The sequence below is a fragment of the bacterium genome (assembly GCA_036504735.1).
In the GTDB taxonomy this organism is placed as follows: domain Bacteria; phylum Electryoneota; class RPQS01; order RPQS01; family RPQS01; genus DASXUQ01.
Genome location: DASXUQ010000005.1, coordinates 749,727 through 807,397, shown reverse-complemented (window position 1 = coordinate 807,397; position 57,671 = coordinate 749,727). Strand labels below are relative to the sequence as shown.

The window sequence follows — 57,671 nt, the reverse complement described above, 5'->3', positions numbered from 1 at the left end:
CACTCGCGGTCACTTCACGCCGTACTGCGGAGCGTGATTCGGATAGACGGGATGATCCGGAACAGGCATCGGCCTGTTCTTCATCTGGTCCTTCAGATACTGGATCGCGTAGTCGAGCTGCTCGTCCACGCCTTCCAGCATCTTCGCCGGATGGTTGACCACTTCCACGTCCGGAGTAACCCCGGGGCCTTCGATCAGCCAACTCGCCTTCATCGTGCTGTCCACGCCCCAGCCGGTAAACTCGGGCTGTGTGAAGAAGCCGCGGTCGATAAACGGCTTGTCGCCACGGATGCCGACCCAGCCACCCCACGTGCGCTTGCCCACCAGCGGGCCCATTTTCAGCCGCTTCCAGCCTTCGGAGAAGGTCTCGCCGTCGCTGCCGGTTTCTTCATTGCAGAGCGCGATCATGGGACCGTAGAACGCACTGCCCGGACGGTGGTACCGCTGGCCGTTGCGCGCCATGCCCCACGTCCACACGCTGCGCTGGAGCTGCCCGAGGATCCACTCTGCGATGTTGCCGCCGCCGTTATACCGCACGTCCATGATCAGTGCCTTCTTCTGCGCCTGCGGATAATATTCCTTCATCCACTGCTCGAGCCCCGGCGTGCCCATGTCTGACAGATGCACGTACGCAATATCCTCGCCGCCGTGCTTGCGCACATAGTCCATGCGGCCATAGACCCAGTCCCAATAGCGCAGTTCGCCTTCGGAGGAGAGTGTCTTCACCACCACCTGCCGCGCACCGTCCAGCGACGGCTTGCTGTTTACCGACACAATCACCGGCTTCTCGGCGCGGTTGTTGAGCAGTTGCAGGTAATTGTCCACTTTGTTGGTCGGCATATTGTCAATGGCGACGATGTACTCGCCCTCCTTGACATTCACGCCGGCGCGGGCCAGCGGGCTCGAACGGTCGTCATCCCACGGATCACCGTGCAGGATACGGTCAATGCGGTAGAAACCGCTGTTGTCCTTGCTCACATTCACGCCCAGCAGACCCACGCCCACTGACTTGGAATTCTGCTGGTCGCCGCCGCCGATGTAGGCGTGGCCCGCATCCAGTTCGGAAATCATCTGCGCGATCAGATCGTTCAACTCGGCGCGGGTCTGCACCCGGTCGAGCAGCGTGGCGTAGTGCTCCTTCTGATACTTCCAGTTGACGTTGTGCATGTTGGGATCGTAGAAGAAATCCCGCTGCAGACGCCACGCTTCGGCGAAAATCTGCTTCCATTCCGCGCGCGGATCCACGTCATACACCCAGTCTTCAAGGTGCATTCCGGCATCCTTGTCATCCTTGTTGACCTTCGGCTCGTCGGTGTCGCCCGCGTCCATAATCACATAGCCCGACTTCTTGCGCACGGCGATCTTCTTCAAATCATGCGACAGCGCATAGCCGCGCACGCCGTCCACTACATCGCTTTCCTTCTTCTTCTTGATGTCGAACAGCTTCAGCGTGGACTGCATCTCGTCTTCGTCATGTACGCCGCCGCTGCGCCGTCCCATCGTGGGCTGTGAAACATAATACAGCTTGCTTTCGATGGCGGCCAGGCCGTAGTAGTTGCCCGGCGCAATCGGGAACTCGACCAGGCGGTCATTCAAGCCATCCCACACGATCTTGACGGTGACCTTTTCCTTCTTATCTTTATCCTTATCCTCGTCCTTGTCCTTCTTCTTCGAGGATTTCTCTTTCTTGTCGCCGTCCTTCTTGTCGGCCTTGGTGCTGTCCTCGTCGGACTTCTCATCGCCGATGGCGGTGCCGTCTTCGGTGTAGGCGTAGGGGCTCTTGGTCTTGGGATCAAGTGCCAGTCCGTAAATGCGGTCCGCTTCCAGCACAACGAAGCTGAAATCATTCGCGCTGCCGTAAGGATTCATGTAGCGCGAGGAGATCATATACAGCCACTTGCCCTTGGGATCCCACGTCGGCGAGTAGCTGGAATACAACTGGTCCGTGATGTTGTGGACCTCGTGTTCCTTCGTGTCGTAAATCCGCACGCCGCTGTATTCGCTGGGCAGCGATACGCTGTACGCGATGTAGCGCGAGTCCGGCGACCACGTGTAGTCACGAATTTCCCAGCCGGAGGTGTCGATCTGTGAGGTCGCGCCGCTTTCGATGTTCACCAGTTGCAGATTGCGGTTGTTGTCGCCGTAGACGGCCCACTTGCCGTCGGGCGAGACTTCGGGTGTGAAATTCCAGCCGCCTTTCCCGTCCGCGATCTTCTTCGGCTCGCCGGGCTTCTTGGCAGGGTAGAGGTAGAGGCCTTCTTCGCCCTTCAGGTCCGACCACGCGATGATGTGCTCGCCGTCCGGCATGAATTCCGCGCCTTTTTCCCGCGCACCGGGGCTCAACGTGATCTGCTTGATGATGCCGCGCCGCTCGGTGGGCACCGTAAACAGGTCGCCGCGTGCGCCCAGCAGTATCCGCTTGCCGTCGGGGGAAAGATTGAACTCGTTGGTATATTCATCCGGCTGGATAAACTTGCTGCGCGTCTGCGTCCGGTCCGACGGCAGTTGGATATCCACCTTCGATTCCTGGTTCTTATCCGCGTCAAAAATCCAGATATCCGCGCCCACGCTGTAGGCGATCTTGCCCTTGACGATGCTCGGCCAGCGCACGTCCCAATCACTGTGGGCGGTCATCTGTTGAATATCCGATCCGTCCGGCTTCATCGAGTAGAGATTCACCCGTGACGCGCTGCTGTTGGGCTGCACCGTCTTCATGGATTCAGTCGTGTCCCAGTCGCGGTCCCGCAGGAAATAGATCCGGCCATTGTACCACATCGGAATCGCATTGTTGCCGTTCCACGTGGTCACCTGCTTGTAGTCGTGGCTCTTGGTGCTGCCTACCCAGATCTGCTCCGCCCAGCCACCGCGATAGCGCTTCCACGTGCGGGTTCCAAGGGAGACGCGTGTGTAGGCAATCCGGTCGCCGTTGGGCTCATAGGTCAAATGCGCCGCTTCATCCACCGCCACAGGTTCGGGATAGCCGCCGGTCGGCGCGATGGTGAATGCCTTCCAGATATACTGCCCGCTGTACGCCATCGAACGGAAAACCACCTTGCCGTCCGGCGTCCAGCCGGTGACGTAGGCTCCCATCGGATCATAGGTGAGCCGCTTCGGCTCGCCGCCTTCGGCGGGAATCACGTAGACGTCAAAATTGCCGTCATAGTTGCCCGAGAAGGCGATCCATTTCCCGTCCGGCGAGAACATCGCAAAGGATTCCGTTCCCGGCGCAATGGTCAGACGCCGCGCGATGCCGCCCGAGAGCGGCGTTTCCCACAAATCGCCTTCCGACGAAAACACCACCTTGTCGCCGAAAACCGTGGGCCAGCGGTAGTAACCTTGCGGCGGCTGGTCGGCAGCCAACGCTGCTCCCGCCAGGATAAGAGTTACGATGAGTGCTGCCCAAAGTGCGGGCCGAGTCCATGAGTCCATGGGTTTCCTCTTGAGTGAGTCGTGTATACCTTGAGCCTTCATGGTTCTGAAGGCGATCATGTTCTATAGGAAGAGCGCGAAACCAGAGGCGGCTCTGCCGCTGGAGGAGGTGCGGATCTAAGATCCGCCCGCTCGCGATCTTAAGGAGGGGCGGATCCGCAGGGGTACGATTCATCGCACCCGCAATCTGCTCGCTCTCCACCTCGCCGCGCGGGGTGTCCTTACCCCGCGCGCCACAAACCAATTCACTTGCGCCGCTCTGCACCCCGCGCGCCACAAACCAATTCACTTGCGGCGCTCTGCTTGTATGACATACCGCATGATGGGACGGGTCGCCGAGCGGCGGGCGACCTCTTCAAATCCGGCCTCAAGAAACGCCGGAGCGAGTCCTGTCCACACAAAGGCCGCCGGCTGGTCGGTTTTCGGATCGTGGGGATAGCCCTCCACAATCTTGCCCCCCTGCTTCTTCACATGCTTCACCACCGCTTCCAATAACTTCGCGCTGACCCCTTGGCGGCGGTAGGGCGCAAGCACGAATTGGCAGACAATACTCCACACCGGCTGCTCGTCCACGGGCTTGAGAATCCGCGATCCGTCCAGCACGGGATAGTCCTCCCGGGGCCTCACCGCGCACCAGCCGACAGGTTTGCCGTCGGCATAGGCAATAATCCCCGGAACAGCGCCGTCCTTGACAATCTTCTTGAAAGCCTTTTTGTTGCCGTCGCCCTTTTGGGCGTTGAACTCTTTGCGGCTGATACGCCAGTACATGCACCAGCAACCACCGCAGGCTCCGCGCTCACCGAACAGAGCTTCCAGATCCGGCCAAACTTCAGCCGAGACAGGCTTAAAGCTCAGCTTGGATATAGCCACCTTTTGGACTGCCATTTTTGCCCCTTTGTTTCACCTATCTGAATATAGCATTTCATAAGCAGACGTTCAAGGGAGGAATTAGCGGGAACAGCGCATCCGCCCAGCCTATAGGCCGGTTTGCTCGCAGGTGCGGCGCTTTTTGCAGAGAATCGCGGGTATGACGCATCCTACTCCTCTTCCGGCACGGCGCAGACGAAGCTTAGGGCTCCTGTGGATTCTGGTGATCCTCTCGCTGGGCGGTTTAGTGTTCATAAGCCTTCACCGCCTTGCACCGCAGAGCGATCCGCCACCGCGCGTCCTGACACCGCCTGCCCCCCCAGACTCTCCTCGGCAGGAAATGTCCGTGCGGGATACGCTGCTTCCTCGGTCCGGAACCACTGCCGCGTCCAAGCCCGCAACGCCGGGCAAAGCGTCGCAAGAGCCCGCCGTCAGGCAATTTAGAGAACATTTGAGCACCTCCGATGGCCTGGAGCAGGACGCCAGGGGCTTCTGGACTCCCGGACGGCCCGATCTCCCCACCGAACTGACCGGCGTCGACACCCTGGACCTGACCGTGGTCTACTGGCTGCCGGACGGTACCGCCATCGAGTATGATCTGCAAGGCAACCGTTACCGGGTCTTTTTACAAAATTCATCCACAGGTGTGGGGTCGAGCAATCCATCTGACCGGGTTGACCGCTCCGCGCCCAATCGTAAACGCTGACGTTCTTCTGAACCGGCATGCGCATGGGTACGCCGTTCAAACGCGTCCTTTCTTCGGTCGTCGCCAATCAATGTACAAAACAAAAAGGGCGAACCTTGCGGTTCGCCCTTCATATCCAATTCCACAAAACCGTACTATCGCACTTCGCGGTGCAGCGTGTACTTCCGCATGAAGCGGTTGTACTTCATCAGTTCCATCCGCTCGGGGTCGTTGTGGCGGTTCTTCATCGTGGTATAGCGGGACGGAGACGCACCGGCAGCCTTGGCTTCGGTGCACTCGAGGTGGATAATCACCCGTCCTTCTTTCTTCTTCGATGCCATGGGTAATGCTCCTTAGTCGAGGCCGTACAGAGCCTGCATCAGGCCCTTCTTGGTGATGGTTTTCAAACCACGGGCGCTGACACGGACAACGACCCAGGTTCCGGTCTGCTCATCGTAAATCTTCTTCATGCGCAAATTCGGCATCTGCCATTTGCGGTGACGGTTGTTGGCGTGGCTGACCGTGTTGGCCTTGTGCCGGCCGCGGCCAGTGACGGGACATACTCGCGACATCTATTGCTCCAGTCTCGTTTCGAAAATTTAGTAGGCTTCGGCGTCCGAGGTGAAGGGGAGCATGGCCAGGTGCCGTGCCCGCTTGACCGCCCGGGTGAGCGCATGCTGCTGAATGTTAGTGAGGCGCGTCAGGCGACGGGGCAGAATCTTGCCCTGCGGCGAGAGGAACCGCTGCAGCACCTTGGTGTCTTTGTAATCGATAAAGTCAATGCGGTGCTCTTCCAGATAGGAAGGTTTCCGCTGCGCGCCGGGACGAAGTCGCAAAGCCATAATGATCTCCACTGTGGATATAAAGCGGCATGGCGTCAGCCCTGCCGCAGGGATCTCTCGAAAGCCTCAAAATATAATAGATTCAATCCAACTTGTCAAGCCCTAAAACCTCCCATCGGCCAAAGGTGGGGGCCATGGTGTCTGCCTGTCGCCACCTTCATCCTTCATCCTTCCGCCTTCAACCCTCTCTTCGTCCGGGTCAGAAAGCCTATAGCAATGGAGGTGCCAAGAGGCAAGTTTGTGACGTTCCGAAACAACTCACGGAGCAAGCCGCCAATGTATCTCTACTTAGGCTCATATTACGCAGAATATATCATATATGATTCAAAAACTGGATCTGAATAGTTAATTATTTAATATTTATATTTTTAGCTGGGACAAGAATATTACAAAATCTTAACGAGTGCCCTTGACAAGATAAACCCCGCTCTGTTATATTATCGCCGTGTCCCGCACACAACATCTTGTGGTTGAGTTATCCACAAAGTGTACATCCTGTGGATTCTCGGCCCATACCTCTGACCCGCCGCACCTCCCCGACATACACCCAAAGTACTACATTCTTGTTCCCTCTACATCTGGGACCTCGGAGTCCAAAGTCGTCTTTGTGCGTTTAAATGAATGAGGCAGGATGCTCCACTGTGGAGCGGTGCACCTTCTTAGTAACCTCTAAATTATTGATTTTTCCGCTCAGGAGGAGCATTGAAATACGACCGTCGCCATACCCGCCAAAGCGCCGATGCTTTTGAGGGGATTAAGTTTGTGCCGTGGACTTCCCGGCTCTCTGGCCCAGACGGTAAAATGTTGTTCGAGGCCCGCGATATCTACGCCCCCGACTTCTGGTCGCAAATGGCGGTGGATATCCTTGCCCAGAAATACCTGCGTAAAGCCGGCGTTCCCGCCGCTACCAAACCCGTTGAAGAAGAAGGAGTTCCCCTCTGGCTCCAGCGCAATGAGCCCGACTGGGACGTGCTGAATAAACTGCCTGAAGAAAGCCGCCTCGGGGGCGAACGCGATGCCCGCCAGGTCTTCCGCCGCTTGGCCGGCTGCTGGACCTACTGGGGCTGGAAACACGGCTATTTTGACGACGAGCAGGATGCCCGCGCCTTCTTCGATGAACTCCGCTTTATGCTCGCGACCCAAATGGCCGCTCCCAATAGCCCCCAGTGGTTCAATACCGGACTGCACTGGGCCTACGGAATCGAAGGCCCGGCACAGGGTCACTATTATGTAGACCCGGAAACCAAGGAGGTCGTCCAGTCTTCTTCGGCCTACGTCCGTCCGCAGCCCCATGCCTGTTTCATTCAGGCGGTCAGCGATGACCTCGTGGCCGATGGAGGCATCATGGACCTCTGGGTGCGCGAGGCCCGTCTGTTCAAGTATGGCTCCGGCACCGGCACCAACTTCTCCAGGGTCCGTGGCGAGCACGAACACCTCTCCGGCGGCGGCGTCAGTTCGGGCCTGATGAGCTTCCTCAAGATCGGCGACCGCGCCGCAGGAGCCATCAAGTCCGGTGGCACCACGCGCCGCGCCGCCAAAATGGTCTGTCTTGACATCGACCATCCGGATGTGGAGGAGTTCATCAATTGGAAGGTGATGGAAGAGCAGAAGGTCGCCAGCCTCGTCGCCGGTTCCCGGATCTGCGAGCGCAACCTGAACGCGATTCTCAAGGCCATATCCCTGTCCACTCTGGACGAGCCCGAGCGCTTCGATCCCAAGGCCAATGACGAGCTCCGTCAGGCCATGTCCCATGCCCGTCACGATGCCGTTCCCGAAGCCTACGTTCAGCGCGTACTGCAACTGGCCAAACAGGGCATCAGCAGCCTGCGCTTCGACACCTACGACACCGACTGGAACAACAAAGCTTACCAGACCGTCTCCGGGCAGAATTCCAACAACTCCATCCGCGTTCCCAACACATTTATGACGGCAGTGGAAAAGGATGACAACTGGTCGCTGCGCGCCCGCGTCGATGGCCGTGTCACCAAGACCATGCACGCCCGCGACCTGTGGAATCAGATTGCCGAAGATGTCTGGGCCTGCGCCGATCCGGGAATCCAGTTCGACACCACCATCAATGAGTGGAACACCTGCCCCAATGATGGCCGGATCAACGCCTCCAATCCCTGCGTCACGGCAGACACGTGGATTCCCACTCATCGCGGACTCGAACAAATTGGCGAGTTAGTTGGCGAGGCACGCGGCGTGAAGAGTTCGGATGGCGAGCTGCACTGGGTGGAGAAGATTTTTCCCACCGGCACCCAGCCGGTCTATGAACTGAAAACCCGGGCCGGTTACCGGTTGAAGTTGACCGCCAACCATCAGGTCTTCACCGAAAACCGCGGCGATGTCCCCGCCTGCGAACTCACCAAGGATGATATCGTCCGTCTCGTCCCCGGTGTCTTCGGCAGCGAAGGCATGGAATCGGAGAGCGCGGCCCAACTGGCCGGGCTGCTCATCGGCGACGGCTGCATCACAAAGCTTAACGAGTACGCTGCGGCGGGCGAGCGGCGCGAAGTCGCTTTCCTGACCATGAGCAAGGATGAGCAGGCCGTGGTAGAGTGGGCCACCGAGACCATCAACCACCTGCGCCCGGAATTCGGCGAACACAATAAGCCGGGACGTACGGTCGAGACCGCAACCACTCTCCGTGCCCACGTCGGAAGCCCACGCATCCTCGCGATGTTCAAGCACGTTGCGGTTCTGGATGAGGGCAGCATCAACAAAGCCCTGAAGGCAGCCGCCTTCCGCCTTCCCAAGGCTCATCAGGCCGCCTTGCTTCGTGGTCTGTTCACCGCAGATGGCACCGTCGCGAACTACGGTGAGAAGTCTCAATATGTGGCTCTGGATTCTTGTTCGCTGACGCTCTTGCAGCATGTGCAATTAATGCTGTTGAGCTTCGGCATCAAGTCCAAGCTCTACGAAGACCGCCGTGCCGGTGCGCTCACGGCATTAATGCCGGACGGCGCCGGTGGCCGCAAAGAATATTCGGTAGTGCAGATGCATAGCCTGCGCATCAGCCGCAGCTCGCGTCGGATATTCGAACGCGAAATCGGGTTTATGCCCGGTACACAAAAGGCGGAAGCTCTTGCGGTTCTGAATCGCGACGTCAATACGTATGCCGAGCCGCTCGTGGACCAGATCGAGTCTCTGGCTTATCGTGGCGACGAACCGGTCTTTGATCTCACCGAACCTGCCACGGAACATTTTGTCGCCAACGGCTTGGCCGTTCATAATTGCTCCGAGTACATGTTCCTTGACGATACCGCCTGCAATCTGGCCAGCCTGAACCTGATGAAGTTCACCGACACCCGGACGCGGCAGTTCGATCATGAGACCTTCCGCCATGCCGTGCGCGTCTGGACCACCGTGCTGGATATTTCCGTACAGATGGCGCAGTTCCCTTCCAAGGAAATCGCCCAGCGTTCGTGGGAATACCGCACACTGGGTTTAGGCTACGCCAACCTCGGCACCATGTGCATGGTGCTGGGTATGCCCTATGACAGCAAGGAATCCCGCGCCTGGTGCGCCGCCATCAGCGCCATCATGACCGGCGAAGTCTACCGCACCTCGGCGGAGATGGCCGGCCACCTCGGAACCTTCCCCGGCTATGTCCGCAACCGCGACGAAATGCTGCGGGTCATCCGCAACCATCGCCGCGCCGCGTATAACGGCACCCTCGACCGCTATGAAGGCTTGACCATCATTCCGCAGGGCCTGATTCCCGACCGCTGCCCGCAGGATCTGGTCAAAGCCGCGCGCGCATCCTGGGATGAGGCTCTGGAACTCGGCACACAGAACGGTTACCGCAACGCGCAGTCCACTGTCATTGCTCCCACCGGGACCATCGGCCTGCTGATGGATTGCGACACCACCGGCATCGAGCCCGATTTCGCTCTGGTCAAGTATAAGAAACTCGCCGGTGGCGGCTACTTCCGCATCATCAACAGCTCCGTGCCGCTCGCGCTCGAAGGTCTTGGCTACCGCGAAGACCAGATTCGCCAGATTACCCAGTATGTCCGCGGCACCGGAATCCTCGATGGCGCGCCCTATGTCAATCGCGAGACCCTCCACCAGAAGGGCATGCCCGACGAGTCCCTGCAGAAGATCGAGGAAGCCCTCCTCGGCGCGTTCGACATCACCTTTGCCGTCACTCCCTGGACCGTGGGCGAAGACGTCGTCAGCAAACAGCTCAAAATCACCGATGAGGCCCTCAAAGCCGCCAAGGGAGATCTCCTCACCGCGCTGGGCTTCACCCGCAAGCAGATCCGCGCAGCCAATGATCACATCTGCGGACGCATGACCATCGAAGGCGCGCCCCATGTGAAGCCTGAGCATCTGCCGATCTTCGACTGTGCCAACACCTGCGGACCCTACGGCAAGCGTTTCATCTCTCCGCAGGCGCATCTCGAAATGATGGCCGCCGCGCAGCCCTTCATCAGCGGCGCAATTTCCAAGACCATCAACCTTCCCGTCAGCGCCACCATCGACGACATCAAGGAGGCCTACTGGCGCGGCTGGAAGCTGATGCTCAAAGCCGTCGCGCTCTACCGCGATCAGTCCAAGCTCTCCCAGCCGCTGAACGTAGTCGCCGATGACATTCATCCCGCCGCCGAAGAAGAGCCCGAGATGCACATCGTCAAGCAGATTGTGGAACGTGTCGTCTATCAGGCGCAGCGCCGCAAACTGCCGGACCGCCGCTCGGGTTACACCCAAAAGGCGCGCATCGGCGGGCACAAGGTCTATCTGCGCACGGGTGAATATGAGGACAACACCCTCGGCGAAATCTTCCTCGATATGCACAAGGAAGGCGCCGCCTTCCGCAGCCTGATGAATTGCTTTGCCATCGCCGTCAGCCTCGGCCTGCAGCATGGTGTGCCGCTCGAAGAATACGTGGACGCCTTCGTCTTCACGCGCTTCGAGCCCAACGGCATGGTGACGGGCAACGAGCAGATCAAAGTCGCGACGTCGGTGATCGACTACATCTTCCGCGAACTGGCGATCTCCTATCTGGGCCGCACCGATCTGGCGCACCTTGACCAGCACGCCGAAGACATGCGCAGCGATTCGGTCGTCAGCGATGATGCGGAGGAGGAGGTCGCTCATCTGCCCGAAGTACACGACGTCGTCGAAGAGAAGCCCGCTCAGCTTGAAATCCCGGTCCCCGAATCCAAGCCGAAGAAGCTGGTCAAGGAAGAGCCGCACGTTATCACGCACCCGCGCAGTTCGCACATGAAGATCGCGGTCTCCAATGGCAACGGTCACAGCCACGCCCAGCACCACCACGGCGACCTGATCACCGAAGCCCGCATGAAGGGCTACGAAGGCGACCCCTGCCCCGAGTGCGGCCAGTTCACCATGGTCCGCAACGGCACCTGCTTAAAATGCGTCACCTGCGGCGGCACCAGCGGTTGCAGTTGATCGTCGGTGTAGGGGCGCACCTGCGTGTGCGCCCGCATCCACATTGCATCCACAAAGAAAGGGCACCCAACGGGTCGCCCTTTCGTCGTTTCCGGCGCGCCGAAGGCGATACGGGTGCAGGCGTCACGCCTGCAGCAGTGCCTTCTCCAATCTCGCCACCTCTTTTTTCACTCGCCACGGCTTGGAAAGGCTCATAAAGGGGACCATCCCTTCAATGGCATACAGCAGCGTCATGGCCTTGGCCGCCTTATGGTGTCTTGCCAACAATCCTTCATCTTCGGCCACGGAGAGCAATCCGTAGATCCATTTGAAGAGTCTCGCCTGACCCGCGAACAGACGCGCCTGCCGCGGTCGATCTTGCAGCGCATACACCCGGTCGCGCAGAAAAAGTCCGATCACCTGCGGGTGCTTTGCACAGAACAGGAAGTAATCCGTCAGGAAAGAGTGCAACGCCTCCAGCGGATCGTCCTTTTCGTCGGCCACGGCCATAAACAGCTCGATGGGCTCATAGAGTCGCACGCACACCGCCGCCAGAATGCCCTCCTTGCTGGGGAAATAGTAATACATCGCCGCCGGACTGAATCCCGCCCGCTTGGCAATATCCTTCAGTGTGACTGTGTCATAGCCGCGCTCCAAAAACAGATCCTCCGCCGCGCTCACCGCGTCCGCAATTCTCTCCTCTCTCGGTTTCCCCGGCATACCCCCTCCGTCCTGATTTTGCTATTTTGTTCAAATATACAAAATAGATCCCCCGAAATCAATATGCAAAATCCTCGCACCTTGCATCAGGCCCGGGCAGCCGCGTACCCTACACGGACCCTAATGCCGTTTCTATGAAGGTCGTCATGTTGGAGAACAGGCGCGCAGCAAGCTGCGCAACTACCCGGTCCGGGTTTGTATGGGTGTAGTAGTTGCACAGCTTGCTGTGCCTTCACCGCGCAAACCTTTTAAGAACCGACCCTAGCGGCGGCCTCCGGCCGTCAGCGCCGCCGTACCAGCTAAACCCCGGTCAGCCGAGACGGTGCGCAGGAAGGATCTCGGGCGACCCTTATGATGCCACAGGCATCGTCGGAGGGGCGGATCTAAGATCCGCCCGCCCAACAATAACCACAAACACAACCCCGCCCCAACAATTTGTCATTCCGTTCCGCCCCGGAACGGAATCCCAACCCCCACCGGCCCCCAAGACCCGCCCGCCTGACAATTACCACATCCCCAACCCGACCGAAACCCCGCCTCCAACAATTTGTCATTCCGTTCCGCTTCGGAACGGAATCCCAACCCCCAGCGGCCCTCTTCCCTTCATCCTTCATCCTTACTTCAAGAGCACCATCTTCCTCACCTGCGAAGCATTCCCCGCCTGCACCTTTGCGAAGTAAACCCCCGAGGATAGCTCCGATCCCTCAAACCGATACCGCTGCTCCCCCGCGTTCATCCTTCCCATTTCCTTCTGATACACACACCGCCCCAGCACATCAAACACCTCCAGCGTCACCTCGGACGGTGCTGGCAGCGTGAAGGAAAGCGTCGTGGTGGGGTTGAAGGGGTTGGGGAAGGCGGAAAGGCTGAAGGATGCAGGTGGAACGATGACGGATGGTTTGACCACGTCCGCCGAATCCCGCAGGTCAAAACGAACAAGCACCGGCCATACGCCCGGTGCGGGAGGCATGATTGCATCGGGTGTTGTTGGAAAATCTGATGAATAAGTGTAACCGCCAGCCCACACGTAGGCCAAGTCTCGGACGTTCGCCAAGCAAGGAGCCCAGTCACGATCCGAACCGCCTATAAAGGTGCTGTAACGTAATGTTGACAGGTCAGGAGATATCCGGGACAGAAAATAGTCGGCTGGCATGCCATGGTGACTTCGCTGGAAGGCATTCGGTGTTATCGGGAAATCATCACTGAGCGTGCAGCCCCAGAGGATAATTGATCCGGTGCGTTGTTCCACGACGGTGCATGTAACGGTCTCCGAGCCAGCTCCGCCTATGAACGTGCCAGCCAGCATTGAGTCTGGGAGAGTGACCTCGACCAGAAAAGCATCCCGCTCGCCGCGCGGAGTTGCCTGAAAGCCGCCCGGTGGCATAGTGAAGCCAACAGCGCTGCCGTCCACGGAGCCTTCCAGCAAAACGTGATCGCTATCCAAAGCGATCACGCGATGGAGCGTTCCAGTACTCAAAGAATCCTGACCACCAAAGTAAGACGCATACTCAAGGGTTGGCGGGTCATCGAGGCGGACACGCGCAAAGAAATTTCCCACCGGCGGAACGAATCTTGGACATAGTGCATCGGGGGTCACTGCCAAAACTCCCATGGTGTCGGCAATACCACAAATCCACGCCGCTCTGTTTGCAAGTGCAGTCACAGAAATCCAGACATTGCCCGAGCCGCGGATACCTGCATGAAAGAACGAGGAGAACACCACATTCATATGTCGCAAGTCGAAGGCCGCCACTGCATAGCCACCGGAACCTTCCCCCTGTGAATAAAGTGCATTGACCGTCAACGGAAAATCCGACGATTCGGTTACAGTACTTACCCACAGAATGCCGTCAGTGCTAAGGCTGAAGTCTTGCTTGTAGTCATCACCGCTTCCACCCCAATATGACCCCCACAAGAGCGTGCTGCCGTCCGCAGACAAAGCGGCAAGTGCCAAATCGCTTCGACCATTGGATGTCGTGTCAAACCCATTTGATGTGACCGGCCAACCCCTTACAACCTGATCAACAATTACGAGCGACTGGTCAAAATCAATGCACAAGGAGGGAATCGCACCGGGGAAATAGGTTGAGAAGATTAATGATCTTCCGTCGGCGGCGAACTTGCTGATGAAGCCAAAGTGACCAGCAAACTGGTTTTCATACGATCCCGGCGTTGTGGGAAAATCACCGGCAAAGGTGTCGCCGGAAAGAATGGGATTGTTGGCCGAATCTGTGACCAATGTCCCCGCTCCTCCGATCTGCATTTCATTCCCTGTCCCCCAATAGGTACTATACACCAGCTCCGGATCAATCACTACTTCCTTGGTCGCGTCATAAGCCCCCAACACAAAGCGGTAGCTGCCATCCGCGGTCAACTCATAGCGGCAGGAAATTTCAACCTGAGTGTGATTGATATTTTGATAGGCAAAGGGGGTCTGTTCCTTGACGGTGCCCAGCGACGTAGACAAGAGCAAACTGCCGTTTGCATCTACGGCTAAGGGGGCATCCTGGCCTTCGTAGCTTAGCTGAATCTGTGTGGGATCAGCCCCGGGGTGGACGTGATAGACGGTTTCGATGCCTTGAGGTGCAATGCGGTATTGGACATCAATCCCCGGCCAGACGTCTTGGGCAGTCACGCTGCGGTAGTGTCCCACGCGGCTGCGCCATTTACAGCTATCCTTGGACAGGAAGTAGTTGCTGTAACTGGGGAGTTTGTCTTCGCCAGTCAGGATGGGGGTGGGGTTGGCGTTGACATATGATAGGCGGAGGATGTGGCCACGCACCGCCGGGGCAAGGGGCTTTAGCCCCTTGTCTGCCTCTGCATCACGGCTACGGCTGAAGTCCTTCCCCCACTTCGTGGGGGAAGTTAGAAGGGGGTCTTCATGCAAATCCATCGTCATCCCCGACTCCGTCAAAAAATACGCTGCCCCCCTCCCCTCATACTTGAAGGCAAAGGCCCCTTCCCACTGCCCTTCATTTTGGACAAAGAAATCCGTCTGCGGCAAGGGTGATCCGCCAAAGCAGACTCCTCCGACCAACAACACCAGTCCCAACAACCCAATCCATGTGCGTTTCATGCGCTCGCCTCGTTACGGGTGGATGATGATGTCCGACAAAGTAGAATTTTCCCCATCCAAAGTCAACCGCTCCCAAAAGAGCAGAAAACAGAAAGCAAAAAGCAGAAAAATAGGCACAAACAACACCACCTTTCCTATTTCCTATTTCAAATTTCCTATTTGCCTTCCCCCTTCATGGTGCAAGCGGCAAATGAGCGATTCCTCCCCCTGTGCCACACTCTGCATCCCGCCTGCAAAACTGCATTTTTCGGCACCACTCTCAAGTCTTTAGTCTCCAGTCGCTTCGCGCGAAGCGATCAAATTTTCCCTATGAAGAATTATTCAAGCCGAGCCGATAACTCCTCCCGCCGCAACCCCAATCTTCCCAGCCCCCTGCGCACCCGGATTAATTTGTCACTAAAGTCCGCTATTCGCGTTGGCACTATCCTTCACAGCGTAAATGCCGCAGCGGCGGGTGCCGCTTAGGTTGCCCCATCTGTTCACCCGGAACCCCTCTCGCGTGGGAACGTACCAAGGCTATCCAGTATTCCCAAGGAGTCTTATTTATGAAAGCCGCTCAGATTAGCGAATATGGCCACGCCGATGTCGTGGAGGTGATGGAAACTCCGGAACCGCGTGTCAAGCCCGGACAGGTGTTGCTTGAAGTGCATGCGTCCAGCATTAATCCGATTGACTCCAAGCTGCGCGAAGGCAGCGTGACGTGGGCCAAAGGGCTGAAACTGCCTGTTACCCTCGGGTCGGATGTCGCGGGGATCGTGCAGGAACTCGGCGACGGCGTCAGCCGCGTGAAGGTCGGAGACCGCGTCTATGGCTCGGCAGGTGCGCTGGGCGGAGCCAGTGGCGCTCTGGCGGAATTTGCAGTCACTCCCGCTGAGTCCATCGCCCGCATGCCACGCAATCTGGACTTCCCCGAAGCCGCCGCCATTGCACTCACCGGCACCAGTGCTCTGCAAGCCTTTACCGAGCATTTCAAACTCAAGCGCGGCGACAAGATTCTGATTCACGGCGGCGCGGGCGGCATCGGCACAGTGGCCATCCAAATCGCCAGAAACATCGGTGCCTTTGTCGCATCCACCGCCACCGGGGACGGCGTGGACTATGTTAAATCTCTCGGCGCCGATCAGGTGATCGACTACAAGCAAGAGGATTTCGACGCCGTGCTCAAAGACTTCGATGCCGTGTTTGATACCATCGGCGGCGACACCTACAAACGCTCCTTCAAGGTGCTGAAAAAGGGCGGCGTCATCGTCTCCATGCTCATACCGCCCGATCCGAACCTGATGAAGCAGTACGGCGTGACCGCCATCTCCGAACAGACCAAAGTCAACACCGAACACCTCGATGCCCTGACCAAACTGATCGAAGGCGGAGTCGTCACCGTGCACATCGACCAGACCTATCCCCTGAACCGCATTCAGGAAGCCTTCCAGGCCAAAGATTCCGGCCAGGCCCACGGCAAAATCTCCGTCGTCATCAAGAAATAGCGCATCTATCGACTCCCACAAAACAGAAAGGCGACCCCTCATGGATCGCCTTCTTCATTTCAGCGTTTCAGTTTTTCAGCGTTTCAGCGTTTGACAGAAAGGCGACCCCGCATGGATCGCCTTCTTCATTTCAGCGTTTCAGTTTTTCAGCGTTTCAGCGTTTGCAAGATGGCGCTCATGTCCGGCGCTGCGCTCAAATCAAACATGTAGCGCATTCGGATGTGCCCGCTGCGGTCTATGGCAAAGACCGATGGCAGCGGGAAGTGCCCGCGGTCAAAGACATCATAGGCACGGAACACTGCCGAGTACTGGTCTGAGAGCAGGGGATAGCTGAGGCCCAGATCCTTTGTCCACTTCATCGCGGTCTTGGCTTCATACCCGTGAATCGCCACCAAATCATAACCGAGCGCCCGTACCGAATCGAGATGGGTCTGCAGCAGGTTCAGTAGCAGCTTGCTGAAAGGGTCCCAGTCTCCATTGCGGAAGAACACCACCAGCAGGGGCCGCTGTTGCAGCCGTTCGGCAAGGCTCATGGTGCTCACTGTATCCACTGGCAGTCGGAAACCCGGAGCCATATCTCCCACCTGTGCTCCCACCGGCCCCTGCGGCAAACCGCCGTTGCAAGTCAGGGTCACATCGGTCTTCTTCTTGACATTGAAACTGCACCCCAGCGCGGCAGCAACTTCGTCCGTTCGCACAAACAGCACACTGTCCTTCTTTTGCACCTCCGCCTCGTCCTGCTCGAATACCGGCACACAGGCCTGCGGCGAACACAACACAATCACCCCCGCGGACGTGTCCCGCTTCACCGTCACCCCCAACCTGCCCGCCACCTCGGAAAGATTCAGAAACAGCGTCTTCTGATTAAACACCGACCGCACTTCCATAGTCGAAGGAGTACCGGGGAGGTGCAAAGTAGCCGCCTGCACGGTGCACGAAAGACCCACAAAAGCCGCCAAAACAGCGACAGAGAGACGATAGCTGATCATGGAAAACCCTTAACATTATCACCCCAATCTACGAAAACTAAACCAGCTATTCCAGCAGTTGAAAAGTACGCGAAAATTCTCCATCTTTATAAGCTGGAAATCAGCCCCCCGCAGCATCTGTCCGGAGGTCCATATGGTGACGGTCAAGCAGTTTCTCGCGTATATTGGTAAGTTCGCGTTTGGTAGCCTATTACTCCTGCTACTTACAGGATGTTACGTCGCGTCCATCCATCCGCTGGCTGCGCTGAACCAGAGGATTTTCGATAAAGAGCTGGTGGGGGGCTGGGCAAATGGCCACGATACCTTGCGGATCTCTGGGGAAAATATTGATAATCTGGAGTTTGATGTGACTGAAGGACCCAGTGTTCTGAGTGATTCCGCACGCTCGGGCTCCCTCAGTTTGCTGCTGACGAACATTGATGACCAGACCTTCATGGATGTCCGCCCGGCAGATGTACAAGAATCCAAGAGTCCAATCCTCGAGCAGATGTTGCTTGTCCCCATGCATGCGATCATCCGCTACACCATCCACCAAGACACTCTGTCCATCCAGTATCTTAATTATACAGAGCTTCGCAGACTTTCCGAGGCCGGCAAGCTCCGCGGGCTGGATGTTGAAAATGTCGCCGATGACGGGCCGATAGTCATCACCTCCTCTACCTCCAAGCTGCGCGACTTTCTGTCCGATCATAAGAAAGACGATCAGCTCTATGCCGATCCCATCCACTATCTGCGGCTCAAGCCGTAGGTCCGCTCACTTGCCTTCCCAAGCGACCCAATCATGAAGCCACGCTGCCTTTTTGCCGTCTCTGCTGTTTGCCCGATATTGCTGATTGCTCTGCTCGCTACGGGCTGTGCGCCCGGTCCGATGGCGAAGAAGCCTGTGGCGGCTGTGGCTCCGAAGCATTCTGCACCATCGGCTGCTCCGGCTCCGGTGGACACCAACTTTGCGCATTCGGTCCCACTCTCGGCCAACAAGGGGATGGTGGTCTGTGCGCATCCGTTGGCGGCAAAGGTCGGGCGCGATGTGCTGGCTTCAGGCGGCAATGCAATGGATGCGGCGGTGGCGACCGTGGCGGCGCTCAATGTAGTTGAACCTCATGCGTCGGGCCTCGGCGGCGGCGGATTTCTTTTGTACTATGATGCCAAGCATGACAGTTTCGCGGTGATCGACTATCGCGAGCGTGTGCCGCACAGTATCGACATTGCTAAATACAACGATCCGAAGGACACGCTGCGGTTGGTGCAGCGCAGCGGCGCGACGTCCGTGCTTGTGCCCGGCGCACCTGCCGGCTGGCAGATGATGCACAACAGCTTCGGCACGCGGCCTCTGAAGGAACTGCTGGCTCCGGCGATTGCGCTGGCGGATACGGGGTATGCCGTGTCCGAAAAGCAGTCGGCGATGATCCTTGATCATTTGGCCGATATTCAGGCGGACACGGCGGGATTAGCCAAGGTCTTCCTGTCGGACAATCTTCCACTGCAACCGGGACAGAAACTCAGGCAGCCGCGCCTGGCGGAAACGCTACGGTTCCTGTCCAAGACGCGATTGGACAATTTCTACTTTCCGCCCATCGGTGACAAGGTGGCGGCTACCGTGAAAGCTCACGGCGGCTTTATCGACAGCGAAGACCTGATGTATTACCGTGCGCGGGAACGCTGGCCGCTGCGCGGCATGTACCACGGCTATGAGATTATTACGCTGCCTCCGCCGTCGAGTGGCGGCACGATGTTGCTCGAGATTCTCAAGCTCGTTGAGCCGCTGGATCTGAAATCCATGGGGCATCTCAGCGCGGACTATATACAAACTCTGGCCACAGCTTCGCGGCAGGCGCTGAAGGACGGCGATTCGTGGATCGGCGATCCGGACTATAACATGACCCCCACCAAGGAACTGCTCTCCGATTCCTGGACGGCTGAAGCGCGACATCGCATGAAGAGTGACAGTGTTCCGGATAAGATCACTGCCATGGATTCGGTGCGGGCGTTCAGCATGGGCAACACTACGCATCTGGTAGTGGTCGACAGTTCGGGCGACATGGTCAGCCTCACGCAGTCCATCAACTATTTTTACGGCGCAGGTCTGATGGTGCCGGAACTTGGCTTGCTGTTGAACAATCACATGGGAGATTTCGGAACGGAGCCATCCGGGCCGAAAGCGATTGCGCCGTTCCACCGTCCTCCCTCCAACATGGCGGCGACGATTGTACGGAAAGATGGCAAGCCGATCCTCGTCATCGGCTCTCCCGGCGGGCCGCGCATCGCGCCGACTTTGGCTCAGGTGCTGATTGACCTGCTCGATTTCGGGATGCCGCTGAATGAGGCGCTTGATGCGCCGCGTTTTTTCCCCGCGGGCAAGACGCTGGTGGTGGAAAATCGCATTCCGCAGACTACCTTGAAAACATTGGCCGCGAAAGGGTGGAAGGTCTACCCCAACGGTACGGCCAACTCCTACTTTGGCGGAGTACACGCCATTCGCATTGATACCACGTCCGGCATGCTCACCGGTGCGGCGGACCCCCGCCGTGACGGCGCTCCCGCCGGATATTGATAGGCACCATGTCCCGTTCTACCTTACGCTGCAGATTCCTGCTCGCCGGTCTTGCGGTCCTCTGGACCGTGGTCTGCTTTGCCGAGCAGCGTCACCATGCAGCCTATCCTTTGATGATCAAGGCGGCGCAGCGAACCCGCGCCGCTGAAGAAGCTTTGTATACCCACAAGCTGGCGCTGGGACTCTATGATGCCGAATTGGATCCCCATCGTACGGGGCTGGTGGGTGTGGAGTACTCGAGAATCACTACGACCATCGGCAACCTGAAAGCCAAGCGTACAGCCACCAATCCGGATTTTGCGGCGTACATCGTGCGCGAACTGGTGGATCATGGCATCGGCACCGGCGACACGGTGCTGGTGACCATGACCGGATCGTTTCCGGGTATGAACCTTGCCGTCTTGATGGCGCTGGAGACGCTCAACGTAGCCTCGCTGCGCGTCTGCTCGCTGGGCGCGTCGAGTTACGGCGCGAATCAGGAAGACTTCACCTGGGTGGACATAGAAGATTATCTGGTCCGTCAGCATCTGTTGAAAAGTCACAGCAATTTTGTGACGCTGGGGGGATCGGGAGATGTCGGCGGTGGAATTTCCAAAGAGAGCCGCTGGATGCTGCGTACCAAAGCGGAGCGGCTGGGCTACACGATTTTGAAATCTCCCTCGGCGCGCAAACAGGCGGTACTGCGCCGCGAACAACTCGGCAATCCGCGCTCTTACGGTTTGCTGATTAACATCGGCGGCAATCAAGCGATGCTGGGCGGCAAAGAGGGACGTGATCTGCCCGGTGGGTGGATTGAGCCGTTTCTCGATTCTCTGGGCCGGGACGAGGATCCGGATGAAGTGGAAGGCATCATCTTCGATTTCCTCGAGGACGGTGTGCCTGTGTTGAACCTGCTGCACATTGAAGACATTGCTGTGTCCGCCGGAATCCCTTTCGATCCGCCTGAACCGCCACCCATTGGCGTGTCCGCCCTCTATTTTGTGCCTAAGCCCGCCGAAAAAAACTGAGCGTCTTTTTCACGTGCACCTTCTTTCTGAGCCCACTTCAATGTGTCCGCCCCAATCCCGGAGTTGCCGGTGACTGAAGGCTGGACTCTGCTTGTCATGATCGCGGCGCTCTGTCTGGGAGTGTTCGCTTTGCGTTTACCGACCGGGCTGTCGTTGGCCCTTGCGGCGGTTACCGGTGCGCTGGTGGCTGGAGAAGGATTAGCCATCCGCCATCTGGTTGAGGGGACCATGCTCTATCTCGACCCGATATTGCTGGTGGTAACGTCGCTGTTCTTCATGGCGGTATTCGAACAATCCGGCGCGCTGGCAACGCTAAATACGGTCACGGTTCGCTCTTTGGGCAAATGGCCGCGCCTGCTGCTGGTGCTGCTGACGGTGTTTGTGATGTTTCCCGGCATGTTGACCGGGCTGACCGCACCGTGCGTGCTCACTACCGGCGCGATGATTGCTCCGGTGCTCATCGGCGCGGGAATGCCGCGCGCGCGGGCAGGAGCGTTTATCGCCACCGCGGCCTTCTTTGGAATGGTTGCCCCGCCGGTGAACATTGCGGCGATGATCATTGGCTCGGGCGTGGATATGCCTTATGTCGGTTTCGGCTGGCCGCTGCTCATTGCGGCTGTGCCTCTGGCGCTGGTCTGCGCATTTGTGATTGCCGGAAAACACGTCAAGGGTCTGGCGAATGCCGATGTGCTGGATAACCTTCCGCCATCGCGCTATCCGGACCACGGCTTCAAGCTCTTCCTGCCGCTGTTGCTCCTGCTGGCGCTGCTCTTCGGCGCGAAATCCTTTCCCAAATATGTGCCGTACATCGGCGTACCGCTGATGTTTGTGCTTTCCGGAGTGCTGGGGCTGTTCACCGGAGACCGCGTGAAAGTCGATGGCGCTCTCACGTGGGCAATTCGGCAGGCGCTGCCGATTGTCGGTCTGCTGGCGGGTATCGGCATGTTCATTCAGATTCTGACGCTCACCGGCGCTCGCGGCTTCATTGTAGTGCACACGCTGGAACTGCCGCGCGTCTGGCAGTATGTAAGCATGGCGCTGTTCGTGCCGTTCTTCGGCGGAGTGTCTGCCTATGGTTCGTCGAGCGTGCTGGGCGTGCCTTTTCTGCTGGCATTGCTTCAGCAGAATGCGATTATTGTCGCCGCGGCACTGTCGCTCCTCGCATCTGTCGGCGATTTTCTTCCTCCCACGCGGCTTGCAGTGGTCCTGTCTGCGCCCGTGGTGGAGGAGACCCCAAACCGCATTCTGAAGTTCTGCTTGATTCCCATTGTCCTTTCGATTCTGTGGGGAATGGGAATGATCCTGCTGGCGAACCCGATTGGGAAGTTGCTCGGACTGAGCTAAGGCGGCAGTATGAAGAAGACACCGGCGCAGAGCGCTGTAGCCAAGGATGTAGACTCCTATCTTGCGGCGTTGCCCGACGATGTGCGGGGTATGCTGGAGAAGCTTCGGAAGACCATCAAAGCGGCCGCACCCCAGGCTGAAGAGGTGATCAGCTACCGGATGCCGGCGTTCAAGTATCACGGACCTTTGCTCTTTTTTGCGGCGTGGGAAAACCATTGCAGCCTGTATGCCGTGAGCAAAGCCCTTTTGAAGACGTTACGCAGCGATCTCGAGCGTTACACAATTTCCGGGACGACCATCCATTTCTCGGTCGATAATCCGCTTCCTGCGTCGCTCGTCCGCAAGATCGTCAAAGCCCGGATGAAAGATAACGAGCTGCGGGCGGAACAGAAACAGAGCAAGCGCTGACTGCGCTTGAAGAATCTCGGCACATTCCTCCCACTATTCTGAAGGAGCTGAACATGGATGGGGACAGAAGCTCGAGCATTGGCTTGCGCGGGGAACCGCTGCGCGATGTGAAGCTGCGCTTCTCGGGGGACGGATTCGACATGCTGGGGTGGGGTATTGTCTGGCTGGTGTCGTTCCTTGCGTTTTCCATCCCGATGGCATGGTGGGAGCGCAGTTTTCGCCGCTGGCTGGCGCGCAAGGTCAATCCGGATGATGGTTCTGTCTTTACCTTCGACGGCAGTCCGAAGGAAATCTGGTACTGGTTTCCGCCGCTGGGGATTCTCGATCTCATGCGGGGCCAGGTGCACGACCCTGTGTTTCGACCTTTGCTGGGGATCGTGTCGCTGCTGCTGGGCGCGTGGGTATCATGGGTGGTGATTCGCTGGTTTACCAAAGGGCTGCGGCTGCGCGGCTCCATCGGGTTTCGGTTCACGGGCAGCCCGCGAACGTACATTGGTTTGCAGGTGCTGTCCGCTGCTTCCGTATTCACAGTGGTTGGCTGGCCGTGGGTGCAGGTGGCCATTCAGCGCTGGGTCTACCGGCATATGGAGAGCGACGACGCGGAACTGCAATGGGTCGGAAAGCCCCTTGAACTACTTGGTCTGGGATTTCTGTTCTTCGTTTTGCCGTTGCTGCTCATTCTTCTGGTTTCGGGCCTCACACTATCAGACATGGGGACGATGCTGCTGAGCTGGTTTTCTCCCGCGACCGGATTCGATTTCGACAAGATCCACCATGCGAATGTCATCGGCCTCTTCATCCTCTGGGGTACGTGGATGCCGTGGTTCATGACGTGGATGTTCCGCTGGTATATCCGCAACACGAAGCTGTTGGTCAAAGAATCCGCGATTGTGGCGGAGCCGGTCGAGGCCCCCGCCGAATAACCGAACGACATGTATCATATTCTCTCGATAGTTCTCTTCTGGTGCTACTGGCTGATCGCGCTTGCGACCGGTGTACTGCTCGTACGCGAACTGCTGCGGGGCAAGGACTGGCGCGTGCAAGTCACGGCAGCCCTGGCCCTGATTCCCTTTGTGCTGCGGGTGCTGCTGATCAAATGACGAACGCGGAAACAAAAGACGGGCGCACGGCTGTGCGCCCCTACACGGGAATTGTGCTGCTGCTGGTGGTGTTGAGCGTGTGTGCGATGGCCTCGCGGGATTTTTTGAAGGCGTGGCGCGATGAACCGCTGTATCCGTCTAAGGGGATGACCGCGCACAAGCATCTGTCGGACTATTTTGCGGGCATCAAAGGCACGCGGGCCGACGGAGACGTGTATATTTTCGAGGGCAAGGAATCCGGCGGGACCACCGTGGTGCTGGGGGGGACCCATCCCAATGAAGTTGCCGGAGTGCTGGCGGCGGATGTGCTGCTGGAAAATGCTACCGTGACTCGCGGACGGCTGATTGTTCTGCCTCGCGCGAATCATTCGGCCTTTACTCAGACCGAGCCCGGCGAAGGGCATCCTGCAAGCTTCGAGATTGCGACGGCTGGCGGACCGCGCCGTTTCCGCATGGGTTGCCGTTTTACGAATCCGCTTGATCAATGGCCTGATCCGGAAGTCTACCTGCATCATCCGTCCGGGCAGGAACTCTCGGGCAATGAAACGCGCAATCTGAACCGCGCTTTCCCCGGCAGGTCCGACGGCAATTTTACCGAGCGCGCGGCATTTGCCATTACTTCTCTGGTCAATGCCGAGAAGGCCGATCTGGTGATTGACCTGCATGAAGCTTCGCCCGAGTATCCGGTGATCAACGCGATTGTCGCCCACGAGAAGGCGATGGACCTTGCCGCTACAGCTAATCTCACGCTGCAGGGCGAAGGTCTGAGTTTCAATTTGGAACCGTCCCCGCAGAATTTTCACGGACTGACTCACCGCGAACTGGGCGATGCCACGCCTGCACTGGCGGTGCTGATGGAGTCGGCAAACATTATGCAGGGCCGCCTGCGCAGCCGGACGTCCGCGGAGAAAATATTAAGCGGCAAGGACGATTGCTATTTGTCCGCCGCCCGCGCCAATCTGCTGCGCGTGCCGTACGATTCGACGGGAATTCCTGTCGGCGTGCGCGTGGGACGGCATTTAGCCGGAGTGCGCGCATTAATGGACGGCCTGGCCTTTGTGAAGCCGGACAAGGCGATGGAGGTTTCCGACATTCCCACCTATGACGAAGTGCAGACTCGGGGACTTGGCGCATTTCTGGCGCCGCGATCCCGGTAACTGAATCTCACGATAAAGGACAACGACGATGAGACAACGTGTGATGGTAACAGCCGTCCTTCTTCTGGCGGCGGCGCTGCCGCTTTTTGCGGCGGATGGCGGCTTCGCCCAACCGATCCTCCTGACATCCTGCGGCCAGAGTGCCGACGTACTGATGATGAAGACCCTGCTTACGCGCGATTCGCTGAACTTTTCCTATGTGCCCGATGCCAAGGCCGCGGACGTCGCAGGCAAAGGCTCGCTGATTGTGGTGATCGGCGGCAGCAGCAAGGGACTGGGCGCGGCGAAGATCAGCGCTGAAGACGAATCCGCGCGGGTCAACGCCCTGCTGGACGCGGCGCACAAGGCCAATGTGCCGGTGTTGGCTGTGCACCTTGGCGGCATGAACCGCCGCGGCGCGCTGTCCGATCCCTTCAACCAGATTGGCGCCGAGAATGCGGCGAAGATTATCGTGGTTAAGGGCGGCAATGATGACGGCTTTTTTACGAAGATTGCCGAAGAAAAGCAGATCCCGCTGCAGACCGCGAGCAATGCTTTGGAGATCGCCGGCATCGTCAAGCAGGCCTACGACGCGAAGTAACTCAAGACTGAACGGCTGACTATGAAAAGGGCGATCCGCGAGGATCGCCCTTTCTTATTCGTACCGTTTGAGATCCTTCCGCCGCAGCCGGCGTCAGGATGACCCTGAAGGGTCACTTCATCAGAAGCATCTTCTTCACTTGCGTAAACTTCTGACCTTCCATCCGATAGATGTAGACGCCGGAGCCGACGGAGATGCCTGCATCGGATTTGCCGTCCCACGTGATCTTATGGATGCCGGCAGGATACGTTCCTTGCACGAGGGTACGGACAGCCTGGCCCATAATGTTGTACACCTTGATGCGGATTTCGGCCTGAACCGGAACCGAGAACTCGATCTGAGTGGTGGGGTTGAAGGGGTTCGGGTAGTTTTGCGCGAGATCGAAAGAGCTGGGTGCCACGCTGTGGAAGCCCGGCAAGCCCGTCGCGAACGGATTTCCAAGATGGAACACGGAATCTGTTGTGTCGGTGTAAGTGACCGCAGCGCCATAGGAACTATCCACCAGAAGCAGGCGGCAGAAGTTGATGGTCGTGTCATTGGGCAAAATGACACTCATGGAATCTGTCGACGAATCGTGAGCGATTGGGGCAGTGCCGAAGCGAGCCCATGTACCGATGTGGCTGGGGGAAATGTCACGCAGCAGCCAGATATCGGCTGAAAAGTCGCAGGGGCCGGGGGTCGTGTCGGGCGGCTGATTGAACCAAACGGTAACCGTTCGGCCATGCAGACTGTCGCCGTGGACGTTGGTCAGAGTGTCATCGTTCAACCGAACCAGATAGGTGCTGCCTACAGCGTGATTCGACGTGTCGGATTCGCCCACATTGTTGATAGCCGTTACATAGTAGGAACGGGGGCCTTCGGTTATTACCGCAAGAGTCGCTGCCAAGGAATCCGGATTGGCCGTGTAGACGTGGATACCATCTGCATAAATGTTGAATCCGGACTCATTGGTCAAGGGGTGTTGCCATGACAACTGGACCGACAAGCAACGCGTATCTACGGTGGCAGTCACATTGGTCGGAGCGGCCGGAACCGTACCTGTAACGTGGCACGGAGTGCCGACGCAATGCCATTCGGCAGGCGTCATCAACCATTCCTGCGGACCCTGGACCAGAGTGAACACATCGGATTGCCAACAGACGCCGTTGGGATCGGGCCGGGAGATTTGCAGGTAATAGCGGGGGACTTCCGGCAGGATAGTGACCTGAAAATAGCCATCGAACAGGAAGTAGCCATCCCCACCAATACCCATATCTTCGCCGTTGATCACTTGGGTATTGAAGTTGGCGGCAGTGTCGGGAGACACAACGGGCTGCACATCTGTATCATCGGGGCCATTTCCGTTGGCGTCCCAGTAAATGGCGATGATCGTTCCCTGAGCAAAGGCAGTGCGGGGGATGGCGCACGGATACCCTAAAGGTGGATTGCCATTGTCGTTGGAATAGGCGATGGAAATCGATCCTTGGCCGAATGCCATTCCTGCCAACGCCAACGAGAAGAGGGCGAACAACAATGTCTTGGAAATCTTCATAGCAGCTCCCGATGGTTTTCTGCCGCCCACATGGAACGGCCTTAATATGTTATAAACGATGAATTATCAGGGATATACCGCAGATCCACCACTATACGACTGCGTCAGGTTGGATTATGTTCTACCCTACCTAAAAAACAATATAATATCAACTATGCAAGCTTAAAAATCAACTCTGATTTACGATTTTTAAAAACAGATGGACCGCATGGAGCAGAATCAGAGACCTACATATCATCGAAACACTGAATTGCTCCGAAAAAATTATAATATTCATATTCTTTCCAATCGGCAACTGTTATGTCTTGTGACTCGCCGCTGGAGACCTATCAATTTCCCTCCGCGGGACTTGCACACGTCAAAATTCTGCCGTAACTTAGGAAGCCCTGCGAGGTCTGCCTCGCGTCGTGCAAACAGTTGATCGTGTACAACTAACGGAAGATTCATCCATGAGACGCTTTGCGCTGCCCACCTTAAGCCTCAGCCTCCTGCTCGCGGTGTTTTTTGGCGGATATTATCGTCCCGCCCAACCGTCGTTGAGCCTCATTCTGCCCGCTCCGGTCCAAACCGAGGCGGCCTCCGATTCGAAACTGTCTCCGATGGATGTCTGTTTTGCCCCCGGAACTCCTGACAGTGTGGTTGCCAGTGTGCAGCGGGCGATCTGGGGCCATGGCGCTCTCGATTACTTCCTCGGTGGACGCTGGAGTCAGACTGCGACCAACGGCAACACCGGTTCGGATGGTCATCCGATTACCCTGACCTACAGCTTTATCCCCGATGGAACAACCATAACGGATAACTGGGGATCTTCCGGCAGTGTGCTGTTTTCGCGGATGAACGCTCTGTTCGGCAGCCCGGCGGTCTGGCAGGCCAAGTTTGCACAGATCTTTGCTGAGTGGAGTAATGTCAGCGGCGTGCGCTATGTACAGGTGTCCGATGACGGCGCGGCATTTGGCAACTCGCGAGGAATCCTCGGTACCCGTGGGGACGTCCGGATCGGTTCCAAGACTCTGGACGGTGCCTCTAATGTGCTGGCCTATGACTTCTTCCCTGATATGGGCGACATGGTTTTGGATGCATCCGAGAACTGGGCGGAGGCGGGCGGAGACTACATCTTCCTGCGCAACGTGCTGGCCCATGAGCACGGCCACGGTCTTGGTCTCGAGCACGTCTGTCCTATCGAGCAGACCAAACTGCTGGAGCCGTTCTACACGTCGGCCTTTGATGGCCCGCAGCACGATGATATCCGCGCCGGCCAGCGTAACTATGGCGACCGCTACGAGCCGAACAACACGGCCGCCACGGCCACGCCCCTTGGCAGTCTGTCTCAGGACAGCACCGTCCAAACCGTCGGACTCGACCACACCAGTGACATCGATTACTACTCCTTTGCCGTTCCGGCTGGAAAGGGCTTCAACCTTGTTCTGCAGCCCGTCGGCCGCACGTATCTGAACGGTCAGCAGAACCAGGATGGAAGCTGTTCGGCGGGCACGCCGATCAATACCTTGAACAGTCTGAATCTTGATCTGGCGCTGTACGATGCCAGCGGAAACACGTTGCTGGTTCAATCCACGAGCCATGCCGCCGGGGAAGCCGAGAGCATCTTCCGGTACCCGGTTCCGGCTTCAGGCGCGAGCTACAAGGCGAGGGTGGTGGGATCAGGCTCCGACGCGGTGCAACTCTACCAGTTGGAATTCACGATTTACAACTTGTATGATCCGTATCTGTCTCTGAGTGCCATTGAATTTGACACCACTACCGTGCACGTTGAGCGGAATGTGACGACCTATCTCGTCAACAATTCGCCCAATACGCGGCAGATTACCGGCGTTGACGTCGTCGGGCAGTTTACGGTATCACCGTCCGCGCCGTTTTCCATTCCGCCGCATGACAGCACGGCCGTTACCGTGACCTTTACCGCAGCGTCATTGGGCACGCAGACAGGAACGCTGACCATTACTCATGACGGCCCGGGCGGCTCGCTACAGTGTCCCTTGACAGGTGTCGCGATTGGCGCGTGGTTGCAATTTGTGACCTCGAACACGGTGAATCTCGGATCGGTCCCGGTCGGCAGCGCGGACAGTACGCGCGTGCCCGTCCGCGTGATCGGAAATATGCCGCTGACGATCACCTCCGTGGATGTCCCGGCGCCGTTCGGTCTTCGCCTGAATCTTCCCTTGACCATTAATCCCAGCCAGACGGTGTTCTTTTATCCGCGCTATATGCCCACGGCTGAAGGCGCGGCCCAGGCGATGATCCTGATCCATCACAACGGGCTGTACTCTCCCGACACGATGTACGTCAGCGGCACGGCTACGCCCGCGGCAGCGGATGATCACCCGCTGCAACTGCCCGTGGCCTATCACCTCGCGCAGAACTACCCGAATCCGTTCAACCCCACCACGACGATCTCATTTGATCTGCCGCGCGCGACCGACGTTCGCTTGCAGGTGTATGACATTGAGGGGCGGCTGGTGAAAGAACTGGTTCACGGGACTCTTGCTGCGGGACGCCACGACGTGACCTTCGACGGCTCCAGGCTGGCTTCCGGTTTGTATTTTTACCGGCTGACCTCGCCCGAATACACGGCGATGAGCAAGATGGCGCTCATCAAATAAACGTTGAAACACTGAAAACCTGAAACGCTGAAATCGCCGAACATCTTTCCACGAAACATATTTTCCGATGGTTGACAACAACGATCCTTCCCGCATCCATATCACGTCGAAAATCTGCCTGACGCGCGACGTGGGGCTGCGCCGTACCCTGTTTGGCGGCAACATGATGGCGTGGCTCGATGAAGCCGCTTCGATTTATGCTCACGGCTGCACCAATGAAGAACTGATGGTCACACTGAAGTTCGGCGAACTGCACTTCCTGCATCCGGTGTTCGAAGGCCACATCGTCAACTTCTTCGCGTCCAACACCAAGGAAGGCCGCACCTCGATCAGCTTCGATCTGGAAGGCGTGACCGACAAGGATGTGCTGGTGGTGAAGACCAGTGTGGTCTTTGTGGCCGTAGATGAGCACAACCGCCCCAAACCCATTGCCAGATTTCAGAAGAAAACTGAACACTGAAAGGCTCTCGCATCTATGCCTTGTCTGGAAATTTCTCTTCCGCAGACCGAGCTTGAGATCAAACGGAATCTCATGGCCACCCTCACCGATATTGGAGTCGAAGTGGCGGGATTTGGCCGCGATGTCTTCCGCATCCGCTTTTGTGAATATGGCATTGGCGATGCCGGGATGGCGGGGAAGTTGTGGGACGGGGAGAACCATCCGTATCTGCATTTCCTGCTCTACTGCCCGCGCCTGAAGCGCAGCGTCAAAGCGCGGTTGATCAACACCATGAGCGCGGCCTTTGTGGAGATCCTGGGCAAGCCGGACTGGTTTCCGGTCTTCCACATCTGTGAGCACCCGTATGACAATATCGGCGCCAGCGGCAAACCGCTTACCGAAAAGTACCCGGAGCTGGCGGATCGTCATTTCTATTTCGAGCTGCCGAAAGACTGATTGTTCGCACATCTGCTGACTTTGTTGCGGTGAAAGGCGCCGAACTTGTGCCGGCTCTTTTCGAAACACCACGGGGTTACACCAGCAATTTGGGAAGGGAGCCGGCTATGAAGATCATTTCCGTGTTCGCTGCCGTACTTGTTGTGCTGAGCATCTGCCTGCTGGGGTGCAAGAGCAAAGATGAAGGCCACATCATCACAAATCCACCGGGAGTGTGGGTGACGGTGACCATGGATCGCGATACGCTGCGCTTTCTGCCCAATGACGTTGTGACGGCGCTGGGCGTGGCGGAGGTGACCAACACATCGGGAATTGTGCCGGGGATGAAGGTCAGTTTGAGTCTGCAGGGCACGACTATCGGGCAGATCGAGTATGTGAACACCGTGCTGCGCGACACGACCGATGAGAATGGGCAGGTGCATTTCCGGTTCGTGTGGTACGGCATCAATGAAAGCCTCGCCTTCAATACGGTTCGCGCACTCGCGGGCAGCGCGACGGGCGAGCGGCGCATTTATCTGCAACCCATCGGCTCTGGTTTTGTGGCTGTGACGGCCACACCCGACACGCTGCATCTTGGCGACGTGGAAGATGCCCGCACTGATTCTTCTCTGGTAATGATCACGCTGACGGACATAACGCACCGCCCGATTTCGAACGTGACGGTGCATCCCATCGTTTCGGGCGGTACGCTGCGCGCTTTTCCGCCGACAGACGTGGATGGCCGGGCCGTGAGCCGGTTCCTGCCCGGCGGCGCGGGCCGATTCTCTATTACTGTCAATGCCGCGAGTCTTACCTGTGACACGGCGTGGGTGGTGGCCGACACGCTCACCGTCACGGACGTGGGCAGTGTGCGGATGACTCTGGCGAGTGACACGCTGCACTTTGCCTGGGGGGATTCCGCGTCTGTGCTGGGGACTGTGCTGGTGCGGGGCGAAAGCGGCGTATCTTTGGCGGGTAAGCGCGTTCTGTTCTCCTTGTCCGAGCAGGTGGGGAGCATCCAATTCGAAAATGCGGCTTTGCGTGACACGACCGATATCACGGGCATCGTGCATTTCCGGTTTACAACCCACAGTGATGCAGGCCCCGGTTACAATGTGATCCGCGCGGAATGCGGCGGGCACACCGACAGCGCGACCGTTCACCTGATCATGCAGGGTGCAGAACCGGGATCACTGACTCTGTCGCTGAACCCCGACACGCTGCACACGCGCGGAGCCGTGGCCGATTCATTTCTTGTATCGGTGACGCTGCGGGATAACCACAGCTTGGGCATTCCCGGTAGGCTCATTCCCTTCACAGCGAGCAGTGGAATTCTGCGCGCCATGCCGCCGACGGACAGTGCAGGCCACACGTCCGGGTACTGGCATCTCTCCAACTATGGTGAACATTACGTGGCGGCCCACGTCGGTAGTCTGACGGACACGGCCTGGGCGGTGGTGGATTCCTTCCCTTATGATCAGGTCGCGTCCGTGCAGATCGTCATGCGCACAGACTCGGATACTCTCCGGTTCTTTCCCGGTGACTCGGCATGGGCGGAAGGATTTGTGCAGGTGCGCGACCTTCAAGGACGTGCCGTGCCGAATGCACAGGTAGACGTGTCAGAAGCCGAAAGTTTCATCGGCTTCCTTACCTTTCCGGACTCTTCACGCGATACGACGAACGCTCTTGGCCGGGTGAACTTCACCTTCCAGTCCAACCAGCAGACGGCGGGCTACACCGTCCTTCATGCGGCCTGCGGCGGGCACGAAGATAACCAGCCTTTGTGGGTGCGGCCCAGTCCGTATGTGCCCGGCAGCCTCATGGTTCAGGTATCGCCGGATACGCTGCACGCTCATGGAACGGTGCGCGATTCGGTGATGGTTGCGGCGACTGTGGTGGACACATCAAACATCGGCATTCCCGGCGCGACGGTTCACTTCTGGGCCAGCGCCGGTCATCTGAGTTCGTTTGCCCCCACCAATGCTTCCGGGCGAACTCTGGGTTACTGGCATCCGGGCGGCTATGGCACATTCTTTGTAGCCGGAAGTTTTGCCAGCCTTCTTTCTGTCGACACTTTGGTGGTCGATTCCCTTTTGCGGGGGCGCTGACCCACACTTCAATGTTTTAGAAGAGGCGGAATCCTGCGGTGATTCCGTCTCTTTCAACACAGTGGTGAGGGACGCAACTTTTGGGAGGGAACGAAAATGAAGAGCTTTGCCATGGTGGCCGGGTTGCTGGCTTTGGTGGGAATGGGATTGGTGGGGTGCCAGGAGGATGTGACGCATGACCTGCCTTATCGGCGCGGGTGCGGTTGGTATGGTGTGCAGATTGTCATGTTGAGTCCGACGGACACCTTGAGGTTTCTGCCGGGTGATTCGGCATCGGCACAGGGCTTTGTGGTGGTGAAAGATGCGGCCTCCGGTCTTGTGGAGCCGGGCGTGAAGGTGAATTTGTCGCTGCGGTATCCCGGTGTGGGTGTGCTGGAGTGCCCGAATGATACGACGAACAGTCTTGGCCGTGTGGATTTCGTTTTCCGGACCAATCGGCAGCCAGGAAACGGTTACAACATCATTCATGTCAGCGTCGGCAGCGCGGAGGCCGACTACAAGATTTGGATTCAACCGGTCTGCACTCTTCTCCCTGTGCCTCACATAGGACTCAGCCGTCGGCTTTTGACATTGCAGGACTCGGTTCAGGTCTCGTTTACCATCATTGACACCTCCGGTGTGGGTGTTTCCGGGGTGACGATTCCATTTACGGCTACGGGCGGGTACTTCTCGCCGGATCCATTTCCTCCCACCGACATCTCAGGGCGGACGGTCGGGCATTGGTATCCGACGGCCTATGGCTGGTTCATCATTTCGGCGCCGTGGAGAAATTTCACCGCAAAGGACAGCGTTTCCGTGGATTCAACCCTCGGCTTACGGTAATTTTCTCATCCCTGTTTGAGACCGCGCGGAAATCGACTTGATTTCCGCGTCATCACGGACGGACTTTGAGTTACGCAACTTGGGGAGGGAACGAAGATGAAACGCTTTGCAGCGATTGCTCTGCTGATGGTTTTGGTGGGCATGGGGTTAACGGGGTGTTACCCATCTAAAGACGACTCCATCATCAACAGAAGGTGTGGTGGGTATCTGCTTCTTCAGGTCATTCTGTTAACCCCCACGGATACGTTGAGGTCCATGCCCGGAGACACTGTTTCGGTGGCAGGATATGCCATTGCCAAGGAACAGGGTTCGGACTACGGGGTGGAAGGGACGCGGCTGGACCTCGAGCTTTCCGACCCTGATGCCGGATGGTTTGAGTTCACCGATTCTCATCGGGACACGACCAATAGCTTGGGACAAGTAAGTTTTGTGCTTCGCCATCGCGTGGCTGACCAACGTGTAACGAACACGATTCGTGCACGGCACGGCTCGGCTTTTGGCGAGTATACGATTTGGTTTGAGCCGACCATCGTTTTCGACGATCAAATACATTTGGGACTCAGCCGTCGGCATTTGACATTGCAGGACTCGGTTCAGGTCTGGTTTACCATCATTGACACCTCCGGTGTGGGTATTTTCGGGGTGACGATTCCATTTGCGGCTACGGGAGGATATTTCTCGCCAGATCCATTTCCTCCCACCGACATCTCAGGGCGGACGGTCGGGCATTGGTATCCGACGGCTTATGGCTGGTTCATCATTTCGGCGCCGTGGAGCAATTTCAACTTAAGAGACAGTGTTTTCGTGGATTCAACCCTCGGCTTACGGTAATTTACTCGGCACTGTTTGCGACCGCGCGGAAATCGACTTGATTTCCGCGTCATCACGAACGGACTTTGAGTTACGCAACTTGGGGAGGGAACGAAGATGAAACGCTTTGCAGCGATTGCTCTGCTGACGGCTGTAACGGGAATGGCATGGTGGGGATGCAACGACAAGTACCCGCCGATGCCACGGACAGACGGTCCAATTTTTCCGCGGATTGTCATGTTGACGCCGACAGACACCCTGCAAGCTTTCCCCGGGGATTCCGCTGCTGTTCAGGGTTACGTCAAAATGACGAACGGCGGGACAGGCTTGCCACAGTCCGACTTCAGAGTACATCTGTCACTGGTTCAGCCCGGTGTGGGCTTCATTGAGTATACTTCGGCGACGCAGGACACCACGGACGCCGATGGACGCGTTGACTTCGTCTTTCATACTAGATGCGCTGTGGGTGCCGGTTACAACATAATCCACGCGAACTATGGCAGCGTAGAATGCAATTACACGATGTGGTTTCGAGCCGCTACGACAATGGATGTCTTCGATACTGTCCATGTTGAGTTGCAGCCAGATACCGTGCATGTTCGCGGGGCCGGGCGCGCGGATTCTGTTAATGTCCGTGCGTGGACAGGGTGGCGCAGCGGCATGTCGGCTCCGGCAGGATTCAATGTTTCCATGACGCCGGAACAGGGAGTCCTGGACATGTGGCAGCCAACAGACGACAATGGCACGGCTATCGGTTTATGGTTTCCGCCAGCAACACCGAGCCGGTATTACTTCATCAGCGGGTGTCGGGGTGGGAGGAGCGACACTGCGTGGGTGACGGTCCTTCAGTAGTTTAAGTAAGTTCGAACTTAGTATAACTTCATGCAAACAGGTTTCATTTTCGGCATCCTCGGCGCACTGCTGCTGCTGATCGGTGTCTTCGTGCCGCTGGTCAGTGTTCCGGTGTATGGCGGCATCAATCTTCTCCAGCTTCAGCAGCCGGTGGCTATTGCCCTGCTCTTGCTGGCGGCGGCGCATTTGATCTTCTGCATTAACAAGGTCTCTTGGGGGCTGTATGCCACCAAGATTGGTATTCTGGCGGCTATTGGTTTCGGGATCTATCGTGGCTGGGACAGAATTACGGGCAACACAAATTTCATTTCCAGCCTTCTGAAGCCGATAGTCAAGATACACTGGGGAACCGGATTGCTGGCGGCGGGTATACTTATCTTAATGGCTGCCGCCGTTCCGCGCGCCCCTGTGCCGCCTCCCAAGCCCGAGGCACCGTCCCAAGTGCCCGAGGTGAAGGAGGAATAGAAGAGTGTCCCCAACCGGAAGTGACGAATCCAGCACGCGGGAGCGTGCTGGTTAGTATTCCATATGCAGAGTTCTTTCAAATTCCCCCATTTTCTATTTCCCATTTTATCCCATGCCTACAACGACGCCGCGACGACGAACACTCGACTCCATAGCCGCCTCAGCGCCATCACCGGATGGCAATGGAAAAATCGCTCCCGCTCTGGCTGACATTTTCGGCCAGAATGTTTTTTCTCTGGCGGCTATGCGACAGGTGCTGCCTAAGGCCGTATATCAGCATATGCTGCAGATTCGCGAGACCGGCAGTCCGCTCGATCCGGCGCATGCCGATGTGATTGCCGCGGCCATCAAGGACTGGGCCATGGCCCGTGGGGCGACGCACTTCTGTCACTGGTTCCACCCGCTGACGGGACTGTCCGCCGAAAAGCATCTGTCCTTTTTGATTCCTACGGCGGAAGGCGGAGTGATTACCGAATTTGCCGGAAGCGATCTGTTGCAGGGCGAGCCCGATGCATCGAGCTTTCCTTCCGGCGGTATCCGTTCGACCTTTGAAGCGCGCGGCTATACGGGATGGGACTGCACCGGCGACGCCTTTTTGATGGAAGGCACCAGCGGCAAGACGCTGTGCATTCCCAGCGTGTTCATCGGCTATGGCGGTCACGCGCTGGACAAGAAGACTCCGCTGTTGCGCTCGATGGACGTGCTGAACCGCGCGGCGCTGCGGGTGCTGCACCTGTTCGGGAATACGGCTGCACGGCATGTCACGACCACCCTCGGCTGCGAGCAGGAATATTTCCTGATCGACCGCCGCTGGTATCTGCTGCGGCCCGACCTGGTCACCGGGGGGCGCTCTCTTTACGGCGCGCGACCGGCCAAGGGGCAGGAGATGGAGGACCACTATTTCGGAACCATTCCGGAGCGCGCGCTGGCCTTCATGGAGGACGTGGAACGCGAGCTGTATAAGCTGGGCATTCCGATTACGACGCGCCACAACGAAGTTGCGCCGTCGCAGTATGAATTCGCGCCGGTCTTCGAGCGCGCGCCCATCGCCGCCGATCACAACCAGCTCACCATGACCATGCTGATGCGCATTGCGCGGCGGCACGGCCTGGAATGTCTGCTGCACGAGAAGCCTTTTGCGGGTATCAACGGCAGCGGCAAGCACAACAACTGGTCCATGTCCGACGACCGGGGCAATAACCTGCTCGAGCCGGGCCACACGCCGCACGAGAACGCGCAGTTCCTGGTGTTTCTGACGGCGGTGATCCGGGGCGTGCACATTCATGCCGATCTGCTGCGCGCGGCAGTGGCCACTCCGCAGAATGATCACCGCCTCGGCGCCAATGAAGCTCCGCCGGCGATCATCAGCATTTTCCTCGGCGAGAAGCTGACCGAAGTGGTGAAGGATATTATTTCCGGCACCGAGACCGCGGCCCGTACCAAGAGCTTTTTGAATATCGGCGTGTCCTCGCTGCCGCCGCTGCCCCGGCATGATTCCGACCGCAACCGCACCTCGCCTTTTGCCTTTACCGGAAACAAATTCGAATTCCGCGCCGTGGGATCGAGCCAGAATATCTCCACCTCCAACGCCAGCGTGAACGCGATTGTCGCCGAATCTCTGAGCGTGATGGCCGATGCAATCGAAAAGGAGACGGCCGGCGGCAAGAGCCTGAACGATGCCGTGCGCGCGGTGATCCAAAAAGAGCTGCGCGAGCACGAAGCCATCATCTTCAACGGCGACAGCTATTCGGAAGCTTGGCATATCGAAGCGGCCAAGCGCGGACTCCCCAATCTGCGTTCCTGCGTCGAGGCTCTTCCCGCCTACATCACGCCGAAAGCGGCAAAGCTTTTTACCGGACAGGCGATTCTGAGCGAAGAGGAGCTGCAGAGCCGCTACCGCATCAAGCTCGAGCATTACATCAAGGCGATCACCATTGAAGCGGCGATGATGTCCAACATTGGCCGCACACTGATTCTCCCTGCGGGGTTCGGATATCAGGACAGTGTTGCGTCCGCCGTGAATTCTGTCCGGCAGGTACAGAAAGAGGCCATGCTCCCGGAGCAGACAGACTTTGTCGCCCGGGTCTGTGCCGCTGTGGCACGGATGCAGGCGGCCCTTGACCGGCTCGACCGTGTCCGGGCCGAGGCCGATGGGATGGAGGAGGACCTCTTGGGCAAGGCCGAATTCTGCCGACACACCATTCTTGCCGCCATGGACGAGGCCCGTGCCTCTGGAGACGCGCTGGAGCTGCTGGTGGACGATGCCCTCTGGCCTCTCCCAAAATACCGCGAAATGCTTTTTATTGAGTGAACGCAAACTTGTTCTGTTTCGGAACACGCGGCTGATAGAAATCGTAATGGAGCATTTTGAGTGAACACTGTGGCGAAAATGGAATTCTACACCTGTTTGCTTGCATTTGCTGTAAACGACGGGGACATCATCTATTCAGACCACTGGATTTTGACACGAAAATTGCGTATATTTTCACGAACATGAGTCCGGCGGGGTCCGGCTCCACACATCACACCTAAGTTTTGAGGATAAAATGGCCGTAGTTTCTCCACCCAAACCTAAAGCCGAATCCGTGGCCAGCACCTTTCCGGCTGACAAGCTGGTCGAGGCGATTGATGCCTGCCGTTGCATTCGGTCTGGCGATACCGTTTTCATTGGTTCCGGTTGCGCGGCTCCGACGCTGCTGATCGAGGCGATGGCCTCGCGGGCCCCCGAGCTGCACGATGTGGAAGTGATCCACATTTTGACCTTCGGCCCGGCGGCTTACATGGCTCCGGAAATGGCCGGCCACTTCCGTCACAATGCATTTTTCACGGGCGGCAATGCACGCAAGCCGGTTAATGAAGGCCGCGCGGACTACACTCCCATTTTCCTTGGCGAAATCCCCGGACTGTTCCTTAGCGGACAGAAGCTGGTGGATACGGTGCTGGTGCAGGTCTCGCCGCCCGACGCCCACGGCTTCTGCAGCCTGGGTATCGACTCCGCCGCCACGCTGAGCGCGGTGCGCGTTGCCAAGTATGTGATCGCGCTGGTCAATCCGCAAATGCCGCGCGTCTACGGTGAAAACTTCATTCACAAATCCCGCTTCCACCGCATGATCAACTTCGACACGCCGCTTCATGAGCTGCCGAAGGAGCCGGTGAGCGATCTGCACGCCAAGATCGGCCGCTACATTGCGGACCTGATTCCCGACCGCGCCTGTTTGCAGCTCGGGATCGGCGGTATCCCCAATGCCGTGCTCAGTTTCCTGCATGACAAGAAGGACCTCGGTATGCATACCGAGATGTTCTCCGACGGCGCCGTGGAACTGGTCAAGGAAGGCGTGATCACCTGCCGTTGCAAGAATATCAACAAGGACAAGATGGTCGCGGCCTTTGTGCTGGGCTCCCGCGCCTTGTTCGATTTCTGTCACGAGAATCCGATGGTGGAATTCCGCCCCGTGGACTACACCAACGATCCGTTCCAGATTTCGCGCAACGACAATATGGTCTCCATCAACTCCGCGATTTCGGTCGACATCACCGGCCAGGTGAATTCCGACTCCATCGGCCACAGCATCTACAGCGGTTTCGGCGGCCAGGTGGACTTCATCCGTGGCGCCGCGCGCTCCAAGGGTGGTCTGCCGATTATGGCTCTGCCGTCCACCACGAAGAATGATACGGTCTCCAAGATCGTCTTCGAACTCGAGCCGGGCGCCGGCGTCGTCACCACCCGTGCCGACGTCCACTATGTCGTCACCGAGTTTGGCGTCGCCTATCTGCACGGCAAGACGTTGCGTGAACGCGCTCATGCCCTGATCGGCATTGCGCATCCCAAGTTCCGCGATGAGCTGCGCTCGCAGGCCAAGAAGGTGAATATCATCTAAGAGAATCCCGATCCCAACACCGGGTGAAGAACAGCAAACCCTCCCAGACTTATGGGAGGGTTTGCTGTTTATCGGCACATGCGCAAAGAAACGGGCGACCCAGTGGGCCGCCCGTTCAAGTTCAAAGCCTTCAAGGTTCGCGCTTACTTGAGGAGCATCGCCTTCTGTGTGAAGTGCACATCTCCGACGCGGGCCTGAATGAAGTAGAGACCGGAGGACAGTCCGGCGGCATTCCAGGACAGCGCGTGATTTCCGGCTGCGAATTGGCTCGAGGCAAGCTGCGCCACTTCGCGTCCGAGAATGTCGAATACCGCAATGTCGACTTGCGATGAGCGCGCCAGAGTGAAGCGGATGGTCGACATGGAGTTGAAGGGATTGGGGTAGAGGGGCTCGAGGGCGAAATCCGAGGGTGCAACCTTTGGATTACCCGCACCCAGTGTGGCCCAATCGAAGCAGGTGTTGCCCCGGGCAGTGGAGGCCTTGGCAAGCAGGTCGGTAAAGTCGAATAGCGAAGGATCGATCACCTGATTGGAAGGCTGCGGGTGCTCGGGATTGTGGAAGTTCAAGCCGCCGACATAGGCCATCCACACATCAATCCGTTCGCCCGGAGCCAGTTCGGTGTGGTCCCCTACGTGGCTTCCCAAGGGGCCCAAGGAGAGTAGATAACGGGTGTCATAGCCGTTGGCGATATCGGGTGCGTTGGGCGACGGCGAGGCCGTGGACCACGCCTGCGGGCCCTGCGGGTGCTCCCCGATCCACTCGGCGTCATTCACGTGAAGCTGATCGAAGTCGATTTCACCGTTGCTCATGACCTGATATTTACGCAGGTCTCCCATCGGCGTGCCATAGGTGTTTGTCCAGCCCATACCGGCGCTGTCACTTTCGGCATAGGAACGCCATGCCGGGCCGTAGTCCAGAGTTGCATCGCCGTTGGAGATCCACCAGTTGTAGGACAGACGCTGATAGGACTGAGTCGGCGTGAGGAACATCATTCCGGTCACGTGCGGGGCGACAAACGGGCCACTGGTCTGGTTCGGATCGCGGCCATCGTTGTCGGCGATGTAGGCTATCTGCTCCGTCGGCTCGAAACCGGTAAGATCATCCACGTGCTGATTCAGCATATCACTGCGGCCCACGTCGCCGTCCACATACTGGCCGACGTACATATCGCGCAGCGTGCTCGACCCGATGTTCTCGATCACATAATGCAGCCAGTAGATGTGGCTGCATCCGGAAGGACGCATGTCCCCGCTGATCTGGGTAACTTTTACGCCGAGCGGACGGTGCGGGCCATCGACCGGATCGTCCGAAACGTATTGCTGATCCGACAATGTGTCCGTGTAGACCGCCACGAGTTCATGGTCAGCCGATGCGGACTCACTGTGTACGTTTTGACCGAAGCAATCGACGGTGTCCAGCCGCGAACGCTCATTGATACCATTCTCGGGACCTTCACCGGGCCAGAACTCCATAATTGCCGGATTCAGCCAGCCGTCCGTAGCGGTGGAAACGCGCGGAATATAGTTGCCGCCGACATCCACCTTTGCACCGATCCACAGCCCCGCCTGAAACAGATACTGTTGCGAGGAACCGCCGGGCATTTCACACTGCGGAGCCCAAGGGTTGGGTGAGCACGGATCATCCAAGGCCGTCATCATTCCCGGCCCGTCATTGCCCATATACCCGTAGTTCGTGAAATTCACCCACATGTCGTTCCACCGGTCTACCCGGTTTTGCGCGTTGGGCCGCGCGAAAGGTTGGGCGATGGCGGAAGAGAGCACAAACAGGGCACAAAGCCCTGTCAGCAAGAGGATGGAAACTGTCCGCATCTTGACCTCCTTGTCGTTAAAGCACGTTGACAGACTACAGAGGAAATCCTTACCGTATAAAATACAGCATGAAATTTCAAAAGTCAAGAGAAATATATCAAATTACCTGAACAGTCGATCCACTACTCCTTTGCGGACATCATCGTTCATGATGTGTGTGCCATTTCACAAATCGGCTCAAAACTGCATGGCGAGCCGGAAGTTAGCGACTGGCAGAAGGTTCCTACCGGAGCAGCAGCGCCTTCTGCACCGCACTCTGACCGGCGGCAATTGCCCGGACAAAATATACCCCCGAGGACAACCCTGAAGCATCCCACCGCACCTCATGGTGGCCCGCGGAAAACGTGCCCGCGGCCAGCGTCTGCACCAGCCGCCCCATCACATCATAGACGTTGATCTGGGTCATCCCTGCGCGACTCACATCAAACCGAATGCGGGTCGATGCATTGAAGGGATTGGGATAGACAGGGGATAGGGTGAACTCGACAGGCGGAACAGAATGCGATTCCCGGGCGGCTAACCACGGTCTGCCGAGTCCGAGCCTCGCCGTCTGCACGTGGGCGCGCAAATCGGTGAGGTCAAACAGTACAGGATCAATGACCCGGTTGCCGGGCTGTGGGCGTTCGGGATTATGGAAATTCAAACCGCCGACACAGGCCATCCACACATCGCACTCTTCGCCGGGATTCAAGCGGTAGATCCGGCGTCCGCTCTGATCAGTGTAATCATACACTCCCGTCGGTCCCACGGACAGCAGAGCACGTGCGTAAGAACCGTTGGCGATGTCGAACGCATTGTCGGGATAATCCGCGCGACTCCACACCTTGCCCTGTTGCGGATGACCGGCAATCCAGGCCGAATCGGCGGTGCGAGCCTGATCATAGTCCTGCTCGCCATTCGACATCAGTTGGTACTTGTGCTCATCGCCCATCGGAGTGCCAAACAGGCGAGTCCATCCCAGCTCCATGCTGTCGCGCAGGGCGTAGTCTTCCCAAGCAGGGCCGAAATCATGCTCGACTTCGCCGTGGGACATCCACCAGTTGAAAGACAGTCGTTCGCGGTTTTCCGGATCTGTCAAAAAACAGAATCCCACGGCATTCGGCACCGTGAAATTGTTGCCTGTCGAATCGCCTTCGCGACGTCCGTCATTGTCGCAGTGATAGGCGACGTTGCTGGCGGGATCGAACCCGAACAGGTCGTCGTCGGAATGGCTTTCGGACGGATCGCGCACTTCGCCTTCCAGCAGAACTCCCAGATAGAGGTTCTTCAGAAAATTGCTGGCGATGTTTTCGAGGTGGTACCTGATCCAGTAGATGTGATTGCCGGGAGCGTCCATCATCGAGTACGTGGTGCGGGTAATTTTGACACCCAGCGGCCGGTGTCCACCGTCTATCGGATCATTCTCCACAAAGCCCGGATCGCGGAAGGTATCGGCAAATACCGTGGTGAACTGGTGGTCGGCCAGCGCCGCCACATCGTGGATATTCTCATCATGGCAGTCGACGGTGTCGCGCCGCGACGTCTCCACGATCCCGCTCTCCGCTCCGCTTACTGGCCAGAGTTCATTGATGGATGGTGACAACCAGCCGTCCGTGGCCGTGCTTACGCGCTTGGTTTCAAAGCCCTGTTCGATAATCAGTCCGCCCACCCACAGCGCGGCATAACCCAGATATTGCTGTCCGGAACCGCCGGGCAGTTCGAGGCCAGGCACGCGGTTGCTGTCACACGGATCTCCGCCTTCAAAGCCGAAGAGGCCCATATCGTTCTGCATGGAAGTCAAGCCTGTCCAACGATCCGCCCGGGCGTGCACCTGCTGAGCCAGAGTGGCGGTGGACAGAATAATGACTAAGGTAAGGGTGGTCAGGATCTTTGAAGTGGGGCTCATGATGACCTCGATGTATGAATTCCCGTGTGCTTTCACAAGGAATAGGCGTATGAGACAAGATACAACACGCAACACCGGAAGTCAAGCGGGATATCCATATGCAAAAGCAGCGGGCTTGACGCCCGCTGCTTAGGATGTGTCATGAGTGATGGCGGTCAGCGCCGGGCTTTGACCACATAGGTGCCGCGCGTACTGTCAGTGGGCACCGGGATTACGACTTGTGTCGCGGTGGTCGTGGTGATGCTGTCCAGATGCCCCGTATTGGCATCGCTGCGCCACAAGGTGTACCCCGCCGGACTGATAGGGAAGCCCAGCGTATCCTGCGTCACAGCATCCCAGCGGAAACGCAGACCGACGTCGGGCACGTTGTAGGCGGTGAGGCCGGCAACGGCGCGCGGCTGCACCCAAAGCTGTCCGGGGCGCGGCCAGTCATGCAGGGAGTCATAGGCCATCGTGGCAAGCTGTGCCGAAAGCGTGGTCATGCCTGCCGAGTCCGGGTGTCCCGCCGTGCGCCAGACGGCCAGAGCCGAATCGGCGCGTTGGAAAATCCGGTCTTCAAGCGGGTACGTGGCGGCCAGCACTCCGCCACCGTGTCCATCCACCAGCATGTAGGTATCGAGAGTGTCATGGAAGCCGGGCTGATGCTGCGCCAGCGTTTTGATGCGCAAGCCCACATCACACAGCGGCGCCGTGGAATCGCCATTTACTTCCGGCGGGGTGGTGCGGGAGGCGACCCAGAAGGGCAGCGCCACGCCGTATTGCACGGCCATCGGGAAGGCCCACAGCGTCGACAACATCGGGTCTTCATTGGTCTGCACACCTTCAATCACACAGGCCGAAACTGACAACCGCCGGCATACTGCGCCATAGGTGGAAATCCACCCGCGCGGCAGTCCGCCTGATGTCCCCTGATAGGGCAGCGGATAGGGGTTAAGTCCGTTTTCATTGTGCAGATCGCGCGCCACGGTGCGGCAGATAAATTTCGCCGTCAGACTGTCCCCGGCCACCGCATTTTCGATGAACGTCTGCGCCCGGTTATGCCGGTAGACGCCGATGCGTCCGGTTTGAGTGCCTGCATAGGAGAAATTCGACCGTACCAACACGCCGGTGCGCGTATCCGATGTGTCGTTGCAGTCATACCGGATGTAGGAATGGGCAAAGGTCTCGAACATGGATGCGCCGCCTTCAGCGTCAATCACGCCGAAGATTGCCGGCTGAGTGTGGCCGTGAATGCGGGTCGAGTCGAGGATTGTCTGAAACTGATTCACCGTCGCGCAGGTGCGCAGCGCCAGCTTGATAATTGTGCCGTCATCGTCCGAACCCGGCACGGTATCCTGCGTGTTCCAGTTATTGGCATCTTCGATGGCAAAGCCCACGCTGTTCACGCCGCCCCATGCCTGCGTATTGTCGTGTGCATTGGCGATGGTGACATACGGGTAGGTGCCGTCATTGAAATAGACAATTTCCTGATCGGGCTGGGAGACGTCACGGTTCTTCCAGAGCAGCGGCCGGCCATTGGCCGTGGCGAACCCGGCGATCACCGCCGTCGTACACTGGCCGTTGTCCACCAGTTGTTCTTCGGCGGGAGTGGTAAGCTGAATATCGCCGCACACCAGTACAGCGGTCAAGCATGCCACAGCTAAAATAGCCATCAAACCAAAACGCGTATCGAAGGGGAGCATTGGAAGATCCCGCTCCTTTCTAATGGCTGTTATCAGTGTTCGGGTTTGCCTTGAGACTTCCCGCGGCGGCAAGACCCGCGCGCACCATCAGGTCCACAGGAATCGGATCATATACCTGGCCATCCACCACCAGAGACTTGTGGAGATGCCCTTTGCCGCGCGGCCCTGCCGGGCAGGCCGGACAGATTTTGCCCTGTGTCGCAGCGCCGTTCAGCCAGCCATCTACAGGAACATTACCCATCCAAATCTGACCGTTGGCAAGCTCCGGATTGGCCGTATCGACCTCGGCCTTCTTTTCCACCAGTTCGACACGGATGCCTTTGGCGGCCAGCTCTTTGGTCAATTTTTCGAAGGCCTTCTGAATATCCTTTGCCTGTACTGCGGTATTCTGGCAGGCGAGACAGGCATCCGTATCTGCCTTCTGCCACTGAATTACCAGCGTCAGGGGAGCCCCCTGCTTGGAGCACGCCGCCAGAATAAGCACCAACAGAGCACCAAATATCAGGAATTTTTTCACCGAAATTCACCTCGGTTAGGGAATTTACTGCAATTCACCGGCCAATGCCATAACGGTGGCACTGCCTGGAATCACGACTGCTACCATCCAAAATACACAATTAGTGCCCCGAGCGCAATATGTCTAAAGCAGAAATCCCAAGAGAATCTCCTGGGATTTCATAAGCAGAGCGTTCTGCACAAACCGCGCTTTATGCGGCCATAATTCAAACAGTTGAAAGGGTCAAGTTCGCAGCGGCAGGGTGTCGCCCTTTCGGCTATTGTGCCATCAGTCCAACTTGCCGAAATAGGTCTCAAACCGGCCCGCTTCGCCCTGCCGTGTCCAGGTGGAAAGCCCCTGTTGCCTGCCCATCTCCACCAGCGGACCGGGTACGAAGGGCGTGACCAGCAAAAAGATTTGCCCTGCCTCCAGCCCCGACAACTCTTGCAGCACTTCCGCTTTGGGATGATGTCCTTGCGCCAGCAGCGGGCGGGCATCTAATTCTTTGACCACCTCGCCGCTCTTCACCCAATCGGGAGCATTGCCGATGGAGCGGCCCGAGGGAGCCGTTTCGGTAACTCCCGCCGCCTGACGCAGGGTCATCACCAACGTCACGGGAGAGGAGTTGTTGGCGGTTGCCGCCTGTTCGAGGGTCAAGGTTCTGGACACCACGTCGCGCAGGGTTGCCGAGGTAAGCCGGGCAAAGCTGGGGACGAGATCATTTACCACCGCCCCAAGCTGGGGATAAGCGGCGAGCACGTCATAAAGCTTTGCATCGGGTGTAATGCTGATGGTCTGTTCGGGCATGACTCAGGCCTCTTCGGTTTCATAGTTCAGCAGCCGCCGCTCGCCTTCGAGTGCGCGGTAGCGTGTCAAATCCATCGTTACTTCCACGGTGCCGAGATAGTCTCCGGCTTCTCCGCGGACCGCATAATAGCTGATGTGCACGAACTTCGGTCCCATGTGAATCCAGAACTCGGCCTTGTCCTGCCGTCCGGCGCGGAAATCGTCGAGGATCTGATTGACCACATGCACGCTCTTCGGGGGATGGCAGAATTGCACCTGCCGTCCGATAATCGCGCGGTCCCGCTGGAAAATCCGCTCTTTGCCCAGCGAGAAGTAGCGCACGGTGTCGTCTTTGTCGACAAAGGTGATGTCTACTGGAAGGGCATTGAACAGCGCCGCCAATTGAGCGACGTCGAAGCTCCCCGTAGGCAGTACAATTCTCCCTTTGGGAATATCGCCGCCTTCGGTTGCGGGCAGATTCTCCGGCACCCAGCGCACCGATGGATCATAGAGGCAGAAGCCGATTTCCGGGCTCTGCTCGGCAATCTCATACCATTCGGTATCCGACAGCAGGTCCATGCACATCGGCAGCAGAATCTGGGATTCTTTCACAATCATGTTCGAAACGGCTTCCAGTGCTGGGCGGAAGGACAACTGCACCAGCGCGCGTGCCTGATCCGCGTCGACGACATCGGAGAGCTTGAAAACCTCGAAGGTCCCTTTGATCAGCGAGCGAACCTGGTCGTCCTTGCCCCACATGACCGTCGGGGGTCCGGTAATCCCCTGCTTTTCCATGTAGGGGAAAAGCAGGTTCTCCTTGCGGCGGTAGTGCTTGTCCACCTCCCACAGTTTGCCGAACAGTTCATGGAGCCGCTCGAAGGGCTCCGCTATACTGGCGGCCTCTGTTGCGGCTTCAATTTCGCCGAAGACCTCCTCGGCATCTCCGATCAGCTCCTCAAGGGCATTGTTCTCCTGTGTGAAGGTATCCACCGGATGGCCGGGAGGGGCCGCCTTGACGCCGGAAAGGTCAATTTGGCCCTTCAACGCCGCCGAATGCACGTCGCACATCCGCAGAACTTCCTCCTGCGGCAGACCTTCGGAAATCAGCTCCTGCTCGACCTGCACCACATCCCCGTAAGGAATCTGCCCCATCAGCCTGACGAGCTGGCTTTTGACGACCTCGGGAGCCGCGCCCTTATGCAGCTCCAGAATCATATGTTTAAGCAGATCTTTCCGTTTTTTTGAATTGTCAATCAATTCACTCATCTATGTGCTCCGGTTAATGGACGGGCTGACTGGGTCTTGCCTTGTTGGACGAACAGATCCAATATACGGTCTGGGAAGCTGGCGGTTTTGATCCGATAATAAATTCCGGCATTTTCTGGCCGGGAACATCGGAGGGGTTCGGGTGTTTGCAATAGAAAGCTCACGGGCAGAAAATACCACAAAGAGTTTGAATAATACGTTCAAAAGCTGTAAATTAGACCCTTCATTGTGCATTCACCCATTTCAGCTCCTAAAGTTCTGAGCCATGGCAAAACCTGAAGATACAGTCCGTCGCCGCACATTGGCCATTTTGGTCGGGGGCGGTCCTGCTCCCGGAATCAACGGTGTGATCCGCTCGGTGACCATTGAGGCGGTGAATTCCGGCCTCCGGGTGATCGGCATCTACGATGGGTTCAAATGGCTGGCTAAGGGAGACGCCCGTACGGTCGATCTGGATATCGAGACCGTCAGCCGGATCCACTTCCTCGGGGGTTCCATGCTGCGGACCAGCCGGGAGAACCCGACCGATTCCCAATCCAAGATGGACGCCATGCTGCGGGTCCTCACTCAGCTCGAGGTAGATTACCTCGTGACGATTGGCGGGGATGACACAGCTTTTACGGCGCACAAGGTGGCGGAACTGGTGGGGCAGCAGCTTCAGGTGGCGCACGTTCCGAAGACGATTGACAACGATTTGCCTCTGTCGGGTGAAATGCCGACCTTTGGCTTTGAAACGGCTCGCCATGTGGGTTCGGATATTGTCCGAACGCTGATGGAAGACGCGCAGACCACGAACCGCTGGTATTATGTGGTTACCATGGGGCGCAAGGCGGGACATCTGGCGTTGGGGATGGGCAAGGCCGCCGGGGCGACGCTGACCATTATCGGTGAAGAATTCCGCGACCGCAAGATCAGCTTCATGACTATCTGCGACATCCTCGAAACCTCGGCGATCAAGCGCCTGGCGATGGGCCGGCCCTTCGGCACGGCGGTGCTGGCCGAGGGTTTGCTGGACCGGATCGACAAGAATGAGCTGATGCGGGTAGCGGATCTGGACTATGACGCCCACGGCAACATCCGCTTCTCGGAGATTGACCTTGGCCGGATGCTGAAGAATGAAGTCAGCCGCCGTCTGAAAGAGCGCGGAATCCCCACGATGATCGTCGCCAAGGACATCGGCTATGAGCTGCGCTGTGCGGAGCCGATCCCCTTTGACCGGGAATATGTACAGGATCTGGGCTACGCCGCGGTGCGCTATCTGCTGAACGGCGGAACCGGCGCGATTGTTACCATTTACCGAGGCAAGATCATCCCGTTGAATTTCGAGGATCTTACCGAGCCGTCCTCGGGCCGGTTGCGGATCCGGCAGGTGGATATCGACTCCGACAGTTACAAAGTGGCGCGGCAGTATATGGTGCGGCTTGAGCCCGCCGACTTTGCCGAGGTCAAGTCCATTGCGCGGCTGGCGCTGATCGGCAAACTCTCCCGCGAGGAGTTCGAACGCCGCTTCCGGTATCTGATCAACGATCCTCCGGTCAAATCGGAAGCCGAGGAGGCCGCGCGCGCTGCCACCGTCAACGGAAAGAAATAGCCGTAATAAGCATGACATGAAAAACCCTCCGGAAGCGGAGGGTTTTTCATTGGGTTCGATCTTACTATGGTGACGACTCACGTCACAAGGTTCGCGTCTTCCGTCTTTGCCGCATAGCCCAGCAGTACGCGCAGCCGCTCGAGTTGGTACTCGGAGATCGCGCTTAGATCTTCAACCTGCGTAAAGCTTGCATACGACGCGGCGAGCATTCGCGCGCGCTCGGTCTTCGCCGGTTTCGGATCCGCCAGCGCATGCAGCGCCGTCATCGCGTAGAGCAGCCGCAGCAGATGATTGAAGCTCTCCCGGTTGAACCACATGACCTGGCCGTAGAGATGCGCGCCAATCAGCCTGAGTACCGCCGGATCATTCAGCATGGTGACTACGCCGAGGAAGCGGCGCGATGCGGCGAAGCTGCGCGCCATCTCATGGTACTCGAGCAGCACGCGCACCTGTTCCACCTCATACCATGCCTGACTCTCCGTCGCCCCCAGCTCTCTGAAGGTGCGTTGCAGCACATCCGACAGCAGCCAGGTATCCAGCTTATCGGGAACACTGATCGTAGCCAGCCAACCGCACAGCACGCGCCAGAACGATTCGGAAGCGGCAAGCCGGGCGGGCACACAGCGCACCAACTGATCGCGCGCGGCCTTGTGCGCCTGCGTGCGGTCAAAGGCCATCTTTTTCGCAGGGGCATGCAGGCACAACGCGGCGTCCGTCAACAGAGTGAGCTTTTCGAGGCTCTCTTCCACATCTGCCACTGCGCCGATGGCTGCTGCCTGCTCAAGGAAGGGCCGCGCCGCCTCGACGAAGCTCGCCACCCGTGCGGCGCTCGAGGCTCCTTTTGCCTGCGATGCCGAGGACTCCAGCAAGGATTTGAAACGGTCCGCCGAAGCGAACTTTTCGAAGGCGGAAATGACCGGAGCGTACACCACGCGCTTGAATTCGCGTTCGATAGACGGTACACCGCGGCCTTGCAGGGCATCACACAGCCGCGACCAGTGCCCGGATTCATCGTCCTTTAACTCGCGGATGTCCGTGAACACCTGGCATTGATACGCCTTCAGGCTCACAAACAGTCCCTGCGAAGCCAGATCCGTGGCGCGGCGCAGATATTCCAGTCCCGACAGGTGATCCCGCAGAATGTAATATACTCCGGGCTCATGCTTCAGATCCAAGCCTTCGCTCAGCGTCTTCTGGATCAACTGCTGGCCGTCACCTGGCACGGCGAAGGCCGCTGAGCGGTGAATCCAGCCGCTGGTCTCCGCATACTTGTTGTGGAAGACCACCAGCGCCCGCGCGTCTCCATAGCCATTGGAGAAGGCGAACACGTTTTCGTCGACCTCGCCATTATTGCGGAAGACATCATACAGCACAAAATGGTCCGCGCCGCTGAAGAGATGCCGTTTGCGCAGGATGGGGAAGAGGTCGCGCTCGTGGCGGTGCACCAGTTCCTCATCGGGCAGCTCATCATAGTAGGCGCGCTGATATTCGTGCCCGTATTTTTCGGTGTAGCCCTCAATCTGCCCGTGCCCGAACATCGGGAGTCCCGGCATGGTGGCCATCATGATCGCCACGCCGAAATACTTGTCCCCTTTGCCGAACTGCGCCACTGCCGTGTCTTCGTCGGGATTGTTCATGAAGTTGACGAAGCGCTGCAAGATGCGCGGGTCGAACTCCAGCAGGTTCTTGATGACCTGGCGGTATTTGGCGTTCTCTTCGAGCTTCAACATGTTCATGAACGCGCTGTTGTACACGCGGTGCATGCCCAAGGTGCGCACAAAGTACCCTTCGAGCAGCCAGAAGGCTTCGGCCAGCAGCAGCGTCTCGGGCTCCTGCTCGGCCACGCGGTCTACCACCTGCCGCCAGAACTCTTCAGGCATCGCACGGTCGAACTCATCTTTGGTCAGGCCGAACTGCGAGCGCGACGGAATCGCGCCGCCCGTCCCCGGCTCGGGATACCATAGCCGCTGATAGTGCTTCCTGGTCAGCGTCATCGCCGCGTCGAAGCGCAGGATCGGAAAACGTTTCGCCACGTCGATAATCTGCTGAATCATCGCCTCGCGCACTTGGGGAATCAGGAAATTGAGCTGTGCGGTGTCATTCCACGGCATGCTGGTGCCGTCATTGCCGTGATAGATAAAGCGCGTATCCCCGTTGCGCTTGTCCACCCGCTGAAACACCACCGCCGCATCGGTCTGCCGCCAGTAACCGTCTTCGATGCGGATCGAAATATCGGGGTCGTCGGAAAGATCCGGTCCGGTGAAACTGTACGCACCGTATGGAGAATAGTTCAGTTGAATAAACCAGTCGGGATGCATTCGCGTCCACACCGAATCAATGCCCATGTGATTCGGCACCAGATCGCTGGCGAGGCGAATTCCCCGCTTCAGGGCGCGTTCCCGCAGATTATCCAGCGCTGCATCGCCGCCTAAGTCGGCGCTGATCCGGTACTGATACAGGGAGTAAGCCGAGGCGACTGCGTCCACATTGCCGCGAATGTGTTTGATGCGGCGCGAGGCTTCGCTGCGCTCCCAGACGCCGATCATCCACAGTCCGGTGAAGCCCCAATGCGCCAGCAGATCCAGCTCCTCATCGGGAATTTCGTCGAGCCTTCGAATCAGGCGGCCATATTTGCGGGACAACTGATCCAGCCACACGTAGATACTCTTGGCCATGAGCACCACCTGTGGCATCCAGTCCTTGTCCGTGCTGAAGCGTTCGACTTCCGTGTTTTCAAAAATTGCGCGGCTGGACAGGCGCTGCAGATAGTCGGGGTCAATCCCCGGCCCGGGACCGCCGCCCTGTTCCTCTTCGCGCACAATATCTTCCGCCGAGAGCAGCAGTAGAACCAAATCTTCGCCCAGCCATTCCACCCAGTTTTCCCGGATGTAGGCAAGCTGTCCCAGAATCGAATGGGGAGCCGCTTTCATTGGCGCGGTGAGCAATTCAAACAGTGTCTGGTTTTTCGGACCGAAGGGGGGCAATGTCGCCAGAAAACTTTCCAGCGCGGTGATCTGTGTCAGGTAAGCTTCGCGGTAGGCAAACTCGCGGTCATCATACAAATCCCGCACGGTTTCGGCGGCAGGATTGATATTGGCCAGATACACCAGCATCGCCAGTTCCAGCAGGCGGTGCCTGCCGTCGACCTCATCCTGCTTTTCTTCCAGATACTGCGGCAGGGTGCGCTCGCCGCGGTAGACGACCAGGGGCGGGTAGTGATCGGCAAAGCTGCGCAGCATCTCGAACACGGTATCCGCCGAGAACTGCTGTTCCAGCCAGCGCTCGGACTTCTCCAGCACTTGTGGCTCTTTTTGCCGGCGGTAGGTTTCCACCACCACGTGCAGGATGTATTGCAGCAGAATCATCGCCTGCACGTGCCCCGGCTTGGCGCCGCGCCCCTGCGGACCCAGCCGCAGGTTCATGCGATACGCCAGTTCTTGAACGGCCAGAGTATCCGGCCGCAGCCTCCTGCCGGACGGCAGGAGCAGGTCGCGGTTAAAGCGATAGCGTTCACGCGAGAGCCGCGAAAGGTGAAAGTCAGAAAAAAAAGAGTTCATGCAGAAGGGGAGAAAGTAACCTCAATACTTTGCTACAAGTATACCATATTTCCTCGACACTTGCAAACTCCGCATCTTGCTTTCACATGCTATGTGATTAATTAAGACATATTCAAGTCAGGACTTGACTTTTCGTGAAAATTCAGTATATTATCCGGTGCGCGCGAGTATCTCAGGTTAAGGAGGAAAAGATGCAAGTGAAAAACCGTTCTGATGTCTTAAACGATTTGGGAAAGTTCATGGCGGTGTTCGGCTGGGTCACAGTGGTAATGTCTGTGCTCCTCGGAGTGGTGGTGATGGGCGCTTTTGCCGAAGTCGTCACACGCCAATCGGGACTGGTGATGGGACTGCTTGTCATCATCATCGGGTCAGCCGGCGGAATCATTATGTCCGCCATGGGGCAAATCATGCAGTATCTGGTGGCCGTAGAACGGCGCATGCACATTCCGTTATCGGACGGTCCAGAATCCGCGCCAGGGTTTGAGGTGACTCAATCCGTGCCCGCGTAATCCTCCATTCAAACACAAAGAAAATGCAGCGCGGGCAGGTCTGATGGACCTGCCCGCGCCGTATTCGGTGTTTGCTCATGGCACAGCAAGTGGTGCAACTACGGATTGATCTTGGGGTAGTCGCGCAGCTTGCTGCGCTCTTCTGTTCCGGGCGCGGATTGAGGTTTAGTAAACATCCTCCCTCCCGCATAAATCACTCCCGACACCCCCAGCCCCACGTAAATCGGCTCGATCCCGAACGGATACGTCCCGCCCATATACACCTGCCAGAGTTGCCAGAAGAGCGACACCAACCCTGAGGCGATCATTCCCAGCACAACGAACCGGCGGGGATAGGCATGTTTGCCCGACCATGAGGTCAGCGTGGGAAGAAGCAGGACCGGGGCGGCAATCGAACCCAGGCCATGCCACAGATTGACAATCGAATCGGACGCCAGTGCCAGTAGCGTGGCGGCCACGGTCGTCACCAGCAGCCAGCGCCGGACCAGCGGCTGCACCTGATTCGGATCTCGTGCGGCGCTGCCCTTCCAGATGAGATCCTGTCCCAGAGTCTTTGCCGCCAGAAAGGTGTAGGCATTTACGGTGCTCATGATGGTCGCCAGCAATGCCGCCAGAAAGAAGCCGAAGGCTCCTACCGGCAGCACCAGCCGGGCCAACTCGGGGAAGGCATAGGAGGGGTCCTTCAGATCCGGCAGCAGGGCGCGGGCATAGAGGCCGGTGGTGGTGGTCATGAAATCGAAGATGGCCCAGAAGACAATCGCCATCAAGATTCCCGGCAGCGCGGTGCGCTCCTTTTCCAGCGCCGAAACCCGCTCATAAAACAGTGGTTCGATCAGCGTCGTGGACGCAATAATGTACCACACGAACACGGCGGCAAAAGCCTGTCCGCCCAGGGGTGTGAACAGTTCCGGTTTGACATTCGCCCGCAGGAAACTGATGCCGCCATAGTGCGAGCCGAGCATCAGCACCATCATCACAAAGCCCGCGTACATGATGATGAATTCGAAGACGTCCGTCCGCACCACGCTCCGCAGTCCGCCGGCATAGATGTAGATTGTCGAGAACAGCACCGCGGCCAGCAGTCCGGCGGGGTAAGTCCAGCCGAAAATCCACGCGGTCATCTTGCCCGCCATCAGCAGATAGGCGGCGGGCATGGTAATCACGACAATCACCAGCGCGCCGATCCGTGCCGCGCCGCTGCCATAAACGGTTTCCAGCCGGTCGGGAATCGAGTAGTTCTTCGTGCGACGCGCGAGCCGGGCAAAGAAGATCGCAAAGATCAGCGCATGGAGATAATAGGGCACACCGAACACAAACCAGTTGGAGAGGCCGTAGTTGTACGAGTACTCGCTGACCCCTAAGATACCGCCGTACCATGCGGACACCAGAGACATGATGAAGGCCGGAGCGGTCAGCTTCCGGCCCATCAACAGGTACTCTTCAACCCCATGGCGCCGCCCACGCTGCACGAGGCCGATGATCAGCACGGCCACAAAATACAGCGCAGGAACGGCGATGTCCAAAGGATGAAGGCGGAAGGAGGAAGGCATGGGGGAAACCAAAAACCAAAAATTAAAAATGAAAAACTAAAAAGGGAAAACCGCAACGTTAGCGATCTACTTTTTAGTTTTTCATTTTTGGTTTGTCATTTTCTAAAATTCCACGGACATGGTGCTGTAGACCGCGCGCGGTGCGCCGGTGATGTAGACCGGCTCCGTCCAGCCCCACCAGCCCGCGCTCTCATAGGTGCGGTTCAGCAGGTTGTTGACGCGGAAGCGAAGTTCCGCCGACTGTGCCGCGCTGCCAAGATGCGTGAAGCGGTAACCGAAATCCGCATTGAGGAGGGCGTGGGCCGGAATGGCGGTGCTGGCATCTTCGGTGTTGTCGATAAACTGCTTGCCCAAGGCCTGCACGGAGGGCATGAAGAAAAATCCTTCATAGTCAAACCGCGCTTTGAAATTCAGGATGAACGGCGGGTCGAGGGCCAGGCGATTGCCGTCATGGGAAATAAAGGTTGTGCTGCTCGTCCATTCCTTGAAGTGCACAAAGCGGTGATCGGTGAGGGCCACATTGCCCGAAAGGTTCACCCAATTGACCGGAGAGTACGCGCCGGAGACCTCGATCCCATTGTGCTTGGTCTGATCGGCATTGCCAATTACCGGACGGCCCAGATTGTCCAGACCGCCGGCCCAGATCAGCTCGTCGTGGATCCGCATGGCATACAGGTTTATACCGAGCCGTCCGCGCACCCATTGCCAGTTGGTGCCCAGTTCCAGATCCTGCATATTTTCCGGCATCAGGCCGGGACCGATGTACTTGTAACCGCCCGGTGTGCTGCGGAAATTTTCGGCCGCCACATCGGGCAGATTGTCGCGGGATTGCGGGTCGTAGATGTCATTGTATGCGGGTTCGCGGTCGGCTTCGGAGAGATTGACATAGACGCTGGCCGCGGGGGTTCCGGTCTTGCCATCGGGTGTCAGGAACTGATAGCTGAGGCCCACGCGCGGCGCGGCAAAGGCCCATGCCTTGCTCCAGGTGACGCCCCACAGGCGGTCCCGGTCCATCTGATAGCTAAGGGTGCGCAATTGCAGATCCGCCATAGCGGTCAGGTTTTTCGAAAGATTAAAGAGGTTATGCACATACACCGAGCCGGCATTCTTGCGGATGCGGTAATCGTAATAGCGGTAATCCGGACCCGTGTTGGCCGGCTGATACTCGGACCAGACAATCTGGCCGTCGTGGTGTGCCTGATGGATGCGCAGTTCGCCGCCCACCGTAGTTTCGCCCCAGCCGTGCTCGATTCGCGCCCGGGGAATCCAGCCCCAATCGGTCTCGCCGACATTGCGCCGCCGCAGGAGATTGAATTCCACTTGCGGCGAGACGGCGGAATAGTAATAGTCGGAAGGAGAACCCGCCGTGCGGAACTGGTCGTAGTAGCCGTCGCCGCGGAACAGGTAGAGGGAGTTGTCCAGTTTCACCTTGCCGGAAATCTTCCACTCGTCGTGCAGTTCGTAGTGCGGCTGGAAGAAGTTGTCGGTCTCGCCGGGATAGGACAGCGGATTGTATTTGCGATTTTGCGCCAGTTCGGCCAGCGTGGCTCCGTCATAGGCGAGGTGAGTCTTTTCGGGGCCGCCATAGAACACCACGCGCGTGGTGTGCGTCTTGCCGAAGCGCGCGGCGGAGAGATAATAGCTCCAGAGAGTCGCCCAGGACTGATCACGGTAGCCGTCGGTGCTCATGCGCGTCAGCCGTCCGGAGATACCGTATTTGTCCTGCAACCGTCCCGATTCGAACATCACCATTGCACGGCGCGTATTGAACGACCCATAGGTGCCTTCCGCGCGCAGGGTGGGGTGGTCATAGAGGCCCGGAGTGCGCGTCACCACATTGATGGTCCCGCCGAAGGCGGCCGGGCCATAGAGGGATGATCCCACACCGCGCTGCACCTGCACGTCCTGCAAGTCTTCGGCAAAGTCCGGCAGGTCGATCCAGAAGACTTCTCCGGTGCCGGCGTCGTTCAGGGGCGTACCGTTGACTTCCACGGCCACGCGGCTCTGGGGAAATCCGCGCATCCGCAGATAGGAATAGCCTGTACCGTTACCGCCGTCCGAATAGGCGATCACATTCGGCAGTTCGGTAAAGAGCAGCGGCAGATCCTGTCCGTAGGTGCTCTGCTGCACTTCCCGCTGGTTCATGTTGGTGTAGGTGATGGGATCCTTGGTGGTCGCCCGTGTGCTCAGGACCGTTACTTCCGGCATGTTGTAGCGGGGCTGTTCCTGCAAGTACTCTGCCGTGGTTTCTCCCGCGACCGACGGCTTGAGTTCAATGGCGACATTGACAACAGAGGCCGAGTCGGCAAAGGTCTGCTCGAAATTGTAGATATGATACCCCGGCGCGGAGATCACGACACCATAGATTCCCGCGGAGAGGTCAGTAAACCGGAAGCGGCCATCTTTGTCGGTGGCCGTTTCCACATTGAAAGCCGGAAACTTCACCATTGCTCCGGCGACCGCATATCCGTTGGTGTAGTCCTTTACCGTTCCGCGAATCTCGGCAGCGAAGGAAGTTGAAGCCAAAAGCCAAAAAGCTAAAAAGCCAAAAAGCCACCCCCATCTAACTTCCCCCACCCCCATCCCGGCCTTCCCCCACTGAAGTAGGGGAAGGAGACGAGAGCAGAACCCCCTTCTGATTCCCTCTTTTTCTAAGGGGGAAGGGTCGGCGGGTCGGGGGGGCAGACCTCTATCCCCTTTGTGATTGTGCTGGCAGACCTCTATCCCCCTGCCCCTTTCCCCACCCCTCTTGTGTTCCCCCCACTGAAGTAGGGGGAAAAGAGGGGAAAGGGGAGCAGAGGAGGTTTCCCTGCGGATTTCTGCTTGGGAGGTGGATATGGGATGGCTGACGTGGATAGCTCTTCTCAACATGTTCATGATCACGATCCTCTGTTTTACACAACAAAAAATGGCTGCAACCGAA

42 protein-coding genes are annotated in these 57,671 nt (G+C 57.9%); 24 read left to right on the top strand and 18 right to left on the bottom strand.

Going from position 1 to position 57,671, the window contains the following annotated elements; translation table 11 throughout:
• Positions 1-9 precede the first annotated feature (9 nt).
• Together VGL38_05165 and VGL38_05160 are read right to left on the bottom strand one after the other, a co-directional pair.
• Positions 10-3,429, bottom strand: coding sequence for a PDZ domain-containing protein (locus tag VGL38_05165; protein HEY3294804.1), 3,420 nt, complete (start codon positions 3,427-3,429; stop codon positions 10-12).
• Positions 3,430-3,714: 285 nt separating this feature from the next.
• On the bottom strand, positions 3,715-4,314 hold the full coding sequence (locus VGL38_05160) for a GNAT family N-acetyltransferase (GenBank protein HEY3294803.1): 600 nt from the start codon (positions 4,312-4,314) through the stop codon (positions 3,715-3,717).
• A gap of 142 nt (positions 4,315-4,456) precedes the next feature.
• Between VGL38_05160 and VGL38_05155 the strand changes: the two genes are divergently transcribed.
• Positions 4,457-5,002: a hypothetical protein gene (locus VGL38_05155; GenBank protein ID HEY3294802.1), complete on the top strand. Its 546-nt coding sequence runs from the start codon at positions 4,457-4,459 to the stop codon at positions 5,000-5,002.
• A gap of 134 nt (positions 5,003-5,136) precedes the next feature.
• Here VGL38_05155 and rpmG read toward each other — a convergent pair whose 3' ends face one another.
• Genes rpmG through rpsR form a run of 3 tightly spaced genes read right to left on the bottom strand, consistent with a single transcriptional unit; the run spans position 5,137 to position 5,823 of the window.
• On the bottom strand, positions 5,137-5,322 hold the full coding sequence (gene rpmG, locus VGL38_05150) for a 50S ribosomal protein L33 (protein HEY3294801.1): 186 nt from the start codon (positions 5,320-5,322) through the stop codon (positions 5,137-5,139).
• 12 nt (positions 5,323-5,334) lie between these two features.
• Positions 5,335-5,553: a 50S ribosomal protein L28 gene (gene rpmB / locus VGL38_05145; GenBank protein HEY3294800.1), complete on the bottom strand. Its 219-nt coding sequence runs from the start codon at positions 5,551-5,553 to the stop codon at positions 5,335-5,337.
• 27 nt (positions 5,554-5,580) lie between these two features.
• Entirely contained in the window at positions 5,581-5,823 is a 243-nt protein-coding gene (gene rpsR, locus VGL38_05140) for a 30S ribosomal protein S18 (protein HEY3294799.1), read from the bottom strand.
• 702 nt (positions 5,824-6,525) lie between these two features.
• Here rpsR and VGL38_05135 point away from each other — a divergent pair.
• Positions 6,526-11,244 (top strand): LAGLIDADG family homing endonuclease, encoded by a 4,719-nt coding sequence (locus VGL38_05135; GenBank protein HEY3294798.1) that lies wholly within the window; start codon positions 6,526-6,528, stop codon positions 11,242-11,244.
• 123 nt (positions 11,245-11,367) lie between these two features.
• Here the strand turns inward: VGL38_05135 and VGL38_05130 are convergent, their stop codons facing one another.
• Positions 11,368-11,943 (bottom strand): TetR/AcrR family transcriptional regulator, encoded by a 576-nt coding sequence (locus VGL38_05130; protein ID HEY3294797.1) that lies wholly within the window; start codon positions 11,941-11,943, stop codon positions 11,368-11,370.
• Positions 11,944-12,559: 616 nt separating this feature from the next.
• Positions 12,560-15,019, bottom strand: coding sequence for a T9SS type A sorting domain-containing protein (locus tag VGL38_05125; protein ID HEY3294796.1), 2,460 nt, complete (start codon positions 15,017-15,019; stop codon positions 12,560-12,562).
• 545 nt (positions 15,020-15,564) lie between these two features.
• On the opposite strand from VGL38_05125, the gene VGL38_05120 reads away from it, so the two are divergent.
• Positions 15,565-16,503 (top strand): NADP-dependent oxidoreductase, encoded by a 939-nt coding sequence (locus tag VGL38_05120; GenBank protein HEY3294795.1) that lies wholly within the window; start codon positions 15,565-15,567, stop codon positions 16,501-16,503.
• Between the two features lie 146 nt (positions 16,504-16,649).
• Here the strand turns inward: VGL38_05120 and VGL38_05115 are convergent, their stop codons facing one another.
• The gene (locus VGL38_05115; GenBank protein HEY3294794.1) at positions 16,650-17,492 is read right to left on the bottom strand and encodes a redoxin domain-containing protein; all 843 of its coding nucleotides are present in this window, start codon (positions 17,490-17,492) and stop codon (positions 16,650-16,652) included.
• Positions 17,493-17,625: 133 nt separating this feature from the next.
• Between VGL38_05115 and VGL38_05110 the strand changes: the two genes are divergently transcribed.
• The 9 genes from VGL38_05110 to VGL38_05070 all read left to right on the top strand — a co-directional run bounded on the left by VGL38_05110 (position 17,626) and on the right by VGL38_05070 (position 25,639).
• On the top strand, positions 17,626-18,240 hold the full coding sequence (locus tag VGL38_05110) for a hypothetical protein (protein ID HEY3294793.1): 615 nt from the start codon (positions 17,626-17,628) through the stop codon (positions 18,238-18,240).
• A gap of 33 nt (positions 18,241-18,273) precedes the next feature.
• A complete protein-coding gene (gene ggt / locus VGL38_05105; protein HEY3294792.1) occupies positions 18,274-20,043 on the top strand; it encodes a gamma-glutamyltransferase in 1,770 nt (589 codons plus the stop codon).
• Between the two features lie 8 nt (positions 20,044-20,051).
• Complete coding sequence (gene pgsW / locus VGL38_05100; protein ID HEY3294791.1) at positions 20,052-21,050, top strand: poly-gamma-glutamate system protein; 999 nt, start codon at positions 20,052-20,054, stop codon at positions 21,048-21,050.
• 69 nt (positions 21,051-21,119) lie between these two features.
• Positions 21,120-22,394: a TRAP transporter large permease subunit gene (locus VGL38_05095; GenBank protein HEY3294790.1), complete on the top strand. Its 1,275-nt coding sequence runs from the start codon at positions 21,120-21,122 to the stop codon at positions 22,392-22,394.
• A gap of 9 nt (positions 22,395-22,403) precedes the next feature.
• A complete protein-coding gene (locus tag VGL38_05090) occupies positions 22,404-22,802 on the top strand; it encodes a DUF1801 domain-containing protein (GenBank protein ID HEY3294789.1) in 399 nt (132 codons plus the stop codon).
• A 53-nt stretch (positions 22,803-22,855) separates the two neighbouring features.
• On the top strand, positions 22,856-23,725 hold the full coding sequence (locus tag VGL38_05085; GenBank protein ID HEY3294788.1) for a hypothetical protein: 870 nt from the start codon (positions 22,856-22,858) through the stop codon (positions 23,723-23,725).
• 9 nt (positions 23,726-23,734) lie between these two features.
• Complete coding sequence (locus VGL38_05080) at positions 23,735-23,902, top strand: hypothetical protein (protein ID HEY3294787.1); 168 nt, start codon at positions 23,735-23,737, stop codon at positions 23,900-23,902.
• Complete coding sequence (locus VGL38_05075; protein ID HEY3294786.1) at positions 23,899-25,059, top strand: succinylglutamate desuccinylase/aspartoacylase family protein; 1,161 nt, start codon at positions 23,899-23,901, stop codon at positions 25,057-25,059. Before VGL38_05080 ends, VGL38_05075 begins: the two co-directional genes overlap by 4 nt.
• A 28-nt stretch (positions 25,060-25,087) precedes the next feature.
• On the top strand, positions 25,088-25,639 hold the full coding sequence (locus VGL38_05070; GenBank protein ID HEY3294785.1) for a DUF6305 family protein: 552 nt from the start codon (positions 25,088-25,090) through the stop codon (positions 25,637-25,639).
• A 112-nt stretch (positions 25,640-25,751) separates the two neighbouring features.
• Here VGL38_05070 and VGL38_05065 read toward each other — a convergent pair whose 3' ends face one another.
• On the bottom strand, positions 25,752-27,170 hold the full coding sequence (locus VGL38_05065; protein HEY3294784.1) for a T9SS type A sorting domain-containing protein: 1,419 nt from the start codon (positions 27,168-27,170) through the stop codon (positions 25,752-25,754).
• Between the two features lie 449 nt (positions 27,171-27,619).
• On the opposite strand from VGL38_05065, the gene VGL38_05060 reads away from it, so the two are divergent.
• From VGL38_05060 to VGL38_05015, 10 genes are all read left to right on the top strand, one after another.
• Positions 27,620-29,788, top strand: a complete 2,169-nt coding sequence (locus tag VGL38_05060; protein HEY3294783.1) for a choice-of-anchor D domain-containing protein — start codon at positions 27,620-27,622, stop codon at positions 29,786-29,788.
• A 67-nt stretch (positions 29,789-29,855) separates the two neighbouring features.
• The gene (locus tag VGL38_05055; GenBank protein ID HEY3294782.1) at positions 29,856-30,248 is read left to right on the top strand and encodes a hotdog domain-containing protein; all 393 of its coding nucleotides are present in this window, start codon (positions 29,856-29,858) and stop codon (positions 30,246-30,248) included.
• Positions 30,249-30,320: 72 nt separating this feature from the next.
• Positions 30,321-30,683 carry a hypothetical protein gene (locus VGL38_05050; protein HEY3294781.1) on the top strand — a complete coding sequence of 121 codons (363 nt, stop codon included), beginning with the start codon at positions 30,321-30,323 and terminating at the stop codon, positions 30,681-30,683.
• A gap of 107 nt (positions 30,684-30,790) precedes the next feature.
• Entirely contained in the window at positions 30,791-32,770 is a 1,980-nt protein-coding gene (locus VGL38_05045; GenBank protein ID HEY3294780.1) for a hypothetical protein, read from the top strand.
• A 96-nt stretch (positions 32,771-32,866) separates the two neighbouring features.
• Positions 32,867-33,592, top strand: a complete 726-nt coding sequence (locus VGL38_05040) for a hypothetical protein (protein HEY3294779.1) — start codon at positions 32,867-32,869, stop codon at positions 33,590-33,592.
• 96 nt (positions 33,593-33,688) lie between these two features.
• The gene (locus VGL38_05035; protein HEY3294778.1) at positions 33,689-34,423 is read left to right on the top strand and encodes a hypothetical protein; all 735 of its coding nucleotides are present in this window, start codon (positions 33,689-33,691) and stop codon (positions 34,421-34,423) included.
• Between the two features lie 96 nt (positions 34,424-34,519).
• Complete coding sequence (locus VGL38_05030; protein HEY3294777.1) at positions 34,520-35,254, top strand: hypothetical protein; 735 nt, start codon at positions 34,520-34,522, stop codon at positions 35,252-35,254.
• 30 nt (positions 35,255-35,284) lie between these two features.
• On the top strand, positions 35,285-35,719 hold the full coding sequence (locus tag VGL38_05025; GenBank protein HEY3294776.1) for a hypothetical protein: 435 nt from the start codon (positions 35,285-35,287) through the stop codon (positions 35,717-35,719).
• A gap of 244 nt (positions 35,720-35,963) precedes the next feature.
• The gene (locus tag VGL38_05020; protein HEY3294775.1) at positions 35,964-38,030 is read left to right on the top strand and encodes a glutamine synthetase III; all 2,067 of its coding nucleotides are present in this window, start codon (positions 35,964-35,966) and stop codon (positions 38,028-38,030) included.
• Positions 38,031-38,265: 235 nt separating this feature from the next.
• Complete coding sequence (locus VGL38_05015; protein ID HEY3294774.1) at positions 38,266-39,597, top strand: acetyl-CoA hydrolase/transferase C-terminal domain-containing protein; 1,332 nt, start codon at positions 38,266-38,268, stop codon at positions 39,595-39,597.
• 143 nt (positions 39,598-39,740) lie between these two features.
• Here VGL38_05015 and VGL38_05010 read toward each other — a convergent pair whose 3' ends face one another.
• The 6 genes from VGL38_05010 to VGL38_04985 all read right to left on the bottom strand — a co-directional run bounded on the left by VGL38_05010 (position 39,741) and on the right by VGL38_04985 (position 47,541).
• A complete protein-coding gene (locus VGL38_05010; GenBank protein HEY3294773.1) occupies positions 39,741-41,426 on the bottom strand; it encodes a T9SS type A sorting domain-containing protein in 1,686 nt (561 codons plus the stop codon).
• Between the two features lie 223 nt (positions 41,427-41,649).
• Positions 41,650-43,311, bottom strand: coding sequence for a T9SS type A sorting domain-containing protein (locus VGL38_05005; protein HEY3294772.1), 1,662 nt, complete (start codon positions 43,309-43,311; stop codon positions 41,650-41,652).
• A 155-nt stretch (positions 43,312-43,466) separates the two neighbouring features.
• Entirely contained in the window at positions 43,467-44,939 is a 1,473-nt protein-coding gene (locus VGL38_05000; GenBank protein HEY3294771.1) for a hypothetical protein, read from the bottom strand.
• A gap of 73 nt (positions 44,940-45,012) precedes the next feature.
• A complete protein-coding gene (locus tag VGL38_04995) occupies positions 45,013-45,510 on the bottom strand; it encodes a DUF2703 domain-containing protein (protein HEY3294770.1) in 498 nt (165 codons plus the stop codon).
• 267 nt (positions 45,511-45,777) lie between these two features.
• A complete protein-coding gene (locus tag VGL38_04990; GenBank protein ID HEY3294769.1) occupies positions 45,778-46,296 on the bottom strand; it encodes a DUF2249 domain-containing protein in 519 nt (172 codons plus the stop codon).
• A gap of 3 nt (positions 46,297-46,299) precedes the next feature.
• Positions 46,300-47,541, bottom strand: a complete 1,242-nt coding sequence (locus tag VGL38_04985; GenBank protein ID HEY3294768.1) for a DUF438 domain-containing protein — start codon at positions 47,539-47,541, stop codon at positions 46,300-46,302.
• 265 nt (positions 47,542-47,806) lie between these two features.
• On the opposite strand from VGL38_04985, the gene pfp reads away from it, so the two are divergent.
• Positions 47,807-49,132 (top strand): diphosphate--fructose-6-phosphate 1-phosphotransferase, encoded by a 1,326-nt coding sequence (pfp, locus tag VGL38_04980; protein HEY3294767.1) that lies wholly within the window; start codon positions 47,807-47,809, stop codon positions 49,130-49,132.
• Between the two features lie 77 nt (positions 49,133-49,209).
• Here pfp and VGL38_04975 read toward each other — a convergent pair whose 3' ends face one another.
• Positions 49,210-52,689, bottom strand: a complete 3,480-nt coding sequence (locus tag VGL38_04975) for an alpha-amylase family glycosyl hydrolase (GenBank protein ID HEY3294766.1) — start codon at positions 52,687-52,689, stop codon at positions 49,210-49,212.
• 197 nt (positions 52,690-52,886) lie between these two features.
• On the opposite strand from VGL38_04975, the gene VGL38_04970 reads away from it, so the two are divergent.
• Complete coding sequence (locus VGL38_04970; GenBank protein ID HEY3294765.1) at positions 52,887-53,198, top strand: hypothetical protein; 312 nt, start codon at positions 52,887-52,889, stop codon at positions 53,196-53,198.
• A 98-nt stretch (positions 53,199-53,296) separates the two neighbouring features.
• On the opposite strand, the gene VGL38_04965 is transcribed toward VGL38_04970, so the two are convergent.
• Both VGL38_04965 and VGL38_04960 read right to left on the bottom strand, forming a co-directional pair.
• Entirely contained in the window at positions 53,297-54,748 is a 1,452-nt protein-coding gene (locus VGL38_04965) for a sodium:solute symporter family protein (protein ID HEY3294764.1), read from the bottom strand.
• A 102-nt stretch (positions 54,749-54,850) separates the two neighbouring features.
• Positions 54,851-57,274, bottom strand: a complete 2,424-nt coding sequence (locus VGL38_04960) for a TonB-dependent receptor (protein HEY3294763.1) — start codon at positions 57,272-57,274, stop codon at positions 54,851-54,853.
• Positions 57,275-57,671 lie beyond the last annotated feature (397 nt).

What these genes read in the sequence shown, in the direction of transcription:
- VGL38_05025 (HEY3294776.1), top strand. Translation starts at nt 35,285, where the DNA reads ATGCAAACAGGTTTCATTTTCGGCATCCTCGGCGCACTGCTGCTGCTG.
- VGL38_05090 (HEY3294789.1), top strand. Translation starts at nt 22,404, where the DNA reads ATGAAGAAGACACCGGCGCAGAGCGCTGTAGCCAAGGATGTAGACTCC.
- VGL38_05055 (HEY3294782.1), top strand. Translation starts at nt 29,856, where the DNA reads ATGGTTGACAACAACGATCCTTCCCGCATCCATATCACGTCGAAAATC.
- VGL38_04985 (HEY3294768.1), bottom strand. Translation starts at nt 47,541, where the DNA reads ATGAGTGAATTGATTGACAATTCAAAAAAACGGAAAGATCTGCTTAAA.
- VGL38_05085 (HEY3294788.1), top strand. Translation starts at nt 22,856, where the DNA reads ATGGATGGGGACAGAAGCTCGAGCATTGGCTTGCGCGGGGAACCGCTG.
- ggt (HEY3294792.1), top strand. Translation starts at nt 18,274, where the DNA reads ATGAAGCCACGCTGCCTTTTTGCCGTCTCTGCTGTTTGCCCGATATTG.
- VGL38_05035 (HEY3294778.1), top strand. Translation starts at nt 33,689, where the DNA reads ATGAAACGCTTTGCAGCGATTGCTCTGCTGATGGTTTTGGTGGGCATG.
- VGL38_04965 (HEY3294764.1), bottom strand. Translation starts at nt 54,748, where the DNA reads ATGCCTTCCTCCTTCCGCCTTCATCCTTTGGACATCGCCGTTCCTGCG.
- VGL38_05060 (HEY3294783.1), top strand. Translation starts at nt 27,620, where the DNA reads ATGAGACGCTTTGCGCTGCCCACCTTAAGCCTCAGCCTCCTGCTCGCG.
- VGL38_05070 (HEY3294785.1), top strand. Translation starts at nt 25,088, where the DNA reads ATGAGACAACGTGTGATGGTAACAGCCGTCCTTCTTCTGGCGGCGGCG.
- VGL38_05030 (HEY3294777.1), top strand. Translation starts at nt 34,520, where the DNA reads ATGAAACGCTTTGCAGCGATTGCTCTGCTGACGGCTGTAACGGGAATG.
- VGL38_05080 (HEY3294787.1), top strand. Translation starts at nt 23,735, where the DNA reads ATGTATCATATTCTCTCGATAGTTCTCTTCTGGTGCTACTGGCTGATC.
- VGL38_05005 (HEY3294772.1), bottom strand. Translation starts at nt 43,311, where the DNA reads ATGAGCCCCACTTCAAAGATCCTGACCACCCTTACCTTAGTCATTATT.
- pgsW (HEY3294791.1), top strand. Translation starts at nt 20,052, where the DNA reads ATGTCCCGTTCTACCTTACGCTGCAGATTCCTGCTCGCCGGTCTTGCG.
- VGL38_05020 (HEY3294775.1), top strand. Translation starts at nt 35,964, where the DNA reads ATGCGACAGGTGCTGCCTAAGGCCGTATATCAGCATATGCTGCAGATT.
- VGL38_05050 (HEY3294781.1), top strand. Translation starts at nt 30,321, where the DNA reads ATGGCCACCCTCACCGATATTGGAGTCGAAGTGGCGGGATTTGGCCGC.
- VGL38_04975 (HEY3294766.1), bottom strand. Translation starts at nt 52,689, where the DNA reads ATGAACTCTTTTTTTTCTGACTTTCACCTTTCGCGGCTCTCGCGTGAA.
- VGL38_05010 (HEY3294773.1), bottom strand. Translation starts at nt 41,426, where the DNA reads ATGCGGACAGTTTCCATCCTCTTGCTGACAGGGCTTTGTGCCCTGTTT.
- VGL38_05125 (HEY3294796.1), bottom strand. Translation starts at nt 15,019, where the DNA reads ATGAAACGCACATGGATTGGGTTGTTGGGACTGGTGTTGTTGGTCGGA.
- rpsR (HEY3294799.1), bottom strand. Translation starts at nt 5,823, where the DNA reads ATGGCTTTGCGACTTCGTCCCGGCGCGCAGCGGAAACCTTCCTATCTG.
- VGL38_05120 (HEY3294795.1), top strand. Translation starts at nt 15,565, where the DNA reads ATGAAAGCCGCTCAGATTAGCGAATATGGCCACGCCGATGTCGTGGAG.
- VGL38_05165 (HEY3294804.1), bottom strand. Translation starts at nt 3,429, where the DNA reads ATGGACTCATGGACTCGGCCCGCACTTTGGGCAGCACTCATCGTAACT.
- VGL38_05155 (HEY3294802.1), top strand. Translation starts at nt 4,457, where the DNA reads ATGACGCATCCTACTCCTCTTCCGGCACGGCGCAGACGAAGCTTAGGG.
- pfp (HEY3294767.1), top strand. Translation starts at nt 47,807, where the DNA reads ATGGCAAAACCTGAAGATACAGTCCGTCGCCGCACATTGGCCATTTTG.
- VGL38_05045 (HEY3294780.1), top strand. Translation starts at nt 30,791, where the DNA reads ATGAAGATCATTTCCGTGTTCGCTGCCGTACTTGTTGTGCTGAGCATC.
- VGL38_05160 (HEY3294803.1), bottom strand. Translation starts at nt 4,314, where the DNA reads ATGGCAGTCCAAAAGGTGGCTATATCCAAGCTGAGCTTTAAGCCTGTC.
- VGL38_05040 (HEY3294779.1), top strand. Translation starts at nt 32,867, where the DNA reads ATGAAGAGCTTTGCCATGGTGGCCGGGTTGCTGGCTTTGGTGGGAATG.
- VGL38_05015 (HEY3294774.1), top strand. Translation starts at nt 38,266, where the DNA reads ATGGCCGTAGTTTCTCCACCCAAACCTAAAGCCGAATCCGTGGCCAGC.
- VGL38_04990 (HEY3294769.1), bottom strand. Translation starts at nt 46,296, where the DNA reads ATGCCCGAACAGACCATCAGCATTACACCCGATGCAAAGCTTTATGAC.
- rpmG (HEY3294801.1), bottom strand. Translation starts at nt 5,322, where the DNA reads ATGGCATCGAAGAAGAAAGAAGGACGGGTGATTATCCACCTCGAGTGC.
- VGL38_05075 (HEY3294786.1), top strand. Translation starts at nt 23,899, where the DNA reads ATGACGAACGCGGAAACAAAAGACGGGCGCACGGCTGTGCGCCCCTAC.
- VGL38_05130 (HEY3294797.1), bottom strand. Translation starts at nt 11,943, where the DNA reads ATGCCGGGGAAACCGAGAGAGGAGAGAATTGCGGACGCGGTGAGCGCG.
- VGL38_05065 (HEY3294784.1), bottom strand. Translation starts at nt 27,170, where the DNA reads ATGAAGATTTCCAAGACATTGTTGTTCGCCCTCTTCTCGTTGGCGTTG.
- rpmB (HEY3294800.1), bottom strand. Translation starts at nt 5,553, where the DNA reads ATGTCGCGAGTATGTCCCGTCACTGGCCGCGGCCGGCACAAGGCCAAC.
- VGL38_05115 (HEY3294794.1), bottom strand. Translation starts at nt 17,492, where the DNA reads ATGATCAGCTATCGTCTCTCTGTCGCTGTTTTGGCGGCTTTTGTGGGT.
- VGL38_05110 (HEY3294793.1), top strand. Translation starts at nt 17,626, where the DNA reads ATGGTGACGGTCAAGCAGTTTCTCGCGTATATTGGTAAGTTCGCGTTT.